Source organism: Aeromonas sp. QDB39 (assembly GCF_027707585.1).
Taxonomy (GTDB): Bacteria; Pseudomonadota; Gammaproteobacteria; order Enterobacterales; family Aeromonadaceae; genus Aeromonas; species Aeromonas hydrophila.
The window spans coordinates 115,344-173,014 of sequence record NZ_JAPCIV010000003.1; the positions used below are offsets into that span (position 1 = coordinate 115,344).

The following is a 57,671-nucleotide window of genomic DNA, read 5'->3' on the forward strand; positions in this document are numbered from 1 at the left end:
ATGCCCGTCGCAAGGCCGAGCAGCAAGATGTGGCGCTGGTGCGAATTGAGCAGCTCTACCCCTTCCCGGAAGAGGAAGTGCGCGCCATTCTGGCCGACTATGCCCACGTCACCGACTTCGTCTGGTGTCAGGAAGAGCCGCAGAACCAGGGCGCCTGGTACTGCACCCGTCATCACTATGACAGCGTGCTGCCAAGCCATGCCCGTCTGCGTTATGCCGGTCGCCCGGCGTCGGCTTCACCGGCCGTCGGTTACATGTCAGTCCACGCCAAGCAGCAAAAAGCCCTGGTGGAAGACGCGCTGACCCTGGAATAAACCCGTTGCGAAGGAGAGGGCGCGCCGCTGCGCCGACCCTCTCCGACTCTGGAACAAGCCTGCTGGCCAAGAAGTAACAAGGAACTGATTAGATGACTATCGAGATCAAAGTACCGGACCTGCCGGAATCAGTGGCGGATGCCACCATCGCCACCTGGCACAAGAAACCGGGTGATCTGGTTGCCCGTGATGAAGTGCTGGTCGACATCGAGACCGACAAGGTCGTGCTGGAAGTGCCGGCGCCGGAAGCCGGCGTGCTGGGCGACATCCTGCAAAGCGAAGGGGCCACCGTGCTCTCCCGCCAGCTGATCGCCATGCTCAAGCCTGCCCCGGTGGCCGGCGAAGAGACCAAGGAGAAGCCGGTGGAAGCGGTGGCCGATGACGCTGCCGATGGTCTGAGCCCCTCCGTGCGCCGCCTGGTGGCCGAGCATGACATCGACGTCGCCAAGCTGACCGGTACCGGCAAGGGTGGTCGCGTCACCAAGGAAGACGTGGAAGCCTTCATCAAGGGTGGCAACAAGCCTGCCGCCGCCCCGGTTGTCGCTGCAGCCCCGGCTGCACCGGTCGCTCCGCTGGCCGGTCGCACTGAAAAGCGCGTGCCCATGACCCGTCTGCGCAAGCGCATCGCCGAGCGTCTGCTGGAGGCCAAGAACACCACCGCCATGCTGACCACCTTCAATGAGATCAACATGGCGCCCATCATGAAGCTGCGCAAGCAGTACGGCGAGATCTTCGAGAAGAAGCACGGCATCAAGCTCGGCTTCATGTCCTTCTACGTGAAGGCGGTGGTGGAATCCCTCAAGCGCTACCCCGAAGTGAACGCGGCGCTGGATGGTGACGACATCGTCTACCACAACTACTTCGACGTCAGCATCGCCGTCTCCACCCCCCGTGGTCTGGTGACCCCGGTGCTGCGTGACTGCGACAACATGAGCCTGGCCGACATCGAGAAGGCCATCAAAGACCTGGCCGGCAAGGGCCGTGACGGCAAGCTGACCGTGGATGAACTGACCGGCGGCAACTTCACCATCACCAACGGTGGCGTGTTCGGCTCCCTGATGTCCACCCCGATCATCAACCCGCCCCAGAGCGCCATTCTGGGCATGCACAAGATCCAGGACCGCCCCATGGCCGTCGACGGCAAGGTCGAGATCCTGCCGATGATGTACCTGGCGCTCTCCTACGATCACCGCATCATCGACGGCCGCGAGTCGGTGGGCTTCCTGGTCTCCATCAAGGAGCTCTTGGAAGATCCGACCCGTCTGCTGCTGGACGTCTAAAGAAATCGGCCGGACCGGCAAGCCCTCTGGCTTGATGGCTCGCGCCACAAGCTTGCCGCCGGACTTCCCGTTCGGCGGCAAGCGGGGGCCAAGCCGGCCCCGACGGAACGTCTGAGTGAAAGTGAAATTAGAAAGATAACGAGGGGCCGCCTTGGCCCCTTTCACAGGGGATTGAGAAACACGAGCCCCGGACGGAAATACCTACAACACGGATAGAGCATCTATGAATCTGCATGAATATCAGGCAAAACAGCTGTTTGCCGAGTATGGCCTGCCGGTCTCCGAAGGTTATGCCTGTGCCACCCCGCAGGAAGCGGCCGAAGCGGCCGACAAGATTGGCGGCAACACCTGGGTCGTCAAGTGCCAGGTCCACGCCGGTGGCCGCGGTAAAGCGGGCGGCGTCAAGCTGGCCAAGAGCAAGGACGAGATCCGTGCCTTCGCCCAGAACTGGCTCGGCAAGAACCTGGTGACCTATCAGACTGACGCCAACGGTCAGCCGGTCACCAAGATCCTGGTGGAATCTTGCACCGACATCGCCAAGGAGCTCTATCTGGGCGCCGTGGTTGACCGTGGCTCTCGCCGCGTGGTCTTCATGGCCTCTACCGAAGGTGGCGTGGAGATTGAAAAAGTCGCCCACGAAACCCCGGAACTCATTCACAAAGCCGCCATCGATCCGCTGGTCGGCCCGCAGCCTTATCAGGCCCGCGAGCTGGCCTTCAAACTGGGTCTGGTCGGCGAGCAGATCAAGCAGTTCACCAAGATCTTCATGGGTCTGGGCCAGATGTTCCTGGACTGCGACTTCGCCCTGCTGGAAATCAACCCGCTGGTGATCACCGCCCAGGGCAACCTGCACTGCCTGGACGGCAAGATCAACATCGATGCCAACGCCCTGTACCGTCAGCCCAAGCTGCGCCAGATGCACGATCCGTCCCAGGATGACCCCCGCGAAGCGCACGCCGCCCAGTGGGAGCTGAACTATGTGGCGCTCGATGGCAACATCGGCTGCATGGTCAACGGTGCGGGTCTGGCCATGGGCACCATGGATATCGTCAACCTGCACGGCGGCTCACCGGCCAACTTCCTGGACGTCGGCGGCGGCGCCACCAAGGAGCGGGTGACCGAGGCGTTCAAGATCATCCTCTCCGACAGCAAGGTACAAGCCGTGCTGGTCAACATCTTCGGTGGCATCGTGCGCTGCGACATGATCGCGGAAGGCATCATCGGCGCCGTCAAGGAAGTGGGGGTGAAAGTGCCCGTGGTGGTGCGTCTGGAAGGCAACAACGCCGAACTGGGTGCCCGTAAACTGGCCGACAGCGGCCTCAATATCATCGCCGCAACGAGTCTGACTGACGCAGCTCAGCAAGTGGTAAAAGCAGCGGAGGCCAAATAATGAGCGTTCTGATCAACAAAGACACCAAGGTGATCTGCCAGGGCTTTACCGGCGGTCAGGGCACTTTCCACTCCGAACAGGCGATTGCCTACGGTACCCAGATGGTCGGCGGCGTCTCCCCGGGCAAGGGTGGCACCACCCACCTGGGCCTGCCGGTGTTCAACACCGTCCGTGACGCCGTGGAAGCCACCGGCGCCACTGCCTCCGTCATCTATGTCCCGGCCCCGTTCTGCAAGGACGCCATCCTGGAAGCCATCGATGCCGGCATCAAGCTCATCGTCACCATCACCGAAGGCATCCCGACTCTGGACATGCTGGACGTCAAGGTGAAGCTGCAGGAAACCGGCGTGCGCATGATAGGGCCCAACTGCCCGGGCGTCATCACCCCGGGTGAGTGCAAGATCGGCATCATGCCAGGCCACATCCACAAGCCGGGCAAGGTGGGCATTGTCTCCCGCTCCGGCACCCTGACCTATGAAGCGGTCAAGCAGACCACGGACGAGGGCTTCGGCCAGTCCACCTGCGTCGGTATCGGTGGCGACCCCATCCCGGGTTCCAACTTCATCGACATCCTGGAGATGTTCCAGAATGATCCGCAGACCGAAGCCATCGTGATGATCGGCGAGATCGGCGGCAACGCCGAGGAAGATGCGGCGGCCTACATCAAGGCCCATGTCACCAAGCCGGTGGTCTCCTACATCGCGGGGGTCACCGCCCCGGCTGGCAAGCGCATGGGTCATGCGGGCGCCATCATCGCCGGTGGCAAAGGCACCGCGGCCGAGAAATTTGCCGCCCTAGAAGATGCCGGCGTGAAAACCGTGCGGTCGCTCGCCGATATCGGCAAGGCCCTGCGTGAAGTAACCGGCTGGTAAGTTCTTTTGCCTGTTATCTCTGATAAAAATGCCGCCCTTGGGGCGGCATTTTTTATAGGGATAGTTTTTTCGCCTGCGTAACTTAATTCAGTACACATCTCAGCTCAAAGGGGCGCTGGTCTCTGCGTGCGATGAATTGAAGACCATCATGTAAACGATACAATCATAATAATAAAATTTGCACATGCTGAATGGCGAACTATATTCTTATGGTTTGCAAGTGATATTGGTATCAATGCTGCTGGGGGAGATAATATGATGACTTCGAAATGTATGTTTTTATTTTGTATTTCTTCTGCACTTATTTCTGGCTGTTCTAGTAATCTAAGTGCAGTAGATAAACTTACTAGCTCGACTCAAAATGATGGCGGTATCTCATCTTACTTTAATGACATTCCATTTCAAAGTCGCTTTCTTGCAATAAATGGCCAACTTCCTATAGATACTGTAGGAATGCCTTGCGTTGCGAGTAGTTATCGAGTGCCATATTCAATGATATGTCTGAGTACAGATAAGTCGAAAGTTATCGAATATGACTACCCCGTGACAGGAAATCCTGGTAAAAAAATAAAAGACATTAAAAACAGCTTCACTAATTTAGAGAAAAAATCACAAGACTTAGTTACCAAATTACTTGTTAAGGCTACTTGCCAAAATGCAGGAAAAGAAGAATGCACGGCGGAGGTTGAGAGTGCATCTACTGCTCAGTCAGAATTTCAATCTTTACAGGCGGAAGTATTATCAAAGTTGTCAGATGGTAATACGTTTATATTTCAGTGGAGCAGCACAGCCGGTGGTGGATTCGATGTAGAAGCTGACCCCTATGGGAAAATTGATGGGCAGGGTGGCTATCAGAATAGTGGAATTACAATCGTGTCTGGTTTACGCATATCCCAATTTTTAGTGGGAAATGATATCAGCAGTATTTATCGGAATTTGCCAAAGGATACTAAATTAGCAACATTTGTCATGCAGGCACAAGGAATTGCATATATAAGTACTAGAAGCATTAGTGCTACGGTGCAAGCTCGTTTAGGGCTAACGCCCACTCAATTTAGTGACATAATAAGCACTTTGTCTGGCGCTCAGAAAATACAACTGGCAGCAGCTTTCAATTATGTAAGCAGCCTGAGTAATGAGGGTCAATTTCACACTGTAAATAAGAACATTAAAGATGTGCCGACGTGGAGCGCAACAGGTAAGATAGAAGACCATGGATATCAAACTTTCTATGCAACCATGACAAAATTAGATGAGCTTAAAAAAATGATTGAGAGAAAACAGTAAATTAGTTACAGATCACATCTGCATATGCAGTGTGATTATATATGGTTGTTTTATAGTTTTGTTTGTGAACCAATGAGTCATTTTAACAACTTTTTCGATATATTATGACAGTTTTGTGGTTGTATTATCGCAGTGTAATTGGATGCTTGAAAAACATTATTAATGTTTTCCCATTTATTCGAGTGAAATGCCATTTTTGACATTGAAATTGTTTGATGTGGCTACTGATAGAGTAATGTCTTGACCAAGAAAGTCTGATACTCATACTTAATAGGGCAATTCAACCCATCATGGGAACATTAGAATTTCAAAATTTGTTGTCTTGTATCTATTTGTTTCCCATTGTTTTATCGATAGCTACTAGTGAGTAGGCGAGCAAGGCTCTTCCGCCAACCTTGAAAAATCGGGCCATAGGGCGTATAACCACGCGCTTGTCAGTGTATTGAGTGAGCCAACTTTTATGCAGCAGAGTGAACCCGTGCAGAACACCCCCTTTTGGCAGGTAAAAAGCCTGCAACAGATGACCATGACGGAGTGGGAATCCCTGTGCGACGGCTGCGGCAAGTGCTGCCTGAACAAGCTTATCGACGAGGACACCGAGGAGCTGGTGTTCACCAACGTGGCCTGCAACCTGCTCAATACCAAGACCTGCCAGTGCTCCGACTACGGCAACCGCTTTAAAAAAGAGCCGGACTGCCTGCAGATCACTCACGACAAGATTGCCGAATATGACTGGCTGCCCTCTACCTGTGCCTATCGCCTGCTGGCGGAGGGGCAGAGCTTGCCTGAGTGGCATCCGCTTATCACCGGCAGCCGCAGCGCCATGCACCAGGCTGGTCAGTCGGTGCGTGGCAAGGTGGTGCACGAGGTGGATGCCGGCGACTGGATCGATCACATCATTACCTGGGCCAGCTAACGCCAGGCCTGTCTATCAGGCCAGCTGCGAGCCGTACCAACTGCGAAGGGGCAGGGGAGTCATCACTCTCCTGCCCCTTCGGCTTTCTGGCTCCTTCCTAAGTGCTGGACGAAGGCGCCTATTTGTCCGCCTTGCCAGCGGCATCGGCAAGTTTGGCCAGCTGTTTGTCATACCAAGCCACCGGCCGGTTCTCATCCTCTGCCTGCTCCTTGCGCCGGATGGCGCTGCGCACCGCCATGGCGCCCAGCCAGCGAAATGGCTCGGGCGGGAAGTAGCCGCGCGGGCCGCTGACCAGCGCGCATTCGCGCCACGGCTTGTCTGCTTCTCGCACCTCATCTCTCAAAAGGGCCGCCAGGATCTGGCCGCCCATCCAGCTCTGGGCCACCCCGTTGCCGGAATAGCCGAGGCCATAGACGATATTGGGCTGCCCTCGCCAGTGGCCGAAGAAGGGGAGGCCATCTACCGAGCGGTCGGAGGCGCCGCACCAGCTGGCGGCGATGGGCACATCTTTGAGCGCGGGAAAGAAGCGGCGCAGGGTGCGGGTGAGGGGGGCAAGATAACGGCTGGGGGCATCGAACTCGGCCAGATGGCGGTTGGCAAAGGCGAAGGTGTTGCCCCCCTTGCCGAGCATCAGCCGCCCTTGCGGGGTGGTGCGGTAGTAATGGACAAAGGTGCGGCCATCCACCACGGAGCGGCCGTGCTCAAGCTGCTGGGCGGCCAGTGCATCCGGCGCGGGGTCGGTTATCACCATATCGGAGGAGACCAGCACTATGCTGCGGCGAAACTCGCGAAAGTGCGCAACCATGGCGCTGTTGAGGGCCAGCACCACCTTGCGGGCACGCACCTCACCTTGCGGTGTTTGCACCCGCGCAGGCTGGCCCGCCTCAAGGCGCTCCATGGGGGAGTGCTCATAGACCTCGACTCCCAGCTCCCGCGCCACCCGCAGCAGGCCGCGCACCAAGAGCGCCGGTTGCACCGAGCCCGCGTGGGGGCTGTAGAGCCCCTCCAGATGAACGTGGGAGCCGCTCTGACTCGCCAGTTCATCCTCTTCAATCGCCTGCCACTGGTTAAGGTCGGCTCGCTGTAGCTCCCGTAATACCGGCTCCATCAGGCCGCGCTGGGCCTCGCTGGTGGCGGTGTAGCAGGTGCCCTCGACCCTCAGCTCCGCCTCTATGTTGTGAGCTGCGCAGAAGCGGGCGATCTCGTGCACCGCCTGCTCGGATCTTTGCACCAGCCAGGCGGCCTGCTGCTCGCCAAAGAGGCGCTTTAACGTCAGGTATTTGGCCGACCAGGTGAGCAGGCAGCCGCCGTTGCGCCCGGAGGCGCCGCTGCCGCAGCGATCTTTTTCCAGCACCAGGATGCGCAAGCGTGGCTCGGCCTGTTTAAGGGCGATGGCGCTCCACAGCCCGGTAAAGCCGCCGCCGACGATGCAGACATCGGCCTCGTGGTTGCCGACAAGGGGGTTAGGCGGCGCGGGCTGTTCGGCGGCGAGCGCCTCGGCCAGCCAGAAGGGGAGAGTGGACATGATGACTCCTCGACAAGGTTATGGGTGGCGCCAGCGCTGGGTGCGATCTAGCAGGGCGCGGCTCAAAAAGAGCTGGAGCAGCTTGACGGTGGCGGCGGCCAGCAGGATCAGGGTGGCCATGGCGGCGGCCGCGGCGGTATCGCCGGAATCCTCCATATTGAGCACGGCGATGGAGGCGAGCACGCTGTCGCTCGAATAGAGGAAGATCACCGCCGAGGTGGTGGTCATGGCGTTGACGAACAGATAGATGAAGATCTCCAGCAGCGCGGGCAGGGAGGCGGGCAGGGTGACCCGCCAGAACGCCTTCCAGAGCGGAATGCGCAATGAGATGGCCACCAGCTCCAGCTCCTTGGGCAGTTGTTTCAGGCTGGTCAGCGCCGTCAGATGACCCACGGTGTAGTAGTGGATGACGCAGGAGAGCACCATCAGCGGCAGAGTGCCATAGAGAGTGCCGTAGAGGCCGCCAAAGAGCGGATTACCGTTGAAAAAGAAGATGTAACCCAGCCCCAGCACCATGCCGGGCACCGCCAGCGACAGCATGGCGAGCAGATGCAGCAACTGGCGAAGCCATGCAAAGTGGCGCCCCTTCTCCTGTGCCCAGGCTAGCACCATCACCAGCACGGTGCCGATAAGCGCGGTATAGAGGCCCAGCTGCAAGGTGTTGGTAAAGGGCTGCCAGCCGTAGACGCTGTTGCTGTCAAAGGCGTAGTGATCCAGCGTCAGAGCGAGGTTGTAGGGCCAGAACTGTACCAGAGAGCCGTAAACGGCCATCCCCACCAGCGCCAGAAACAGCAGGGCCCAGAGGGTACACCAGCCGAGCGCCAGCAGATCCCGCAGCCGATGGGGTTTGGGCTGATAGGGCACCGCCTTGGTGCTGCTCTGCTCCTGCATCTTGCTGCGTACCCTGTGCTCCAGCGCAAAGCTCAAGAGCGCCGGCAGCAGCAGGGTGACGCTGGCAACGGCGCCCAGCGAGAAGTTCTGCATCCCGATCACCTGTCGATAGATATCGGTGGCCAGCACGCTGTACTGGCCGCCAATCACCTTGGCCACCCCGAAGTCGCAGATGGTGAGGGTGAAGACGGCGATGGCGGCGCTGAGCAGGCCATAACGGGCGGTGGGCAGGGTGACGGTGACAAAGGTGCGCCAGCCGCTGCTGCCCAGCACCCGGGAGGCTTCATAGAGGCGGGCATCGCTCTGACCGAGCGCCGTGATCAGGATCATCAGGGCGTGGGGGAAGCACCAGAAGCCAAGACCGATGACGATACCGATGGGACCGTAGATGCTCTCGCCGCCGAGCAGCCCCTTGGCGATCCCCTGATTGCCAAACCAGTAGACCAGGCTGATGGCGGGCAGCAGGGAGGGCATCAGGAGCGGAATAAGGCCAATGAGGCGAAACAGACTCTTGCCCGGCATGCAGGTGCGGGTGAGGGCATAGGCGTAGCCGCAGGCGATGGTCACCACCAGCGCGGTGATCAGTACCCCGAGCCAGAGGGTGTTGCCGATGGTGCGCCCCAGATGAGGGGAGTCGAAGTAGGCGCTGAAGTTGGCAAGGCCCACCCAGAGCCCGTTCTCATCCTGCAGGCTCTTTTGCAGCATGGTGAGCAGCGGCAGCAAGAGCCCCCCCACCAGCAGGGCGATGCCGAGCGCAAGCAGGAACAGTTGCAGCAGCTGATCCCGGCTCCAGCCGCGACAGAGCCGCTGCCAGCGGGCGTCTTGCCGGGCTGTCGCTGGCGGCAACAGGGAGGAAGTCGCGAAGGGGGCTGTCATGGGCGCTCTCCTTCAAACAGCTGCATCGCCCCGGCGGGCCAGTGCAGCGAGCAGCGCATGCCGCTGCGCCAGCCACCCTGTTGGTGGCGGGGCAGCTCGTGGGTCGGGCGCTCCACCAGAATTTGCTGCGGGCCCAGATAGGTGTCGGCGGTACAGATCAGGCGTTGGGCGGCGCCGAGAAACTCCACCTGATCGATGGTTGCTTCAACGCCATGCTGCCCAAGATACGGCTCGCTCGGTGCACTCAGGGTGATCGCCTCGGGGCGGATCGCCACCTGCAATTTGCTGCCGGCCGCTGCCCGGTTGGCGAGTTGCAGCGGTTGTTCGTTGAGGCGCACCTGAGTGGGGCTGAGCACCAGGGTGTCGAGGAAGTTCATGGTGCCGACGAAGCTTGCCACGAAACGGCTGGCAGGCTGGTGGTAGATCGCCTGCGGGGTGCCTACCTGCACGATGCGGCCACCCTCCATCACCACGATGCGATCGGCCATGGTCAGCGCCTCTTCCTGATCGTGGGTCACCATGATGGTGGTGATGCCAAGGCGCTGTTGCAGGGCACGGATCTCGCTGCGAAGGTGGGTGCGTACCAGTGCATCCAGCGCGCTGAGCGGTTCGTCCAATAGCAACAAACCGGGGGAGAGGGCGAGCGCCCGGGCCAGCGCCACCCGCTGCTGCTGGCCGCCGGAGATCTGGCTCGGGTATTTGTGGGACTGGGCCGTGAGATCCACCAGCCCCAGCCAGTGATCGACCCGCTCCTTGATGAGGTCCCGCGCCAGCCCCTGATTCTCAAGGCCGAAGGCGATGTTCTGGGCCACCGTCAGGTTGGGGAAGAGGGCGTAGGACTGAAACACGATGCCAAAATCGCGCTGCTGGGGCGGCAGCCGGGAGATATTGCGCCCCCCTTGCCAGATCTCGCCGCTGTCCGGCAGATCCAGCCCGGCGATGGCCCTGAGCAAGGTGGTCTTGCCGCAGCCGGAGGGGCCGAGAAAGCAGATAAACTCCCCCGGCTCAATGGTCAGAGAGATCCCCTTGAGGGCCTGAAAAGCACCGAACTGCTTGTTGAGATGTTGAATGTCCAGATAGGGCTGGGTCATGGTTCGACTCGCTACTGATTTGGTATATACCAGTTTGCGAGCAAAGTGTGACGGTCAGGTGATCGGGGGATGACAGCTTGATGACAGTCAAATGACATCGGGTCGCCAGCAAGTAGTTGGGCCCTGTGTGGATGGGCGAAGCGTCGCTAATTGAAGGCAATACAAACTCGGGAAGTTAAAACCAAAAAGCGAAGGCCAACAGCTGTTGGCCTTCGACTGGCAGTTTATTGGTGGCTGTGTGTGGGGCGTGAACAAACCGCCGCCCTTCACGCTTACTGCTTGGCTTCGGTCTTGCCGTCGAAGCTGGCGCTCCACTGGGCCAGGATGGTGTTGCGCTCGCGGGCAGCCCAGCCAAAGTCGTTGTCGATCATCTGGCCCTTGATGTTGGCGGGATAGCCGGCTCTGGGCTTGGCTACCTCCGGGATGGCGACCACGGCGAACGACTTGTTGTAGAGGGTGTTGGCCTGTTCGGTGGCGGCAAAGTCGAGCAGCTGTTTGGCGGCCTCCAGCTTGGGGGTGCCCTTGATGATGGCGGCGGCTTCCATATCCCAGCCCGAGCCCTCTTTCGGGAACACCACCTCGATGGGGGCTCCCTTGGCCTTGAGGCTGGTAGCCGGGAAGTCGAAGGAGATACCGATCACCGTCTCGCCGCTGGCGGCCAGCTTGCAGGGGGCGGAGCCCGAGTGGGTGTAACGGTCGATGTTCTGGTGCAGGCCGTTCATAAATTGCCAGCCCTGCTTCTCACCCATGGTCTGCAGCCAGCCAGCGACGCTCAGGTAACCGGTGCCGGAGGAGCTGGGGTTGGGCATGATCACCTTGCCCTTGTAGATGGGCTTGGTGAGGTCGGCCCAGCTGGTGGGTGCCGGGATCCCCTGTTTCTCCGCCTCTACCTTGTTGAAGCAGATGGCGCTGAAGAAAGCGTCCAGACCGATCCAGTGCGGCTCAGCCTTGCTGTCGCGAAAGCGGCTGTCGAGCTTATCCAGCCCTTTCGGTGCATAGGCATTGAGCATCTGCTGCTGATCGAGCTGCATCAGGCTGGTAGCCGCCAGTCCCCATACCACATCCGCTTTGGGCTGGGCTTTTTCCGCCAGCAAGCGGGCGGTGACCACGCCGGTGGAGTCACGCACCCACTTGATGTTGATATCCGGATGCTGGCGCTCGAACGCGGTTTTCAGCTCGCCGAGCTGCTCCGGTTCGAAGGCGGTGTAGACGGTGAGATCGGTGGCGGCCAGTGCCGGGGCTGTCGTGGTGGCCAGCACGGCGGCGGCCAGCAGATGGGTTCCCTGTTTCATCCTCTTCTCCATATAAGTTGGCTTGGTATAAACCAGATTGGTCGAGAGAGAGGCTAGGGGACTTTTATGACGTGACCGTGACAGCCCCGTGACGTTTTGCTGTTCCTGATTTGTCCGCGACTAATCCTGGGTATCCACCTCGATCTCCAGACTGTCGTGGCGCCAGTACTCCAGATCGAAGTCGAGCACCCGACCGTGCTGATCGAAGTTGAGTCGCTCGAGGCGCAGGGCGGGCAGGCCGGCGGTGGCCCCCAGCGCCTTGGCCACCTCGTCCGGCAGGGCGGTAGGGAAGAAACGCACCTGCATGCGGGCGTAGTGAAGATCGTAATGGGCCTGGTAGATCTCGGTCAGACTGCCGTTGAGATCCAGCTCCAGCAGGCCGGGCACCCGCTCTGGCAGGCAGTGGTTCTCGCAGTAGCAGATGGCGCGCCCGTTGGCGTAGCGCAACCGTTTTAGCAGAAACAGGCTGTCGAACGGCTTGAGCTGCAACTGCGCCATCAACGCGGGCGGCACTGCCTGGCGGCTTTTCTCCAGCAGCTCGGTGCGCGGCTCACCCCCTTGCTCCCGCACTATCTGGTGAAAGTTGGAGGTGCGTCTGGGGTTGAGGCTGAAACGCGGCGGGGTGACGAACCAGCCGCGACGATCCTCCCGATAGATAAGGCCGTTGGCCTCCAGCTGCACCAGTGCCTCGCGGATGGTAACCCGAGTGGTGCCATAGAGTTCCCCCAGCAGCCGCTCGGAGGGAAGCTTGTCGTTGGGGGCCAGACCCCCCGCCAGGATCTGGTTGGCGAGGGCATCCTTGATCTGCAGATATTGCGGTTTGCTCATGAAAATCCCTGATTGTGCAATGAGTTGGGCACCGGGCTGGTCGTCGGCCTAGTCGCTAAATACAGGTGCTTAACTACATTGGTAGAGACCAGAATTGGTCCTGCTGTTGAGGCCTCCTAGATTATCGCGATCCCGGCGCTGAAAATGAATTTTTTGTTGCACGTAGCGCCACCCCTTTGACCTTGGCGGGGCAGTTACCCACAATGCGCTCATTCTGGTATATACCAAAAGGAGCGAAGTCATGACCCATATTCCTGCGGCCCCCGCCGCCGTCGATTACCTGCTGCTGACCCCGGGCCCCCTCTCGACCACCACCACGGTGCGCGCCGCCATGCTGCAAGACAGCTGCACCTGGGATGCGGACTACAACCTGGGTGTGGTCGAGCCCATCCGCCGCGAGCTGGTGCGCCTCGCCACCGGCCCGGAATATGAGAGCGACTACAGCGCCGTGCTGCTGCAGGGGAGCGGCAGCTATGTGGTGGAGAGCGTGCTGGGCTCGGCGATAGGTGTCGATGAGCGTCTGCTGATCATCAACAACGGCGCCTACGGCGCCCGCATGGGGGAGATGGCTCGCTGCCTTGGCTTGCGCCACCATGAGCTCGACTGCGGCGAGACGACCCGCCCCGAGCCTGCCGCCATCGAGGCGATGCTGGCGCGCCACCCCGAGATCACCCATCTGGCCATGGTCCACTGCGAGACCACCACCGGCATGCTCAACCCCCTTGAGGAGGTGGCTGCGCTCTGCCAGCGCCGCGGCATTCGCCTGATCGTCGATGCCATGAGCAGCTTTGGCGGCATCCCCATCGATATGGGGCGCCTTGGCATCGAGTTTCTCATCAGCTCTGCCAACAAGTGCATTCAGGGGGTGCCGGGCTTTGGTTTCGTCATCGCTCGCCGCGCCGCGCTGGCGGCCTGCGCCGGACGCGCCCGCTCGGTCTCCCTCGATCTGCATGCCCAGTGGCAGACCATGGAGCAGCAGGGGGGCAAGTGGCGCTTTACCTCGCCCACCCATACCGTACTCGCCTTTGCACAGGCCCTGCGCGAGCTGGACGAAGAGGGGGGCATTGCCGCCCGCCATCGGCGCTACAGCGACAATCAGCGCACCCTGGTGGATGGCATGGCTGCCCTCGGCTTTGCGCCGCTGCTGCCCGAGCAGTGGCAGTCTCCCATCATCACCGCCTTCTACTCTCCGGCCCACACTGACTACCGCTTCGCCGACTTCTACCAGCGGCTCAAGGCGCAGGGCTTTGTCATCTATCCGGGCAAGGTCTCGCAAGCCGATTGTTTCCGTATCGGCAATATCGGCGATGTGACCCCAGAGCGGGTGCGCTCCTTGCTCGCCGCCATGGCCAGCGCCTGCTACTGGCAAGGGGGCGCGCGATGACGAGCCAAGCGCCTCACGGTTGCGTTCAGCACGACCATAAGCTGCACGGCAGTGGCCGCGCCGACAGCGAAGGGGATATCAACCTTGGCGAGGGTCGGGCGCGCTGGTGGGAGGGTCAGCGCGAGGCGGTGCAGGCTGGATTGGCGGAGGATAGCCGCTACTTTCTCCATCAGGCGCTCTCCACCCCCTGTCTCGATCTGCTTGAGGGGGCGCAGGGGAGCTGGCTGACCAGCGTATCGGGCGCGCGTTACCTCGATTTTCACGGCAACAGCGTCCATCAGCTGGGTCACGGTCACCCCAGGGTGGTGGCCGCAGTGCAGCAGCAACTCGCCGATCTGCCGTTCGCGCCCCGCCGCTACACCCATCAGGTGGCCATCGACTGCGCCCGCACTCTGGCCGAACTGGCCCCCGGCGATCTCAACCGGGTGCTGTTCGCCCCCGGCGGCAGCGAGGTGGTGGGGATTGCCCTGAAGCTCGCCCGTTTCATCACCGGCAATAGCAAGGTGGTGTCCCTCTGGGATGCTTTTCACGGCGCCTCTCTCGATGCCATCTCGGTCGGCGGAGAGGCCTGCTTTCGCGCCGGCATGGGCCCGCTGATGGCCGGGGTGGAGCGCATCCCGCCGCCCACCCGTTATCGCGGCGTCTGGTATCGCGGAGAGGGGGGTGACCTGCACTACGCCGATTATCTGGAGTACGTCATCGAGAAGGAGGGAGGTGTCGGCGCCTTTATCGCCGAGCCGATCCGCAACACCGACGTGCAGGTGCCCTCGAAGGCCTACTGGCAGCGGGTGCGGGAGATCTGCGATCGCCACAAGGTGCTGCTGATCGTCGACGAGATCCCCAATGCCATGGGGCGCACCGGCCACTGGTTCAGCTTCGAGGAGTTCGGCATCGAGCCCGACATCATCTGTCTGGGCAAGGGGTTGGGGGGCGGGGTGGTGCCGTTTGCCGCGCTCATCACCCGCGACCGTTTCAATCAGGCCGCAGCCATCTCGCTCGGTCACTACACCCACGAGAAGAGCCCCATCGGCTGCGCGGCGGCACTCGCCACCATCGCCACCCTTCGTGAAGAGGGGCTGCTGGAAAAGGCGCGGGAGGATGGCCGTTTTATGGCGGCCGAGCTCGGCAAATTGGCCGAGCGCCACCCGCTGATCGGGCAGGTACGCGGCATCGGTTTGCTCTGGGCGCTCGATCTGGTGGTCGATCACCGGAGTCGTACCCGCAATAGCCAGGCCGCCGAGCGGCTGCTCTACCGTTGTCTGGAGCTGGGGCTCAGCTTCAAGGTCTCTCAGGGCAACGTTATCCAGCTCTCGCCGCCGCTCAATATCGCTCGCGCCGATCTGGTGCGCGCCATTTCCATTCTCGATCGCGCCCTTGGCGAGCTCGCACTTTCACCGAAACAGGAACACCACCATGACTGACTTGCAGACTGCCATCGACCCGGCCACCGACGTAGAGGCGCTGATCCTCGACTGGGCCGGCACCGTCGTCGATTTCGGCTCCTTTGCTCCCACCTCCATCTTCGTCGAGGCCTTCGCTCGCGCCTATGACTTCCCTGTGACCCTGGATGAGGCGCGCCAGCCCATGGGGCTGGGCAAGTGGGATCATATCGCCGCGCTGGGCCGTCTGCCCTCGGTGGATGCGCGCTGGCAGGCTCGCTTTGGGCACCCCATGAGCCACGCCGAGGTGGACCACCTCTATCACACCTTTATGCCGCTGCAGATTGCCGCGGTGACCCGCTTCGCCGACCCCATCCCCGGAGTGCTGTCGGTGCTGGAGGCTCTGCGGGGGCTGGGGATGAAAATCGGCTCCTGCTCCGGTTACCCCCGTCCGGTGATGGCGGCGCTGGTGCCTGCGGCGGCCGCTCAAGGCTATCGGCCGGATCACTGGGTTGCCACTGACGATCTCAAAGCGGGTGGTCGCCCCGGCCCCTGGATGGCGCTGGCCAACGTGATTGAGCTGGGAATAAGCGCCGTGCATCGCTGCATCAAGGTGGATGACGCCGTGCCGGGTATCAGCGAAGGGTTGAACGCGGGCATGTGGACGGTGGGATTGTCGGTCTCCGGCAACGAGTTCGGTGCCACCTGGGAAGCGTTTACCGCCATGAGCGAGGCGGAGATCGCCGCCCGGCGCGCCCCGGCCGGGGCCAAACTGCGGGCGGCGGGGGCACACTATGTGATCGACACCCTGGCGGATATCGCCCCGGTCATCGCCGACATCAATCGCCGTCTGGCGGCAGGAGAGCGGCCCTGAACAAGGTGGGATGAGAGGAGGGCAGTGCCGGCCTTGCCGGCAGGTTTTCAGGTCGATGCTCCCTGACTATCAGGCATAAAAAAACCGGCGCCTTGGCGCCGGTTTTTGTTCACCGAGACTCTATTACAGAGAAGCGGTGAAGGTACGGGTGATGACGTCTTGCTGTTGCTCTTTGGTCAAAGAGTTGAAGCGAACGGCATAACCGGATACGCGGATGGTCAACTGCGGATATTTCTCCGGGTTTTCCATGGCGTCCAGCAGCATTTCACGGTTCATCACGTTGACGTTCAGGTGCTGACCGCCTTCCAGGTTGGACTCATGGTGGAAGTAACCATCCATCAGACCGGCCAGGTTGGCTTTCTGGGCTTCCATGTCTTTACCCAGCGCGTTCGGCACGATGGAGAAGGTATAGGAGATACCATCTTTGGCGTAAGCGAACGGCAGCTTGGCAACGGAAGTCAGGGAAGCAACGGCACCCTTCTGGTCACGACCGTGCATCGGGTTGGCACCCGGGCCGAACGGCGCACCAGCGCGACGGCCATCCGGGGTGTTACCGGTCTTCTTGCCGTACACCACGTTGGAGGTGATGGTCAGCACGGACTGGGTAGCCACGGCACCACGGTAGGTGTTCAGCTTCTGAATTTTCTTCATGAAGCGCTCAACCAGGTCACAGGCGATGTCATCGACGCGAGCGTCGTTGTTACCGAACTGCGGGTACTCGCCTTCGATTTCGAAGTCGATGGCAACGCCATCTTCGTCACGAACCGGCTTGACCTTGGCGAACTTGATGGCAGACAGGGAGTCAGCGGCTACGGACAGACCGGCGATACCACACGCCATGGTGCGATATACGTCACGGTCGTGCAGCGCCATCAGAGAGGCTTCGTAGCTGTACTTGTCGTGCATGTAGTGGATGATGTTCAGCGCGGCAACGTATTGCTTGGCCAGCCAGTCCATGAAGTGATCCAGACGATCCATCACGTCGTTGTAGTCGAGGTACTCGGACTTGACCATTTCGGTTTTCGGACCGACCTGGATCTTGAGCTTCTCGTCCATACCGCCGTTGATTGCATACAGCATGGTCTTGGCCAGGTTGGCACGGGCACCGAAGAACTGCATCTGTTTGCCGACGATCATCGGGGACACACAGCAAGCGATGGCGTAGTCATCGTTGTTGAAGTCCGGACGCATCAGGTCGTCGTTCTCGTACTGAACGGAAGAGGTCTCGATGGATACCTTGGCGCAGTACTTCTTGAAACCGACCGGCAGCTTCTCGGACCACAGGATGGTCAGGTTCGGCTCAGGGGACGGGCCCATGGTGTACAGGGTGTTCAGCATACGGAAGCTGTTCTTGGTGACCAGGGTACGGCCATCAACGCCCATACCAGCCAGGGTCTCGGTAGCCCACATCGGGTCGCCGGAGAACAGTGAATCGTATTCCGGGGTACGCAGGAAGCGAACCATACGCAGCTTCATGACCATGTGGTCCATCAGCTCCTGGGCTTCTTGCTCGGTGATCAGGCCTTTCTTCAGGTCACGCTCGATGTACACGTCCAGGAAGCTGGAGGTACGACCGAAGGACATGGCGGCACCGTTCTGGGACTTGACTGCCGCCAGGTAGGCGAAGTAGGTCCACTGGACGGCTTCTTTGGCGTTCTTGGCCGGTACGGAGATATCGCAACCGTACTTGGCAGCCATTACCTTCATCTGTGCCAGGGCACGGTGCTGCTCGGAGATCTCTTCGCGCAGACGGATGGTGGCTTCCAGGTTGACGCCGTTTTCCAGGTCAGCTTGCAGGGACTTGAACTGGGCCAGTTTGTCGGCCATCAGGAAGTCGATACCGTACAGGGCAACACGACGGTAGTCACCGATGATACGGCCACGGCCGTAGGCATCCGGCAGACCGGTGATGACGCCGGACTTGCGGCAGTTCAGGATGTCTTTGGTGTAAACGTCAAACACGCCCTGGTTGTGAGTCTTGCGGTACTCGGTGAAGATCTTCTCGACCATCGGGTCCAGCTGACGACCGTACACTTCGCAAGAGGTCTTGACCATCTTGATACCGCCGTTGGCGATGATGGCGCGCTTGAGCGGCTTGTCGGTCTGCAGACCAACGATTTGCTCCAGGCTCTGATCGATATAGCCGGCATCGTGAGCGGTAATGGTGGAGGGCAGGTCGGTATCAAAATCGACCGGCGCGTGGGTGCGGTTCTCGATCTTGATGCCTTCCATGACCTTGTCCCACAGCTTGGTGGTAGCTTCGGTCGCGCCAGCCAGGAAGGACTCGTCACCTTCATACGGGGTGTAGTTCTTCTGGATGAAGTCACGGGTGTTGACAGAGGTCTGCCATTCACCGGCCGCGAAGCCTTCCCATGCTTTTTGGAACTGTTCGTTAAGTTCTGCCATTTTCATTACCTCACACGGTATTGATGTAGTATCCCGCAATCATCCTTAATGATGACGACGGAAGATAAACCAGTAAGTCAGACCAACCATGACGCCACCACCAATGATATTACCTATGGTGACGGGAATGAGGTTGTGTAGGACGAAGTTGGATACGGTCAGGTCGGCAAAGGTCGCCGGGTCCTGGCCGATGGCCTGCCAAAATTCCGGGCCTGCTACCGCATGGATAGCGATACCGACCGGGATCATAAACATGTTTGCGATGCTGTGCTCAAAACCGGAGGCCACGAACATGGCGACGGGGAGCAGCATGACCATCACCTTGTCGGTCGCACTGCGGGCGCCGAACGCCATCCACACGGCGAGACACACCATGAGGTTGCAGAGGATACCGAGGGCAAGGGCCTCGAAGAAGGTATGGTGGATCTTGTGCTGGGCCACCTTGAGGGCGTTCAGACCCCACTGACCATCTGCCGCCATGTACTCGGCCGACATGATGATGAGGCCGACGATGATGAGACCGCCGATGAGGTTGCCGAAGTAGACCAGTCCCCAGTTCTTGAACAGCTGGGCCCAGGTGATGCGGTTGGCCGCCTTGGCCACCAGAGTCAGGGTGGTGGAGGTGAACAGCTCGGCACCGAGCAGCACGCAGAGGATCAGACCCAGTGCGAAACAGAGACCGCCGACCAGCTTGCTGAGGCCCCAGGCCACATTGCCGGCACCGGTAGTCACCGTGATGAAGAAGACGAAAGCAATGGCGATGAAAGCGCCTGCGGTGATGGCCAGGGGGATGACCTTGTATGCAGGCTTGGTGGCCTTGGCATAGGTGATATCTTCTGCCAGTGCAGCGATGGCTTCTGGCTTGAGACAATCAAAGGGAGATTCTGCTTTCAATTCTCATGTACCTGATGTTTTGCCTGTGGAAATCATAACAAAGGGCCAGATCGTCAAAATTGACTCCGATCAAGAATTGCAGATTGTGAATGTAATTTTACTACAAAAATTTGAGTCCTCCGGCAGCGTTGCTTTACACCAGGTTTCAGCTGAAACATAAATGCTGATTTTTTAATGCAATGATTTTAAACAATTTATTTTTCATCGCCTAAAAATGGTACTGGCAAGGCATCTTTGCATCTCCCCAGCATTCTCTGCCCCGGCTTGGCAACCCCCTAAGAGGTATTTTTTGTTTTTTATTTCATCTTTGAATAACAAATCGCCTCTCTGGCGACCATAAAGCAAAAGGGGCCATCAGGGCCCCTTCACATACTACCACATCAGCCCCATGAGTGGGCTCGTTTGGCCTTCTGCAGCTTCTCATAGGCTGCCAGCAGCTTCTGATGCAGCGGGAACTGGCTGAGGGACAGGTCGGCAGCTGCCAACCCGTGGAAGCGCGCTTCGCCACTGGCGTGGGCCCAGGCCTGTGCCAGCGTCTCTGCACCATACATGCGGGTGAACACGGCGCGGTACTGCTCGGGGTCGCGATCCTCATCCAGGAACAGCTCGACGCAGGTGCGCAGGGCACGGTAGTAGTTGGCGCGATCGGCCGGGAAGACCGACTGGTTAAACTCCATGGTCCAGTCGATGAGATCGAGCGCCGTGTCGAGTTCGCCGGCGGCCAGTGCCAGCATGGCTTTGAGCTCGCCCACCCGCAGGGTGTGCAGGGCGGTGCCCTTGGCGGCGGCGATGCCGAGCAGCTCGCGCACCCGGGTGCGCTCGTCGTGACCCTCTTCATCCAGCTGGTCGAACAGCGCCATGTACTGCTCCGCGTCCCACTCCAGCGCCGGCAGCGCCAGGATGGTCTCCCGCAGGTGGGCACCCATGGTGTTGTTGGCCAGCAGCAAATCTTCGGCCGGATAAATGTCGGACATGCCGGGCACCAGGATGCGGCAGGCGTAGACGCCCAGGTGCTCGTAGTCGGCGATGTAGACCGGCTGCTCCAGCTCGTGGAAGATGCCGATCAGGTGATCGAACTCCTCCTGCGAGGTGCCGCGGAAGTCCCAGTCGGCAAACTCGAAGTCCGCATCCTGCTTGAACAGATCCCAGCTGATGAGGCCGGAGGAGTCGATGAAGTGAGTCTCCAGGTTGTGGTGATCCGCCACCTGCTCGTTGTCGAACGAGGGCGGCACGAACACGTCCAGATCCTTGAGGCTACGGCCCTGCAGCAGCTCGGTGACGGTGCGCTCGAACGCTACTTCGAAGCGCGGGTGGGCACCGAAGGAGGCAAAGCAGGTGCCGTTGCTCGGGTTGAGCAGCACCACGCAGATGACCGGGTAGCGACCGCCAAGGGAGGCGTCGAAGCTGTAGATGGGGAAGCCTTCGGCTTCCAGCGCATCGATGGAGGCCTTGATGCCGGGGTAACGGGCGATCACCTCGTTCGGGATCAGCGGCAGGCTGAGGGCCTCAGCGATGATCTTGTTCTTCACGTGGCGCTCGAACACCTCCGACAGCCCCTGGGTGCGGGCCTCGGTGCGGGTGTTGCCGGCGCTCATGCCGTTGGAGACATACAGGTTGCCGATGATGTTCATCGGGATGTAGACGGTCTGGTGATCAGACTGGCGCTCGAAGGGCAGGGCGACGATGCCGCGCTCCTCGTTGCCGGATTGCAGATCCACCAGCATGTCGGCGGTCACTTCCCCGTCCGGGTTGTAGAACTTGCGAGTGAAGGGGTCGAGCAGACCGGTGGGCAGCTGATCCCCCTCGATGTGGAACCACTTCTCGTTCGGGTAGTGAACGAAGTCGCCATTGGCGACCTGCTCGCCCAGATAGAAGTCGGCGAAGAAGTAGTTGGTGGAGAGACGCTCGAAATATTCACCCAGAGCGGAGGCGAGCGCCGCCTTCTTGCTGGCACCCTTGCCGTTGGTGAAACAGAGGGAGCACTCCTTGTCCCGGATGTGCACGGACCAGACATTGGGCACGGGGTTGAGCCAGGAGGCCTCTTCGATATCAAAGCCCAGAGCTTGCAGCTTGGTCTGGAAGCGTTCGATGGAGTCTTCCAGCGCCGCGTCCTTGCCGGGAATAAAAGTGTGGTCGGTCATCACGATATCCTGATTTTTATTGGCTCATGTTTGGCCGCAGATAATAGCAGGGGTCGGCGCGTTTGGCAGGCAAAAAACGGGGCCCATGCCCCGTTTTGCTCTCCATTCAACCGAGGTCGGTCACGGCTCAGCCGATGAATTTCAGACCCAGGATCCCGCCGATGATCAGCAGCAGGCAGAGCACCCGGGCGAGGGTGGCCGGTTCGTTGAACAGCCAGATCCCCATCAGCACGGTGCCGACCGCGCCGATGCCGGTCCATACCGCGTAGGCGGTGCCAAGGGGCAACTGTTTGACCGCCATGGCGAGCAGCAGCACGCTCACCCCCATGGCGATCAGGGTCAGCAGGGTGGGCAGGGGACGGCTGAAACCGTCGGTGTATTTGAGGCCGATGGCCCAGGCGACCTCGAACAGGCCGGCCAACAGCAGGAGCAACCAGGACATAAGGCAGATTCCGCAGGCAGCAGGGTCGTCCCTGCGTATCAGGAGGCCTCGGGGTCGTCCCCAAGGGGCAGCGGGGCTGCCGGTCGGTCTCAATGATGCCCCAAGTGGGGGCGGGATGCCAACCGGCTGCCCGCAGGTCGGCCAGGCTGACGGATATTGCAGCGAACGGCACAGAATATTGCGCAATTCGACTTGCGCCCGCCGTCACAATCCGTAATGTGGACAGACGCATTTTTCGCAACCCATATTTTGTGAACCGCTTGTAAACGGCCCGCGCCGGACAAGGGATCACGGGTATCACACTCGGTTTCTATAAGCAGCTATCCAGGGTAGGACATTATGAAAAAAGTAGGTTTGGTCGGTTGGCGTGGCATGGTGGGTTCGGTGTTGATGAGCCGGATGCAGGAAGAGAAGGATTTTTCCCGCATTCAGCCCACCTTCTTCACCACCTCCCAGGCCGGTGAGGCCGCCCCCAATTTCGGCGTCGATGCCGGCACCCTGCAGGATGCCTTCGACATCGAGGCGCTGGCCGCACAGGACGTCATCATCACCGCCCAGGGCGGCGACTACACCAAGGATGTCTATCCACGCCTGAAAGCCGCCGGCTGGCAGGGCTACTGGATTGATGCCGCCTCCTCCCTGCGTATGGAGAAGGATGCGGTCATCATCCTGGATCCGGTCAACGGCGACGTCATCGAACATGCCCTGAACAACGGCATCAAGACCTTCGTCGGCGGCAACTGCACCGTCAGCCTGATGCTGCTGGCCCTGGGTGGCCTGTTCAAGGCCGATCTGGTGGAGTGGGTGAGCGTGGCCACCTATCAGGCCGCCTCCGGTGGCGGTGCGCGCCACATGCGCGAGCTGGTCACCCAGATGGGCCTGCTGCGCGATGAAGTGGCGGTGGAGCTGGCGGATCCCGCCTCTGCCATCCTCGACATCGAGCGCAAGATCACCGAGAAGACCCGCTCCGGCACCCTGCCGGTGGACAACTTCGGCGTGCCGCTGGCCGGTGGCCTCATCCCCTGGATCGACACCAAGCTCGACAACGGCCAGAGCCGCGAAGAGTGGAAGGGCCAGGCCGAGACCAACAAGATCCTCGGCATCGAACACGCCGCCATTCCGGTGGATGGTCTGTGCGTGCGCATCGGCGCCCTGCGCTGCCACAGCCAGGCCTTCACCATCAAGCTGAAAAAAGACGTGCCGCTGGCGGAAATCGAAGCCCTGCTGGCTGCCCACAACGACTGGGTCAAGGTGATCCCCAACGATCGCGACATCACCGCCCGCGAGCTGACCCCGGCTGCCGTTACCGGCACCCTCAGCATCCCGGTCGGTCGTCTGCGCAAGCTCAACATGGGTCCGGAGTATCTGGCCGCCTTTACCGTGGGTGACCAGCTGCTGTGGGGCGCCGCCGAGCCGCTGCGCCGCATGCTCAACATCCTGCTGGATCGCGGTTGATCCGGTTGCACCCAGCATGAACAGGGGGCCGCGGCCCCCTGTTTTTTTGCGCCTTTGCCACTCTTGCAGGCCGGCAGCGAGTGCAAAAAAGATGGGCTGGCGAGTGGCGCCGGCAAGGCGCCTGCCATCAGCTTGTTATTAATGGCATCAATATTGACTACCCGCCGGGCTTATTTGTTCGTGACTCAATAACGGCAGACTTATTTCCCAGCAGTGGGCGCAGCGTCAGGCCGACGATATTTTCCGGCACTGTTAACCGGCACAGTTAACACGGTTAAATAGCGCCGTTCAGGCTATTCAAGGGCGTTGACTGATGGACCAGATATATACCTTGTTACAAAAGCACGTCTGTTGCTGATATCCCTTCGGGGCTTGATTGATTACACTGACGGCCACGGCCGGGTTGCAGGCTGCCAGCCTTTGGCGGCTGCATTGACTGGCTCGGGGCAGACTTTGCTGCCGGAAAAATATTATTCATGTCATCAATAATGCGAGGCACCTGCAGAGGGCTGTCGCCATTTTTTCGTTGTTGCGCGCTGGATATGAACGACGCGCCGCGACCGCCAATAATAATGTTCAGGTTTGAAAATTGGGAAATAACATGAGAGTCGTGTGGAGTTTGCTATATTTCTTCAGTGTCTTGGCCTTGGCCGGCCCGGTGCTGGTCAAGGAGCAGAAAAAAGTGGCCGATCCGTTGATCGTGCCCTATCAGCAATATCGGCTCGACAATGGCCTGACGGTGATCCTGACCCAGGATCACTCCGATCCCCTGGTGCACGTGGCGGTCCACTACCGGGTTGGGCTGCCGGAAGAGGCCCCCGGCCAGTCCGGGCTGGCCCATCTGTTCGAACACATGATGTTTCAGGGCTCAGCCCACGTGGGGGAGGAGGGCTACATCCGGCTGCTGCAACAGGTGGGCGGGCGCAACATCAACGGCTTGACCTCCCAGGATCAGACCCGCTATTACCAGACGCTGCCAGCCAATCAGCTGGAGAAGGTGCTCTGGCTGGAGGCGGATCGCATGGGGTTTCTGCTCGATACCCTCTACCAGCAGAAATTGGAAGCCAAGCGCGACATCGCCAAGAACGAGCGAGCCACCCTGGTAGATGCTGCTCCGTACGGCCGGGTGCCGGAAGTGCTCAACCGCACTCTCTACCCCCCCAATCACCCCTATTTCAACACGCCGTTTGGTCGGGTGGCGGATCTGGATCGCCTCACTCTGGAGGACGTGCGCCAGTTCTTCCTGCGCTGGTACGGGCCCAACAACGCCACCTTGGTGATCGGTGGCGACATTCAGCCGGCTCAGACCCTGGCCTGGGTCGAGCGCTATTTTGCCGCGCTGCCTCCGTCACCAACCCAGACAAGCCCGGTGGTGCGCCCGGTGACGCTGAAGAAGAGCCGCTATCGCACCCTGGTCGATCGGGTCAGCGAGCCCATGCTGGTGCTGGCCTATCCGACCGTCTCCGCCCGCGAGCCCGATTTCGAGGCCCTCGATCTGCTGGCGGATCAGCTGGGGGGCTCGGCCAGCAGCCTGTTGCAGCGACAACTGCAGCAAAGTGGCCGGCTGGTCTCGGTGACGGCCAGACAGGAGTGCGGCGTGCTGGCCTGCATGCTGGTGATTGAGGCGGTGCCCAATCTGGCCAAAGGGGGCGAGCTTGGCCCCATCAAGGCGGAGATCGACCGGATCGTCGGCCAGCTCGCCAGCGAGGGCGTCTCCCGCGAGCAGCTGGCCCACTCGGTCAATGCCCAGCGGGCCCTGCGGATCTGGCCGCTGGACAGCGTGGCCGGCAAGGTGGAGCAGCTGGCCACCGGCCACACCCTGTTTGCTGACCCCAACTTCCAGTACCGCAACCTCCAGCGCATCGCCCGGGTGACGCCGGCCGATCTGCAACGGGTGTTGACGCGCTATGTGCTGAACAAGCCCAGGGTGGTGCTGAGCGTGGTACCGGCCGAGCACCCTGAATGGCAGGCGGGCAGCCCCAATTTTGTCGAGCCGCCCCCCTTGCCGCTGGCCCGGCCGACCCCCTCTTTGCTGCCGCATGTCATCAAGGAGACCCTGGATCGGCGTCAGGAGCCGGCCAGCGGCGGCGCCTTGCCGGTGCCCATGCCGACCCTGTGGCAGGCCAAGCTGGGTGAGCGGATCTCCCTGCTCGGTCACTACAGTGACGAGGTGCCGGCCTTTGCCATGAGTATCAGCTGGCCGGGCGGTGAGCGGGCCGAACCCGAGGGCAAGGACGGGGTTGCCACCCTGGCCGACGCCATGCTCTTCCTTGGCAGCGAGCAGCTGCAGGCGGCCAGCATCGAGGAGCGGGCCCGCCAGCTGGGGGCCAGCATTCGCTTCAATCATGGGGAGGGGCGCAGCTACGTCGAGATCGAGGGGCTCACCTCCCATTTTGACGAGACGCTGGCCCTGGTGCGGGAGCTGGTGCAGCAGCCCGCCATGCGAGTAGCCGATTTTGAGCGCAGCCGCTTTGATCATGTCCAGTGGCTGCAACAGCTGATGCAGGATCCCCAGTGGCAGGCGGACTGGCAGTTCGGCGCCCTGCTCGAGGGGCGCAAGCGGCCGGATCTGCTGGCCAGTGTACGTGCGCTGACGCTGGATGATGTGCGCAACTTTTATCAGTCGGTCTATCGCAGCGGGGAAGCCCAGGTGGTGGTGAGCGGGGATCTGGCCCAGGAGCGGGTGATGAAGGCCCTCGGCTTTCTGGTCGAGCCAGCAGGTCAGCCCGCGGCCCTGCACTCCCTCGGCTGGCGCGGCCAGCAGGCGAAACGGGCCATCTATCTGCTGGACAATCCCGGGGCGGCGCTCAGCCAGATCCGGGTGGGACGGCGCGCCATGGCGGAGGATGCCTTCGGCGAGCACTACCTGACCCGGCTGATGAATGTGTCCCTCGCCGAGCGGCTGCACATCCGGCTGCGCGAGGAGCTGGGTTACACCTACTTTATCGACGCCGCCTTCGACGGCAATGCCGATGCGGGCCACTTCCTGCTGCAAAGCAGCGTGCGCAGCGGGGTGACCGGGGCAGCCCTGCGGCAGATCCTGCAGGAGCTCGACAAGTATCAGCGGCTGGGGCCGACCCGGCTGGAGGTACGCACCCTGCGGGATCGGGTGCTCAATGGTCAGGCGCTCGATTACGAGACGTTGCCGCAGGAAATGGAGTACATGCTGCCCATTCTGCTTAAGGGGTGGCCAGAGGATTATGTGGAGCAGCGGGTGCAGCAGGTGAGCCGGCTCTCTCCGTTTACCCTGCGTGAGCTGGCCCGCCGCTGGCTCGATCCCGACGACATGGTGATCCTGGTGGTGGGGGATGCCAAGACGCTGGCTCCCGAGCTGGCCGCGTTGGGCTGGCCGCTGCAGCGCCTCTCTGCCACCCCCTAGCGGGCGATTGCCGCAAGCAAAACAGCCCGCCCCCTGGCAGGGGGCGGGCTGTTTTTTTGCGCTCAAAAGAGGCAAACGGTCAGATAAGGGCCAGGGCGGCGGCCAGATCGGCAATCAGATCGTCGGCATCTTCCACCCCGATGCTGAAGCGGATGAGATCGTCATTGACCCCGGCAGCGAGGCGGCTTGCCTCGTCCATGGCGGCGTGGGTGGTGCTGGCCGGATGGCAGGCGAGACTCTCGAGATCGCCGAGGCTCACCGCCTGCACGAACAGCTGCAGGTTGTCGAGCAGGGTGGCGCAGCGCTCAAACCCGCCTTCAAGTTCAATACTCACCATGCCGCCAAAGCCGCTGGCGAAGGCGCCGAGGGCATCGTGGCCCGGATGGTTGGCCAGTCCTGGGTAGATCACCTTCTTCACTGCCGGGTGGGCGGCCAGGAAGTCGGCCACCTTCTGGGCGTTGTGCAGGTGGGCATCCATGCGCAGGGGCAGGGTCTTGACCCCGCGCTGCAGCAGGTAGGCCTCCTGCGGGCCGATGGGGGAGCCGATGTGCTTGAGTGCCACGGTGCGAATCGACTTCATCAGCTCATGACGACCCGCCACCACCCCGGCGATGATGTCGCCGTGGCCGCCGAGATACTTGGTGCCGCTGTGCATGACGATGTCGATGCCAAGCTCGAGCGGACGCAGCAGATAGGGGGTGAGGAAGGTGTTGTCGCACACCGTAATGGCGCCCACCTTGCGGGCCGCTTCCACCACTACCCGCGGATCCACCACCTTGAGAGTAGGGTTGGTCAGGGTTTCGAACAGTACCACCTTGGTGGCGGGGCGGATGTTGGCCAGCAGATCCTGATCGCTCTCGTAGGCGGTGACCTTGATGCCGGCGCGGCTGAAGGTCTGCTTGAGGAAGGCATCGGTGCCACCGTAGAGCGGGCCGATATAGGCCACTTCATCACCGCTGTCGGCCAGGGCATACATGATGGCGCTCACCGCCGCCATGCCGCTCGCCACCACCAGCGCTTCGTCGGCCCCTTCCAGTGCCGCCAGCTTCTGCTCCAGCTCGGCAGTGGTGGGGTTGCCAAAGCGGCTGTAGATGAAACCGGGGGCCTGACCGGCGAAGCGCTCCTTGCCCGCCTGGGCGTTGAAGTAGCTGAAGGTGCTGCTCTGGTAGAGCGGGGTGGTGAGGGCACCGGTCTGGGGATCGATCCGCTGGCCGCTGTGCACGCTCATGGTTTTGAATTTCATTGTATTGCTCCGTCATTGCCAGGCTGTGGCCCAACTGTTTGTGTCATCTGCTTGTGTCATCTGAAGGGGGGCGCCGTGGCACCCCCGTCTATTAGGTATGGCAGCGTCAGGCGAGTTGTGGCTCGCGCCGATCGCGCTTTGCCATCTGTTCGCTGCTTGTCTGCGCATTGGCGGACGGCGGGGCGACACCATAGTGGCGGGTCGCCACATCCGGGTGGGAGCGCAGCCTCCCTTTGAGCACGTTTTCCCCCACTTGATAAAAGAGCGGGTTGGTCGGGTCGCTCTCGGGCCCCTGTGCCTGCGCCGCCAGCGCGGGGGAGAGGCTGAGCAGCGGCACGGTCGCATCCAGCCGCGCCGCCATGAAGAAGGCGCAGGAGAGGCGCGATACCCCGGGCGGCGGGCTCTGCACCCGGTGCAGGGTGGCCTTGAGGTAGCCGTTGGAGGCGAGCTCCAGCAGCTCGCCGATGTTGACCACCAGGGCGCCCGGCAGGGGCGGCGCCGAGATCCAGCCGTCGGCCGTCTCCACCTCGAGCCCGGAGTGGTGGTCCTGCATCACCAGGGTCAGGTAGCCGGGATCCTTGTGGGCGCCTACTCCCTGACCGCTGCCCCCTGCGGCTTGCCCCGGGTAGTGGATCAGCTTCATGTGCTGATGGGGCGCCCCGCGAATGCTGTCGTCAAACACCCCGGCTGGCTGCGCCAGCACCTCGGCGAAGGCGGCCAGCAGGGTGAGGGTGATGGCGCTCAACCTATCCTGCCACGCCAGCAGCTGTGCCTGCATGCCGGGCAGGGCGGTCGGCCACTGGTTGGGGCCGACGAGCCGCTGCCAGGGATGCTGCAGGCTGGCGGCATCGAGGGCGACCTCTTCGTTCATGATGTCGAACTGCTCGCGCAGATCCGGCCGCGCCCGGGTGAGCTCGGCCCCCACCTGGTTGTAGCCGCGAAAGTGGGGGGAGTGCACCATCTGCACCGCCAGCTTCTCCTGCTGCGGCAGGGCGAAGAAACGGGCCGCCAGCGCCAGGGTTTCCTGCTGTTCTTGCTCGCTCAGGCCATGGCCGATCAGATAGAAAAAGCCCACCTCACGGGCCGCCCGGCCAAGGGTGGCCAGCATCTGGCGACGGGTCTCGGGGGCGCCGTCGAGCGCGGCGAGATCGATGATCGGCAGTGGTGAATGTTCCATGTGCACCTCCTCACTGGCCAGGGGCGGGATGCTACCCGCACACCTGATATGAAAACGACGACGCCCTGACCGATGAACCGGCCGCAACCCTGTTGCCAGGGATGGCGCCATTTGGATTGAGGGAGATGCTACTGTTCGGAGTTATAAGACGGAAACAACAAATTATTCTTAGTTATATACAAAAATCGAAATAGAATTCGCCACCCATCCGGGTGGCTGCCGATTGAGCGGCGATAATGGCAATATACCGGCGCACTTGGCACCCATGTTGGCCTGACCCGGCATGTATCGGCTTGAGCACAATGTGAGCGCGAGTTGGGCAAGTTGGGCAAATAGAGAGGCGAGCATCGCTGGCAGCACAGAGATGCGCAAAATGCAGAGATGCCCAAATACAGAGATGCAAAAAGGGAGGCTGATGCCTCCCTTTGTGTGACGGACGTTGCTGCCCTGTGTGGTGCCTGGCTCAGGCTCAGTAACCCAGGGTAAAGCGCTGGCGCAGGTGGGCCGGTTTTTCCGCTTCGTTGAGCACGCCGTCGGCCAGATCGCCGACCGTGATCCCGGCCGGTTGTTCACCGCTGAACAGCACCTGATCGGCACCGAGCCGGTAGCCGCCGCGCTTCTCGCCGGGTTCCAGGAACACGGGCGGGGAGACGAAACGCCAGTCGAGGGTGGTTTCACGACGCAGGGCGGTGAGGCCGTCGCGGGCGGCCAGGGCCCCCTGTTTCCACTCGGCCGGGAACTCCGGGGTATCCACCAGTTGCACGCCCGGGGCAATTTCCAGACTGCCGGCACCGCCGACCACCAGCAGCCAGCTGTTGGCCGCGACGGCGGCGGCCACGATGGCGCTGGCCCCCTTGAGGTACTGGTCGTAGATGTCCGGGGCGGTCCAGCCCGGGTTGTAGGCGCTGATCACCCGATCGTGCCCCTTGAGCACCTTGGCCAGCGCCTGGCTGTCCTGGGCATCCACCGCCACGGCGGTGACCTGCGGGTGAGCGGCGACCTTGCTCACGTCACGCACGATGGCGGTGACGTGATGGCCGCGGCTGACGGCTTCATTGAGGATGGCTGTACCGACAAAACCGCTGGCACCGATCAGGGCAATTTTCATGGGAGATTCTCCTTCACTGTTGGAATGGGGCTATCCTACGCCCCCGAATGTGATTTAATAATCCATTGTAAATTGCATTCACTTATAAGCTGGATTTAATAATGGAACAGCTCAAGCGTTACGCCATCTTCGCCGCCGTGGTCGAGGCGGGCAGCATGACCGGCGCCGCCAAGGCCCTCGGCATGACACCCTCCGCCGTCAGTCAGCATATCAGCCAGCTGGAGAGCCTGCTCGGCCTCACCCTGCTGCACCGCTCTACCCGCCGTCTCAACCTGACCGAGGCGGGAGAGGTGGTGTGGCAGGGGTGCCAGTCCCTGCAGCAGACCCTCAACCAGACCGAGCTGCGCCTCTCGGAGGTGCGTGACAGCCTGCTGGGGGAGGTGCGGATCACCGCCCCGGTGGGGATGGCCGGCCAGCCGCTGGCGCGGGCGCTCTCGCCGCTGCTGCTGGCCCACCCCGGCCTGTGCATCCAGATCATCGCCGACGACGAGAAGCGGGATCTCATTGCCGAGCGCATCGACGTGGCGCTGCGGGTCGGCACGCTCTCGGACTCCACTTTGGTGGCGCGCAAGCTGGGCCAGACCCGGATGTTGCTGTGCGCCTCGCCCGCTTATCTGGCGCGCAAGGGTACCCCGCGCAGCCCGGAGGCGCTGCTGGATCACGACTGGCTGGCCGCCGATATGCTGAGCGGCGGGCTGACCTTCTTCGACGAGAAGGGGCAGGGGCACAGGGTCAAGCCCAAGCCGCGGGTGGTCTGCAACAACGTGCTGCCGCTGCGCCAGTTCACCCTGGCAGGGCAGGGGGTGTCGCTGCAGCCGGAGGGGGAGATCGCCGACGATCTCGCCTCGGGCCGCCTGCTGGAACTGCTGCCGGGCTTTCGGGTGCCACCCATGGAGATCCACGCCATCACTCCGCAGCGGGAGATCCCGGAGAAGGTGCGCCGGGTGATCGCCGCCCTGCGCAGCCACTTCGCCGAGCCGGTGGGGGCAGCGGCGACACGTCCGTAGTCCGGGCAAGGAAGAAGGCCGTTCCGGTTGGCCGGCGCAAACAAGGATCAAACAAAGAGGGCAGCCCGCAGGCTGCCCTCTGTCGATGCGCAAGTCGGTGAGAACAGGCCCGGCCTCACTTCATGTAGAGGCCGCCGTTGATGGCCAGGGTCTCGCCGGTGATATAGGCACCCGCCTCGCTGGCAAGAAACACCACGGCGGCGGCGATCTCTTCCGGCTTGGCCAGCCGGCGCATGGGGATGTCGGCCTTGATGCTGTCGAGGATGTCGGTGCGGATCGCCTCCACCATGGGGGTGGCGGTGTAGCCGGGGGCGATGGCGTTGACCGTCACCCCGAAGCGGGCTCCTTCCGCCGCCAGTGCCTTGGTGAAGCCCAGCATGCCCGCCTTGGCGGCCGAGTAGTTGACCTGACCGAACTGTCCCTTCTGGCCATTGACCGAGGAGATGTTGATGATGCGGGCATCGCGCTGCTCGCACATGGCGTCGAACAGCGGCTGGGTCACGTTGTAGAGGCTGCACAGGTTGGTGTGGATCACCTCGAACCACTGCTCCGGGGTCATCCGCTTGAAGGCCCCGTCCCGGGTGATGCCGGCATTGTTGACCAGCACGTCCACCCGCCCTTCATCCTGCAGCAATCGGCCCAGGGTGTCGCGGCACATGGCGGTGTCGGCGACGTCCAGCGCCAGCAGCCGCACCTGATCCGGCCGAAAACCCTGCTCCCCGTACCAGTCGTGCGCCGCCGCCCCGTTGGGGCTGGAGTGGGTGGCGATGATGCGATACCCCTGGGCCAGCAAGGCGGTGGTGATGGCGGATCCGATGCCGCCACGGGCTCCGGTGATCAAGGCAACTTTCTTCATCTTGGCTCTCCCTGCATAAAAGATTCGAACGAGGACTTTATGGGCTTTTTGAGGTAATTGATATATTTGTTTTCAAACAATCTGACAGGCAAACGCGTCACTTTTGTGACAGTCTGCCAAGCTGGCTTGACGCGCTGGTTCTAAGGGGTAGGCAAGGGGGCCAGGGTGAGCGCAGCGGCCAGCGCTTGCCGCCAAGGTCGCGGCCATGTTTAATGGGGCCCTTGCGCGCAGCGCCTTGCCGACAGCCCAGATCCGATCTCGTCATGACCATCTTGTCCCCCATTCCGGGCGGCGTGCCCCAGCCGCACAGCCAGCTGACCCGCATCGAGCGGGTGCTCGACTATATCCACGCCAACCTGGATCAGCCGCTGGCGCTGGCCGAGCTGGCGGAGCAGAGCTGCTGGTCGCGCTGGCAGCTGCAGCGGGTGTTCCTCCATGAGACGGGGCTGACGGTGGCCCATTATGTGCGCGAGCTCAAGCTGAGCCAGGCGGCAGAGGCGCTGTTGTCTGGTCGCCAGCGGGTGCTGGATCTGGCGCTCTGTTACGGTTTTGGCTCCGAGGTGAGCTTCAGCCGCGCCTTCAAGCAGCAGTTCGGCTGCTCGCCGCTGGCCTATCGCAAGCGCGGTCTGCGGCTGGGGCTGCGTACCCCCCTGGTGCGGGCTACCCTACCGCAGCCCATGCCTGCCAGGCTGGTACAGGTGCGGATCGAGAGCCAGCCGGGCTTTATCCTGCAAGGGGTGAAGGGGCAGATCCGCGGGCTGTTTGCCGCCGCCCCCGACTTTCAGCAGACGGTGCCCGCCATCTGGCGCGCCCTGCGCACGGCGGGCGGTTTGCCACCCGGGCAGGAGCGGGTGGGGGTGGTGGATGTTTCTGGCGCCGGCGAGTCGCTCCCCTATTGGGCGGGCAGCGTGATGGAGGAGGGGGCCAGCTTGCCCGCCGGTCTGGCGCGCCTCCCGGTGCCGGCCCAGACCTACGCGGTGTTAAGCCACGTTGGTCCCGTTAGCCAGCTGGGGCAGACCCTCAACTGGTTCATCCTGCACTGGCTGCCGAGCTCCGGCTATCGCGGGGTGGATGGCTTCGAGCTGGAGCGTTACGCCCCCGATTTTGACGGCAACCAGCCGGATGCCCGCATGGAGTATTGGCTGCCCGTCGCCCCTCTCTGAGCTGACCACCTCTTGCCCGGCGGATGCCGGGTGCGGCTATTCCCTCTTTCCCTTTTGACTGCGCCAGGCTTTGCTATCCATTCGACATCGCCTGCGTGTCTGCTGTCAGTTGAGGTTGCCGGATGGGGCCAAACTGGCCGCATTTTCTCCCTCTTCAGCACCAACATGCCCCAAATTGTTAATTCAAGGGCAAAATGACCCAATAAAATACAAATGAGATTTGTTACTATTCAATCATTGCGTTCGAGGATCAGATGTACGCCACTCACCCCCCTTTGACCCTGGTCGCCGCGACCATCTCCGCCCTGTTGGCTGGCCCCGTGCAGGCCGCCGCTGCCGAGCGCCCGACACAGACCCGGGCCGACGAGACCCTGACCGTGCTCGGCGAGACCTATCGCAACACCGCGACCAAGACCCGGCTCGACCCCCTGGAGACGCCCCAGGCCATCTCGGTGGTGGAGGGTGACACCCTGGAACAGCGCGGCGTCAGCTCGGTGAGCGAGGCGCTGCGCTACGTGCCAGGCGTCAACACCGAATTGCGGGGCGGGGCGGTCAACCGGCTGGATCTGTTCAACATCCGCGGCTTTGACAACTACCAGAACTTCTACGACGGTCTGCTGCTGCAGTACAACGACTGGAACCTGCAGCCCCAGATCGATCCGGTGGCCATCGAGCAGCTGGAGGTGTTCAAGGGGCCCACCTCCGTGCTCTATGGCAGCATGCCCCCCGGTGGCATGGTCAACCTCATCGCCAAGCGCCCCCAGCGGGAGAGCAGGCACAGCGTCAGCGTGGCGAGCGGGACGGGCACCCTCAAGGAGCTGACCCTCGACAGCACCGGTGCTCTCAACGATCAGTTTGCTTATCGGCTGGTGGGGCTGGCCCGTCAGAAAGAGGGCCAGGCGGTGACCTCAGAGGAGGAGCGCTACGTGCTGGCGCCCTCTCTCGACTGGCAGTTGAGTGACCGCACCCTGCTAAACCTCAACCTCTATTACCAGAAAGACCCGCAAGCCGGCATCTACACCACGGTGCCGGCCAGCGGCTCGGTCAAATCCAACCCGCTGGGCCAGCTGGGCAGCGATACCTTCCTTGGCGATGAAAACTGGAACCACTACAGCCGGGAGGTGACCCTGCTTGGCTACAAGCTGAGCCACGACTTCAACGCCAACTGGCAGCTGCTGCAAAACGCCCGCTACATGGATGCCTCGGCCAATCAGCAGAACACCTATAACGCGGCGCTGGCGGCCGACCACCGCACCCTGGCCCGCAACGCCTACCTGACCGATGAAGAGTCTCGCGGCTTTGTCATCGACAACCAGCTGGCGGGCAAGGTGCAGACCGGCAAGGCCCAGCACAACCTGCTGCTGGGGGTCGATTACCAGTATCTGGATGCACGCATTTTCTACCGGGATACTCTCGACTACTCTGCCCCCGCCATCGACATCTTCAACCCGAATCACCAGCAGATAGTGCCGGCAGATCTGGTCTTCAACTATCAGGACAACCGAACCATCCGCCAGTACCAGAGCGGCCTCTACCTGCAGGATCAGGTGCGCCTCGATCGGCTGGTGGCCATCGGCGGCGCCCGCTACGACCGCTACCGGATGGACACCGACAGCCGGACCCTCTATCAGGGGGCGGCGAGCAACACCTTGGCCCAGATTGATCAGGACAACCTCTCGCTGCGCCTTGGTGCCCTCTACGAGCTGGATCACGGCCTCTCGCCCTATGTGAGTTATGCCGAGAGTTTCGAGCCGGTGGCGGGGGCAGACAAGCAGGGCCAGGCGTTCAAACCGGCTACCGGCCGGCAGTGGGAGGGGGGGCTCAAGTTCCTCTCCGAGGACATGAGCAAGACCGCCACTCTCTCGGCGTTCCACATCACCAAGCAAAATGCCCTGGTGACGGATCCGGACAATGTCTACGGGCCCAAGCTGCAGACCGGCGAGATGGTCTCCAAGGGGGTCGAGCTGGAGGGGCGACTCGATCTCACCAGCCGCTGGGATCTGGCGCTGAGCTATACCCGTCAGGAGATGGAGATCACCCGTGACACCACCAGCCTGCAGGGCAAGACCCCGGTCTGGGTGCCCAAGCAAATGGCTTCGCTGTGGAGCAACTACCTGCCGGCCGGTCCGCTGGAAGGGGCGCGCCTGGGGGCTGGCCTGCGCTACGTGGGGGAGGCCCAGCTTGATGCCGCCAACACCGACACCGTGCCGGATTACCTGCTGATGGACATGGCTGCCTCCTACGATCTGGCCCAGCTCAGCCAGCGTCTGCAAGGGGTCGAGGTGTCACTCAGCGCCAGCAACCTGTTCAACAAGACCTACTATTCCTGCTACGACCAGAACAACTGCTGGTTCGGGGCAGAGCGCAGCGTGGAGGCGCGACTCAAATACGTATTCTGACCCTGCGTCCCGGGCCGCGCCCGGGACTCTCTCACCCCATGACTGGCGCCGGCCGCCGTGCCCGCACTCCGGGGGCGCGGCGCGAGCCGGATCTGCAGGCGCTGGCGGATCACGGCGCCCTGTTTGCGGCCGCCGCCGGGCTTATCCCGTCCCTCAAGGGGCGGCTGGTGGCTGCCGGTGATGCCGCGGCGCTGTTGACGGCGACCAAGCAGGCCACGCCGGCCGAGGTGGCGGCCGCACTGCACGAGTATTGGCGGCTGGCCCATCCGGAGGCGGGCCCCGCCTATTGGCTCACTCGCAGCTGGGGCATGCTCTGCTGGCAATCCATCTATCTTGCCATGGTGGCCGTCTATCGGCTGCGGGCCGTGCCTGCGCTGGAGAGGCTGGGCCAGGGCTATCAGGATGGGCTGGTATCGGGTTTTACTTTGCCGGCCGAACCCATGATCAAGGGGGAGCTGGAGGTGTTGATCAAGGCGGCGGGCGAGCGGCTGCAGGCCCATTGGCAGGCACTGTTCGCAGCGCTGGGGCAGGTGCAGCGGCTGCGGCCGGGCTTCGTGCGCCCGCTCTTGGCGGACGATCTGCTGGCGGCGCTGGTGCGGGTGCCCGCGTTCTTTGACGAGATAAGCCCTGCCGAGGTGGCGGCCCATGCGCCGCACTGGCTTGCCGCCTGCGACCTGCCGGCCGAGCATCTGGCGGGCTGGCAGCCGGCGCCTTGGCCGCCAGCGGCCAGCTTGGTCGGTTATGTGCGCCAGCGCTGCTGCCTGCACTACAAGCGCCGCGATGGTGAGCTGTGCGCCAACTGTCCGCGGCGGCAGGGGGCGGCGAGCTGTGAAGAGGGTACTTGAACAGAGAAGCCCTGCGTGATGACAAGCCGCCCTCAGGCGGCTTTTTACTGCGCTTTTACGTCGCCTATCTTGATACGAATGCGCTCAAGCAGGCTCTGCCGTCCACAGCTACAACTGATCCTGGTCGGCGCAGCGTCCTTGCTCCTGCAAGTTACTGCGCTCTTACGTCGCCCATCTTGGTGCGAATACGCTCGAACAGGCTCTGTAGACAGGCTTGATCCCGGTCGGCGGCGCGTACGGCGCCATACATGTGGCGCCGCCCCCCCTCGGCGAGCGGGCGCGCCTCGAGCAGCCCCTGACGGACAAACTCCTCGCAAGCCCAGCGCGGCAGGGCGGCGACACCAAGGCCAGCGGCGGCCATCTGCAGCATCACAGAGGTGTTGTCCACCGGCTTGCAGCGGGCGGGCTCAATGCCGGCCGGCTGCAAGAAGCGGCTGAACACGTCCATCCGCGCCCGCTCCACCGGGTAGACCAGCAGCACCTCGGGGCGCAGATCCTCAGGCTTGATGGTCTGCTGGCCACAGAGGGGGTGATCCGGCGCCATCACCAGCACCAGCTCGAAGGCGAACAGCGGCTCGAAGTGGAGATCGCCGCGGGCCTGCACGTCCGAGGTGAGCAGCAAGTCGAGCTGGCCGCCGAGCAGGGCGCTGATGGCATCAAAGCCCGGCACCGACTCCACCTCCAGATCCACTCCCGGCCACTGGCGGCGAAAATCGGGCAACAGCGGCAGCAGCCACTGGATGCAGCTGTGGCAATCGAGCGCCAGGTGGAGGCGACCGGCCTCGCCGCTGTGCAGGGCCTGCAGCTGTTTCTCGGTCTGCGCCAGCGCGGGCAGCACCTGGCGGGCCAGCCCCAGCAGCTGGTTGCCGGCCGCAGTCAGCACCAGCGGCCGGCTCTTGCGCAGATAGAGCTCCAGATTGAGGCGGGTCTCCAGCTCTTTTAGCTGGTGGGAGAGGGCGGACTGGGTGAGGTTGAGGGTCAGCGCCGCCCCGGCCAGCGAGCCCTGCTCGGCCAGCGCGCTCACCGTCTTCAGGTGCTTGATGTCGATCCCCGGGTTGCTTGACACCGCCATGGTATCCCTCCTTGTTGTGCCTGGGCGGCGGCTTGTTGCCCGCCTTGAGAATTTCTTGAGAGCCAGTTGAAAAGGATTCAATAGCCAACGCCACCTTATCTTGTCATTTTGGATGTGTAAACATCTGGATGGCTAAATCATCCAGTTCACCATCAGATGAATGAGCATAAGGAATGGAACCTATGACCTGCGCACACACCCTGGGCTTTCCCCGTATCGGCGCCAAGCGTGAGCTGAAATTTGCCCTCGAATCCTACTGGCGTGGCGAGACCAGCCAGGCCGAACTCATCGCCACCGGCAAGAGCCTGCGTGAGCGTCACTGGCAGGCCCAGCAACAGGCCGGTGTGACCCTGCTGCCGGTGGGCGACTTCGCCTGGTACGATCAAGTGCTCGGCACCAGCCTGCTGGTGGATGCCATCCCCGCCCGCCACCGTCATGGCGACACCGATCTCGATACCCTGTTTCGGGTCGCCCGTGGCCGTGCGCCGACCGGCCCGGCCGCCGCCGCCGCCGAGATGACCAAGTGGTTCAACACCAACTACCACTACCTGGTGCCCGAGTTCAGCCGCGACCAGCGTTTCAAACTGGGCTGGAGCCAGCTGTTTGACGAAGTGGAAGAGGCCAAGGCGCTGGGGCTGCCGGTCAAGGCGGTGCTGCTGGGCCCGGTCTCCTACCTCTGGCTTGGCAAGGAGAAAGAGAGCGGCTTCTCCCGCCTCGAACTGCTCGATCGCCTGCTCATCGTCTATCAGGAGATCCTGGCGAAACTGGCCGCCCAGGGGGTGGAGTGGGTGCAGATCGACGAGCCGGCGCTGGCGCTGGACTTGCCGGACGAGTGGCGTCTCGCCTACCTCAACGCTTACGAGCGTCTGGCCGGTCCTTGCAAGCTGCTGCTCACTACCTACTTCGGTTCGGTGGCCCATCAGCGCGACATCATCACCAGCCTGAAGGTGGACGGCCTGCACCTGGATCTGGTGGCGGCGCCCGAGCAGCTGGAGACCCTGGTCCCGCACCTGCCGGCCCAGTGGGTCATCTCGGCCGGGGTCATCAACGGTCGCAACGTCTGGCGTGCCAACCTGGCCAAGCTGGTACCAACCCTGAAAGCACTGAAAGCCAAGCTCGGCGAGCGGCTCTGGGTGGCCTCCTCCTGCTCCTTGCTGCACAGCCCGGTGGACTTGACCCTCGAGTTGGAGCTGGATGCCCAGACCCGCAGCTGGTTCGCCTTCGCCCTGCAAAAATGCTACGAGCTGGGGCTGCTGGCTGACCATCTCAATGGCGGGGAGCTGGACAAGATCACAGCCTACAGCCAGCCCATCGTGGATCGAGAGTCCGACAGCCGGGTGCACAAGAAGGCGGTGCAGTCACGGCTCGCCAGCCTCACCAACAGCGATTTCGATCGCCACAGCGCCTACCCGGTGCGGGCCGAGGCGCAGCGCTCGGATCTCAAGCTGCCGCTGTTGCCGACCACCACCATCGGCTCCTTCCCGCAGACCTCGGAAATTCGGGTGCTGCGCCAGGATTGGCGGGCTGGCCGCATCGACGACAGTGCCTATGAGGCGGGCATTCAGGCCCAGATCAAGGATGCCATCCTGCGCCAGGAGGCTATCGGGCTGGACGTGCTGGTGCACGGCGAAGCCGAGCGCAACGACATGGTGGAGTATTTCGGTGAGCTGCTGGACGGCTTTGCCATCACCCGCTTCGGCTGGGTACAGAGCTATGGCTCCCGCTGCGTCAAGCCGCCGGTGATCACCCGCGACATCGACCGGCCGACCCCCATGACCCTTGAGTGGACGAAGTTTGCCCAGAGCCTGACCGACAAGCCGGTCAAGGGCATGCTGACCGGCCCGGTGACCATCCTCTGCTGGTCCTTCCCGCGCGAAGACGTGAGCCGCGAGCAGTCCGCCCTGCAGATTGGCCTGGCCATTCGCGACGAGGTGGCTGACTTGGAAGCCGCCGGCATCAAGATCATCCAGATCGACGAGCCGGCGATCCGTGAAGGGCTGCCGCTGCGCAAGCAGGATCACCAGGCTTATCTCGACTGGGCGGTGCGCGCCTTCCGTCTGAGCGCAAGCCCGGTGGCGGACAGCACCCAGATCCACACCCACATGTGTTACAGCGACTTCAACCTCATCATCGAGGCAGTGGCTGCGCTGGATGCGGACGTGATCACCATCGAGACCAGCCGCAGCCAGATGCAGCTGCTCGAAGCGTTCGAGCGCTTCAACTACCCCAACGAAATCGGCCCGGGCGTCTACGACATCCACTCGCCGAACGTGCCGAGCCAGAGCTGGATTGAAGGCCTGCTGCGCAAGGCGGCCAAGCAGATCCCGGCCGAGCGGCTGTGGGTCAACCCGGATTGCGGCCTCAAGACCCGCGGCTGGGAAGAGACCGAGGCCGCCCTCAAGGTGATGGTCGATGCCACCAAGGCGCTGCGCGCCGAGCTGGCCTGAAGAGCATCAGCAAACAACAAGAGAGTACGGGCATAACGAACGAGGGAAGGCGCAAGCCTTCCCTCTTTTTTTGTGCGCTTGTAGCCCCCTCAAAGGGTGATGACAAAGGCGCCGCTGGCAAGCCCTGGACTCGGGACGGGCGAGGGGGCGCTCGGCAGCTGCTGCGGCTGGGGTTCTCTTGCCAGTGCCTCGGCCAGCCAGTGGTGATCGAGGGGGATGGCATTGCGATCACCGATCACCAGATTGAGGTGCTGGGCGCCGAGGCAGCCGTAGCGGGCGGGATCGGTCTGGGTAAAGAGGCCGAGGCAGGGCACGCCGCTGGCGGCGGCCAGGTGCAGCGGCCCGGTATCGCCGCTGACGAAGAGGGAGAGGCCGCCGGCAAAGCGGGCCAGCTCGCTCAGGCTGGCGAGGGAGACCTGCACGTCGCCGAGCCGGGGCTGGGGATCGGTGGGATCCTCGAGCTGGATCAACAGGGCGCTGGGGTAGTGGCGGCGCAGATCCCCGAGCAGTCGTTGCCACTGGGGCAGAGAGAGTCCCTTGCCCTTGCGGGCACCGGTGAAAAAGCCGATGAGCGGCCGCGCCGGGTAGTCATGCCTGAGTGCCACCAGCCGTGGGCTGGCGCTGTGCAGCAAGCTGCCGAGCTCAATCTGATCGGCGAGATGGCCGTGCATGCCGAGCAGTTGCAGCGGCTGGTGGGCGTAATGGCAGTGCTGGTTGGGAGTGAGGGGCTGGGGGAACAGGGCATCGCCCTTGGCATCGTCAAAGCCCAGCTTCTCGCGCGCCTTCACCCAGCCGGCGATCAGGTGATCGGTGCTGGAGGCAAAAGGCACGTAGACCCGATCGTAGTGCTGACGGCGCAACTGCCACAGCACCGACAGGGAGGCCAGCAGCCGCTTGCCCTGCAGCTTGACCGGATGAATGCGCTGCAGTTGCAGATCGGCCAGGAAGGGGAGCAGCTGGCCGCCGCTGCACACCAGCTCTATCTCGGCCTGGGGATGGGCGCTGCGCACCTTTTGCAAAAAGGGCAGCAAAAACAGGTTGTTGCCGATACGGCAGGTACTGCGAATGACCAGGATCCGCCGGGGAGGCTGGCTGCTTGCCGGCAGTCGGCCTTGACGCGCGAGCCAGGCGAGGGCGGCCCGCTCCAGCCCGGCGGTCCAGCAGCGGCGCTGGCCGTCGAAGCGGCGAAGGGCATCTCTGATGGTGCTCATAAGTAGTGGCTCCGTGCATGAAGATGAGCTCAAGATGACACTGCGATTCTTAAGGACGTGTTAAGAGAAGAGGGAAAGGGGGCCGCCAGCAGCTTTTTTGTAAGAATTTGTTGCTGCATCACAGTTTGGTGACGAGCGCGGGGAGCAGAGGGATGGCGGTGTGACTCCCATGAGGCCGCACGGCACCAAATAAGAGGGGCCTGGCTGCATCTGGCTGTGGTATTGGGCGAGGGGATGCCGTTAAAATTGCGCATTTGAAATAAATGTTATCCGCGCAGGAGCCCCATGCAGTTCAGGGATTTTTTTCCGGTATCCACCAATACCAGTATCAAAGAGAGTTGTTACGGCGCCCTGGGCGCCTTCGTCGGGCTGCTGGGTACCGCCCTCTTGTGTCGGTGGGGGCTGGGGCTTGAGGTCCATTGGTTGATCGCCCCCATGGGGGCCTCCGCCGTGCTGCTGTTTGCCGCGCCTGCCAGCCCGCTGGCCCAGCCCTGGTCTATCGTGGTGGGCAATGGGGTCTCGGCGCTGATGGGGGTGCTGAGTGCCAGCCTGGTGGCGGATCCGGCGCAGGCTGCCGCCCTTGCCGTGATGCTGGCCATCGCCGCCATGTTTCTCACCCGCAGCCTGCATCCGCCCGGCGGCGCCGTGGCCTTGACCGCGGTCATCGGCGGTGAGGGGATCCGCCAGCTCGGGGTCGGCTATGTGCTGCTGCCGGTGCTGCTCAATTCGCTGCTGTTGCTGCTACTGGCGCTCTGCTACAACCGGCTGCTGGGGCGCCGTTATCCCAACAGCGGTCAGGCCCAGCCCAACCGCCACCAGACCACCGATCCCCAGCCGAGCGGGCGGGTGGCGACCCAGGCGGAGGACATCGACTTTGCGCTGGAAAAGCACGGCGAGCTGCTCGACATCAGCCGCCAGGATCTGCAGGCGCTGCTGCAGGAGGCCCAGCTGCACGCCCTGCGGGCCAGGGTGGGCACGGTGCGGGTGCAGGACGTGATGTCGCGGGATCTGATCCTGATAGAGGCGCCGCAGCCGGCCATGGCGGCCTGGCAACTGCTCTCCCACCATCAGGTCAAGGCGCTGCCGGTGGTGGACGAGGCCGGCAGGCTGACCGGCATCATCACCCTGCACGACCTGATGATCGACCGGGCGCAGCAACAGCCGCGGGGCGCCGCGGATCTGGCCGAGTTGCGGGTCGCGGACCTGATGACCCGCAACGTGTCGACCGCCCGCCGCTATCAACCGCTCTACGATCTGGTGGGCGCCTTCTCCGATGGCGGCCTGCACCACATGCCGGTGGTGGATGGTGAGCAACTGGTGGGGATCCTGACCCAGTCGGACATGGTGGCAGCGCTGTTCAACCTGGCGCTGCATCCGGCGCAGGGCGAAACCGGCGCGCCGGCCAGTCCATAAGAAAGGCCCCTCGCGGGGCCTTTTTGTTGTCAGCGGTTTGGCTCAGGGGGCCGGGTAGATGGTGTTGCCCTGAAACACGGTCTGCTCGACCCGGGTGTCGGCAATCTGCTCCGGCGTGCCGGCTTCGACCAGGGCGAACAGATCCCGGTCGAGCACGATGAAATCGGCGGATTTACCCGCCTCGATGGAGCCGGTGATCTTCCCCTGACGCACCGCCCTGGCACCGTTGATGGTGTAGGCGGCCAGCATCTCGGCCAGCGAGATGCGCTGGCTGGCGCGAAATGCATCGTCGCTGCCGGCCGCCCGCACGATGCCGGCGGCCATGTTTTCAAACGGGCGGGGATCCCGGCTGTCGACCGGCGCGTCGCTGCCCGCCACCAGGATGGCGCCCGCCTTGCGGCTGCTCTCGACCGGATAGAGGGCTTGGTGCAGATAACCCAGCGGATCGTAGAGCGCCTCGCTCAGGGACTGGCCGGCCCTGGTTGGTTGGATGAAGGGGGTGACCAGCATGTCGTAGGCAAGCTGGGGCGTGGTCCAGGCGTAGGTGAAGGTGAGGTAGAGCCCGAGCTCGCCGAGGCGGCGCTGATCGTCCGGGTGCACCACCTGCAGGTGGGCCAGGGTGTGGGGGATGCCTCGGTCGCCGTTGCTGGCGCGGGCGGCGGCCAGCGCATCGAGCCCGACCCGGGTGCTGCGATCACCGATGCTGTGCATGTGGATGCCAAAACCCGCCCCGTCCAGCGCGGTGACGTAGCGTTTCAGGTCTGCCTCCCGGTAGTTGACGATGCCGTTGCTGCCGGCGTCTTCGCTGTCGGCGGTGATGGTGACCCGGCCGCTGTCCGGATCCAGCGCCAGATGGGGGTTCTGGTAGTTCTCCAGCATGCCGGCGTTGGGCAGGAAAGGCGGTGCGGTGAAGGGATCCCCCTCCAGCACCCCGTCGAGGAAGATCTTGACCGCATCGGCCTTGATCAGCGGGTTGCCGGCAAAGGCGCTTCTGACCTGAGTGGCCTTGGCCAGGTGCCCCTCAATGTCCAGCTTGCCGCTGTAGTCATCTTCGTGAAAGCAGGTGGCGGCGGTGATGCGCATCTGCAGCAGCCCCCGTGCCTGCATGCTGAGCAGGCGCTGGCGGATGAAGTCGGTGGCGCAGGCGTCCTGCACGCCGGTGATGCCGCGCGAGGCCATCAGGGTAGCGATGGCCGGCAGGATCTGCTCGTACTGGGTGGCGGCCCGCTCGTCGCTGGCGCTCAGCACCCCGCTGTCCGGCACCGGGATGGCGCTGCGGGCCCCCTCCCGGATGACGCCGCTGGTCAAGTCCACATAGGGGATGAACCGCTCGAACACCCCGCCCGGCGCCAATGTGCCGAGGTTGAAGCCCACCTGATTGCCATCCTGATCTTCGGCGCTGGCCAGTGCCTGCGAGTTGTAGGCACTGGCGTGACCGTCCGCCCCGAGCAGCACCACCGGATTGTCCGGCGCCACGGCATCCAGGGCGGCCAGCAGGGTGGCATGGCTGGCGGTCGGGGTATTGCCGTCATAGGGGGACCACTGATTGACCACTAGCCACTCGCCCGGTTGTGCGGCGTAGCGGGGCAGACACGCCTTGACCTTGGCAGCCAGCTGATCGAGATCGACGGCCTGACCATCCAGATCGCACATGGGCAGGGCCACGGTGCCGAGCAGGTGGATGTGGTTGTCGTGCAGCCCCGGCAGCACCATGCGCCCCTGCAGATCCACCTGGCGGGTGGCGTTGGTCATGAAGGATTCGGCCCCCTGGCGCGAGCCGACGTAGCGGAACTTGCCATCCTCGACCACCATGGCCTCGGCCAGGCTGCGCTGGTCGTCCTGGGTGTGAATCTTGCCGTTGAAGTAGAGGGTGCTGGTCGGTTCCTGCGAGCGGTTGTCCTGCTGGCAGCCGCCGAGCAGGACTGTTATCAGCAGGGCGACAAGCCCCCGGCGGTGGTTGTGTTGTTTGCCATCCATTGCGTGCTCTCCTTGTATGATTGCAGTGATTACTGCAAATATGAGCACAGTTGTTTATTGCAGCTGTGCCGGGAAATGCCAGTGATTACTGCACTTTTTTTGACTTGTGTTGAGTCTGTCTCATCATGTAGTGATGAGACTCGGTGACCATGGAGGGAAAGACGCAATGGCGGAACACGCATTGCCAGAGGGGCTCTGCATGCGGCGTCAGCCGCGGCAGCAGCGCAGTCAGGAGGTAGCGACCCGCATCGAGCAGGCCACCCTGGCGCTGCTGCGGGAGCAGGGGTTCGCGGCGCTCAACACCAATGCCATCGCCGCCCGCGCCGGGGTGGGCATCAAGTCGCTCTATCACCTCTATCCCAACAAGGAGGCGATCATCTGCCGGCTGGCGATGGACTGGCTGGCGGCGGTGTGCGAGGCGCAGGCGGCGATCCGCCAGCAGGCCGACGACTGGCCGCAGACCCTGGCGATGCTGGATCAGGCGCTGGACGCACTGGATGAGCGCTTCGTCGGCTACGGGGCCCTGTGGCAGGCGATGGATCTCATCCCGGCCCTGCACGGGCTCGAGCAGGAGCACGAGCGCGGTCAGCTGGCATTCTGGCACGAACGGCTGCGCCATTTTGGCTGCCGCTGGCCCGAACCCGAGCTCACCAGCCTGATCCGCTACTTCTACCGGACGGCGGATGTGGTCAAGCAGTGCGCCAAGGAGCAGGGGCGCCTGGGGGATCCCATCTGGCTGCTCCATCGCCACTGGCTGCAGCAACTGGTGGCGAGCGCCATCGCCGAGCCGGATCCCGCCAGAGTGTGGCAAGCGCTGCCCACCCTGATGCCGGGCGGTGCGGCGGCAGAGGCTGAATAAACCGCGCTGGGGTCAAAACAAACTGCGGTCAAAACAAACTGGGGTCAAAACAAGAGGGAGTGCCAGGCACTCCCTCTTTGGGATGAAACGCGAAGAGACGGAGGAGAAGTCTCAGCCGTAGCGGGCCAGGGTGAGCCCTTCGTCGCTGATGGCTGTGTCGCTGCCGCTGATGAGATCGCACAGCAGCTGGCCCGAGCCCGCCGCCATGGTCCAGCCCAGGGTGCCATGGCCGGTGTTGAGCCAGAGGCCGGGGATGGGGCTTGGGCCCACCAGCGGGGTGCCGTCCGGCGTCATGGGGCGCAGCCCGGTCCAGAAGTCGGCGCGGCTGATGTCGCCCCCCTCGGGGAAGAGATCGCCGACCACCATGGCCAGGGTGTCGTGCCGTTTCGGGTTGAGGGCCAGGTTGTAACCTGACAGCTCCGCCATGCCGCCGACCCGGATCCGCTCGTCGAAACGGGTGATGGCCACCTTGTAGGTTTCGTCCAGCACGGTACTGCGCGGCGAGGCCTCGGCGTTGATCATCGGCAGGGTGAGGGAGTAGCCCTTGACCGGGTAGACGGGCAGATCGAGCCCGAGCGGGCGCAGGAACCCGGTGGCATAGCTGCCGAGGGCACAGACGATGGCGTCGGCCTTGAAGCGCTGCTCGCCGGCCCGCACCGCCACGGCGCGTCCCTGCGCCAGCTCGATCTCGTCGATGGCGCAGTTGAACACGAACTTGACCCCCAGTCGCTGCGCTTCTGCAGCCATGGCCTTGGTGAAGCGGAAGCAGTCGCCGGTCTCATCGCCCGGCAGGCGCAGGCCGCCCACTATCTTGCCGCGTACCCGGGCCAGCGCCGGCTCTGCCCCTTCACAGCCAGCGGCATCGAGGGACTGGTAGGGCACGCCATACTCTTCCAGCACCTCGATGTCGCGCTTGCTGGCATCGAGCTGGGCCTGACTGCGAAACAGCTGCAGGGTGCCGAGCTGGCGCCCTTCATAATCGATGCTCAGCTCGTCGCGCAGCAGCTTCATGCAGTCGCGGCTGTATTCGGCTAGACGCACCATGCGCCCCTTGTTGACCGCATAGGCCGCCGGGGTGCAGTTGGCAAACATCTTCAGCATCCAGCGCAGCTGGAAGGGATCCGAGGTCGGTCGCACCGTGAAGGGGGCATGCTTTTGCAGCAGCCACTTGGCGGCCTTGAGGGGAATGCCGGGGGCCGCCCAGGGGGCCGCGTAACCGGGGGAGATCTGGCCGGCATTGGCGTGGCTGGTTTCAAGGGCCACTCCGTCACGCCGTTCCAGCAGGGTCACCTTGTGACCCGCCTTGGCCAGATACCAGGCGCTGGTCACGCCGACCACGCCACCACCGAGTACCACTATGTCCATCTTGTCTCTCCTTGACTGGGGCCCTCACCTTAATCAGCCGCCACAGGATATTCAACTGGTGTAGATATAATTGGGATATATATCTATTTACATTTATTTAACTGGTTTTCAATGTTGAAAAGTGTGGACTTGTTGGTATTAGCTGTGGCAGTCAGAGCTGCTCCAGCCGGATCAGGTACTGCTCCGCCGTCCCTAGGATGGCGTGCTGCTGTTCGGCGGCCTGGCCATCCCAGTTGGCATAGGGCAGGGCGAGACGAGGGTTGCTGCCAAGTTTGTCCCGGTTGCGCCATAAAAAGTGCCAGTAGAGGCTGTTGAACGGGCAACTCCCGTCGCCGCTGCGGGCTTTCACCTGATAGTGGCACCCCTTGCAGTAGTGGCCCATTCGCTCTAGATAGGCGCCGCTGCTGGCGTAGGGCTTGCTGCCCATCAGGCCACCATCGGCAAACTGGCTCATGCCACGGGTGTTGGGCAGCTCCACCCACTCGATGGCATCCACATAGATGCCGAGATACCAGGCATCCACCTCGTCAGGATCGATCCCCGCCAGCAGGGCAAAGTTGCCGGTCACCATCAGCCGCTGGATATGGTGGGCGTAGGCGTGCTTCAGAGACTGGCCAATGGCGTGACGCACGCAGGCCATCCTGGTTTCACCGCTCCAGAAAAAACCGGGCAGCGGCCGCTCGGCCCCGAGAAAATTGGTCTGCTGATAGGCGGGCATCTTTTCCCAGTAGAGGGCGCGTACGAATTCGCGCCAGCCGAGGATCTGGCGAATAAAGCCCTCCACTTGCGCCAGGGTGATAGTGTCCTGATTGGCCTGCCAGTGGGCTTCGGCGGCGCGGATCACCTCAAGCGGGTGGAGCATCTTGCTGTTGAGGGAAAACGACAGGCGGCTGTGAAACAGGCTCCAGCCTCGCTCGCTCAGGGCATCCTGATTGCGGCCAAAGTGGGGCAGGCAGTGGGCCAGAAAATGGGCCAGTAGCTCGCGGCTCTGGCGCCGGCTGATGGGCCAGGGCAGTCTGCTGACATCTGCCTCGCCGATGGTGCTGACCCCGTGACGGGTCAGCATGGCATCGATGTCGCTCACCTCGTTGGCAAAGGTGAGGGGGGCCGGGATGGGCTGGCTCGCCGGCAATTTGGCGCGGTTCTCATCATCAAAGTTCCAGCGCCCGCCAAGGGGTTGGCCGCGCTCATCGAGCAGCACCCGGTATTGCTTTCGCAGGGCGCGGTAGAAGAACTCCATCCGGCTGTGGGGGTAGCGCTGCCAGCCATCGCGGGGGGTGAGAAAATGTTCGCTTTCCACCTCGGTGGCAGGGATGGCAAGGCCTGCCGCCCATGCTTGCAACTGGCTGGCGAGGCGCCACTCGTCCGGGCTCTGCCAGGCAACGCTGTCGGCCTGATGTGTTTCGAGCTGATCCTCCAGCAAGCCGGGCAAGTCGGGCCAGCGGGCGCTCTCATCGAGGGTCAGGTAACAGACGCGGTGGCCCGCTTGGGTGAGTGCCGCCGCGAAGGCGCGCATGGCGGCAAAGAAGGCCAGCACCTTCTGGCGGTGGTGGCGGCAGTAGTCGGTCTCCTGGCGCAGCTCCGCCATCAGATAGCAGACCGCCGGATCCGGGGTGCGAAACCAGCTGTGACCGGCGTTCAGCTGATCGCCGAGCACGAGGCGCAGCTCCATTAGACATGCTCCCCGTTATGTTGATGACTGCAATGACGAGCGTGGCGACAGCGCTCGCTGCAGTAGCGAACCTCCTCCCAGCAATTTGCCCACTTGCGCCGCCAGCTGAAGGGGCGTTGGCAGACGGGGCAGATCTTCTCGGGCAGATGGGCTTTGCGATGCATGGGACTTCCGATGGTTGGCAAGGGAGCGGCGTGAACAGGGTCAAGTCAACGGGATAACAGCTTAACGAAGCGGGGCGCGGGTGGGATCACCGTTGCCGGTATCGAGTCGGAAGAATGGACGCTTTGTGAGCAGGCGCACAGCCCGACTGTGCGCCTCTTGTCTGCCAATTAACCTGCCGTTAACGTGGCGAGGCTGCCCGCTGGCAGCACCCATCAATGGATCTTATTGGACCGACTGTTTACAACCGACATGGAGGGGAGTGATGCCAATCGTGACAGCTACGCCCCGGGCAGCCTGCCTGCTCGCCCACTGGTACACCCGGGATCCCATTCTGACCCTCGACTTTCCTCACCGCTGATTGGCGGCACCCGCCGTTTGAATTTGTCAGCCGGACGACTCTGATCGCCCCGGCCTCTTTGCCTATCCCAATTTCAAACACACTGGCCTTGTGTCGGTGAGGAGTCTTTTATGCGTCGTATACCCGAGCCGTTTCGTATCAAGATGGTCGAGCCCATCAAACAGACCACTGGCGCCGAGCGCCGCGCCGCCCTCGAGGCCGCTGGCTGGAACCCTTTCCTGCTGCTGGCCGAGGATGTCTATATCGATCTGCTGACCGATAGCGGCACCGGTACCATGTCTGATCGTCAGTGGGCCGGCATCATGATGGGGGACGAAGCCTATGCGGGCAGCCGCAACTTTGTCGAGCTGGAGCGCGCGGTGCGCGAGATCTTTGGCTATCAGCATGTGATACCTACCCACCAGGGGCGCGGGGCCGAGCAGATCCTCTTCCCCGAGCTGGTCAAGCGCTGCCAGGGCAAGGCGCCGGTCTTCATCTCCAACTACCACTTCGATACCACCAAGGCCCACGTGGAGTTGGCCGGGGCGCGGGCCATCAACCTGCTCACTCCGAAAGCCCTCGACACCACGGCCCCCTACGCCTGGAAGGGGGATTTTGATCTCCCTCGCCTGAACGACACCATCGAAACCCTGGGGGCGGGCAACGTGGCCGGCATCATCATCACGGTCACTTGCAACAGCGCCGGCGGCCAGCCGGTCTCCATGGCCAATATGGAAGCGGTCTCGACGCTGGCCCGTCGCCACCATATTCCGGTGGTGATCGATGCCGCCCGCTTTGCCGAGAACGCCTGGTTTATCAAGGAGCGGGATCCGGCCTATGCCAAGCGCAGCATCAAGGAGATAGTGCGCCAGATGTTTGCGCTGGGGGACATCTTCACCATGTCGGCCAAGAAGGACGGGCTGGTCAATATCGGCGGGCTCTGCTGCTTCAAGGAAGATCTCGAGCTGTTCCGCGCGGTACAGGTGCGCTGCGTGGCGATGGAGGGATTCGTCACCTATGGCGGCCTCGCCGGACGGGACATGGCGGCGCTCGCCATCGGCCTGTGCGAGGGGATGGATGAGGAGTATCTCACCTATCGCATCAGTCAGGTGGCCTATCTCGGCGAGCGGCTGGCCGAGGCGGGCATCCCCATCCAGACCCCCACCGGTGGCCATGCGGTGTTTGTGGATGCCAAAAAGCTGCTGCCCCATATTCCGGCCGAGCAGTTCCCGGCCCACGCGCTCGCCTGCGCGCTCTATCTGGAAGGGGGCGTGCGCGGGGTGGAGATTGGCTCCCTGCTGCTCGGGCGCGATCCCGCCACCGGCAAGCAGGAGGCGGCGGACTTCGAGCTGCTGCGGCTCACCATTCCGCGCCGGGTCTACACCCGGGATCACATGGACTATGTGGCCGACTGCCTGATCGCGGTGAAAGCGCGGGCCAGCGACATTCGCGGGCTCACCTTTGACTACGAGCCGCCGCTGCTGCGCCACTTCACCGCGCGGCTCAAGCCGGTCTGATTGCCATCACCTTGAGGATTGGTCACGACATAAAAAGAAGCCCGCATATGCGGGCTTCTTTGTGGGCGGCAATCACGATGGCTTATTGGGTGATGGGGGCCGCGTCGGGTTTGGCCAGCAGCTGCTCGACGTCGTCGATCACCTTGAGGGCCGCCTGGGGGCCGCCGGTGGAGGTCCACAGGGATCCGTCCACGGCGCCGAAGCGCTTGCTCTTGATGGCGCCGAGCTGCTGGAAGGCCGGGGTCTGCTCGGCCTGCCTCATGGCATCCACCGCATCGCCGCTGGCGCTGAGGGTGCCGATCACCAGCCAGTCGCCGTCCAGCAGGTTGAGGGATTCGAGGCTCAGAGCCGGGGAGTGGGGGGTCTTGTCACCGATCTGGTGGGTCGGCCGGGTCAGCCCCATCTCTTCCACCACGCTGCTGGCGAAGGTGCCGCTGTGCATGTAGCTCGGGCCCTTGGGGTTCCAGCGCACTATGCTCAGGCGCTCGCCCTGATGCTTGGCAAGCTTGCTGCGGGCTTCCTGCAGGCGGGCGTCATACTGGGCGAGGAAGGTTTTGGCTTCGGCGTCCCGGTTCAGCACGTGGGCGCTGCGATTGAAGATCTCTTTCCAGGAGTCACCCCAGTTGCCGGTGACCACGGTGGGGGCGATCTCCTTGAGCAGGGCCAGCAGCTCGGGCTTGGTCTGGCCGGTGAGGATGAGGTCGGGTTCCAGATCGATCAGCTTCTCCAGGTTGGGATTGTCCAGATCGCCGACCACGGCGATCTCCTTGCCCGCCTGTTGCAGCAGGTAGCGGGGCAGGGTGGACTGGCCACGGCCATTGACGGTGCCGACCGGTTGCAGCCCCAGGGTCAGGGCGCTGTCCAGATCGATTTCGCTCAGTACCACCACCCGCTTGGGCTGGGCCGGTACGACCTGGGTCTTGCCGTCGGCATCGGTCACCTGACGGGTCTCGCTGCCGGCCTGTGCCTGGAAGCCGACCAGGCTGGCCAGCATCAGCACGGCAGCCAGGGGAGAGGAGATCTTCATCGTTACATCCTTCTTGGTGAAATCATTGGGACACTGGGCCCCAAACGGGCGAACTCATGCTACCACAAATTCAAATGATAAGAATTGTCATTTGTGTTTGTGGCGTGAGGAGGGCGCGGTTTGCTACCATGCGGGCTCACCAACCAAGGGCTCTTCGTGATGTTGATTGCCACTGCGCCAGCCTGTTCACTGGATCGCTTTATCGTGCAGGCTGACAGCCTGCCGCTACCCGGCGCGGCGCACATGGCGCTGCAACGGATCTGCTTTGACCCCGCCGCCTTCACCCCGGCCTGTTACGACGCGGCCGGCATGGTGCTGCCCGCCAGCTTGCAGCGCGCGGTCCCCAAGCGGCTGGGGGAGTTTCTGGCCGGCCGGCTGGCGGCGCGCCGGGCCTTGCACCCCTTTGGTCTGGGCCAGCAGCAGGTGAGCATCGGGGCCGCCCGCGAACCCTGCTGGCCTGCGGGGTTTGAGGGCAGCATCAGCCACAGCCTGTTGCAGGGGCGCGGCATGGCGCTGTGCGCGGTGCGCCCGGGTCGGGCGGGAATGGGGCTGGATCTGGAAGGCTGGCTGGCAGAGGGGCAGGCGAGCGAGCTCTGGCCCGGCATTGCCAGCGGGGAGGAGTGGGTCCGGCTGGCGGCCGCTGCCCCTGCCATCGGCCTGAGCAGGGCTGAGGCGCTCACCTTGATCTTCTCGGCCAAGGAGAGCCTGTTCAAGGCGCTCTACCCCAGTGTGGGGCGCTATTTTGACTTTCTCGATGCCCGCTGGCTGACCATGACGGAGCAGACCCTCACCGTCGAACTGGTGGGTGGGCTGACCCCGACACTGCCCGCCGGTTGGCGCTGCACTGTGTACTGGCAGCCAATGTACTGGCAGGCACTGCATTGGCAAACAGGGCACTGGCAAACACGGCCGGGCGGGGTGCTCACCAGCCTGCTGCTGTGAGTGGCGGTGCGCCGAGACACAAGCATAAAAAACCGCCTCTCGGCGGTTTTTTGATGGGGCTCAGGCCGGTTGGCGCATGGCAAAGGCGTGCGGCCTGCGGCGCGGCACTATGATGGGGGCGCCGTCGCCGGGGGCGTGCAGTATGTCCACGTCGGTCTGGTAGAGGCGGTCGATGAGGGACTTGGTCACCACCTCGCGGGCCGGCCCCATGGCCTGGATGCCGCCATCCCCCAGCGCGATCAGCTCGTCGCAGTAGCGGGCGGCGGTGGCGAGATCGTGGATGACGATGAGCACCGTCTTGCCCTCGGCGGTGATCTGGTGGATGGCCTCCATCACCTCGGTCTGGTGGCCGATGTCGAGGGCGCTGGTGGGCTCATCCAGCAGGATGATGTCTGCATCCTGGGCCAGCACCATGGCGAGCCACACCCGCTGGGCCTGGCCGCCGGAGAGGGAGCTGGCGCTCTGCTGCAGAATGTCGCCCAGTTGCATCCGCTCGCAGGCCCAGCGCACCATGCGCGCATCCTCCTCGCTCCACTGATTGAACCAGCCCTGATGGGGATGGCGGCCGTACTGCACCAGCTGCTCGACCTGGATGCCGGCGGGCACCAGCGGGCGCTGGGGCAGGTAGGCGAGCTCGCGGGCCAGCGCCTTCTTGCCGTAGCTGGCCAGCGGCTTGCCCTTGAGCAGGATCTCGCCGGCTTGTTGCTGCTCCTGGCCTGCCAGGAGTTTGAGCAGGGTGGACTTGCCGCCGCCGTTGGGGCCGACGATCCCCACCAGCTTGCCCTGGGGAATGGTGAAGGAGATGTCGTTGAAGACGGGCTTGTGCTGATAGCCAAATTGCAGGTGATTGATGGTGAGCGTCATCAGGCGGCCCTCGGTCTGTCTTGAAAATGGATGAATGGCATCGTCAGTCGGCCTTCTGGCGGTCTTTGAGCAGGATGAACAGCAGCAACAGGCCGCCGAGAATACGGGTCATGATGCCGGTGGCCACCTCGTGGGGGCTGGCCAGCACCCGCACCAGGGTATCGCTGGCCAGCAGCAGCAGGGCGCCGCACAGGGCGGCAATCCACAGCGGCACGATGCGATCCCGGCTGAGCCAGGAGGCGAGCACCGGGGCCGCCATGGCGATGAACACCACGGGGCCGCCGATGGCGGTGCCGAGCGCCGCCACGACGATGGCCTGGGCCAGCACGCCGAGCTGCACCCGATTGACGTTCACCCCCAGACTCTGGGCGGTGACGGGGCCCAGACGCAGTACGCCCAGGGCCCGGGAGAGATAAATGATCCAAGGGCAGACCAGCAGGATCAGGATCCCCACCGGCAGCACAGTGCTGTAGCCCTGGCCGACGAAGTTGCCCATGTTCCACAGGTAGAGGCTGGTGAGGTGCACCAGCGACTGGGTGGACATCACGAACTGGCCGATGGCGTTCATCAGCTCGGAGACGCCGATGCCGATCACCACGAACAGGTAGCCCTGCTCCCCCGGCTTGTTGCACAGGGCATAGAGCACGGCGGCGGCAAACAGGGCGCCCAGCGGCGCGGCCCACCAGGGCCAGCTGCCGAGGGTCAGGTAGAGGGAGAAGGCGATGATGGCCAGGGAGGCCCCCTCGTTGACCCCGATCATGTCCGGGGTGGCGAGGCGGTTGCGAATGAGGGTCTGCACCAGGCAGCCGGAGAGACCCATGGCCGCTCCCGCCACCAGCACGGCGACGATGCGCGGCAGCCGGATCTTGAAGACGGTCACCTCGCTCAGCCGGTTGCCCTCGCCAAGCAGGGTCTGGATCACCCCCAGCATGGTGAGTTTGCCGGAGCCCAGGGTCAGCGCCAGCAAGGAGAGCAGCACCAGGGCGACCAAGAGCCCCAGCGTGATCAGCCAGGCACGACGGTGCAGCAACAGGGTACGGCTGCCAACGCGCAGGCAGACGGTGCCGGTGGGAAGCGCCGTGGTGAGGGAGGGATGGATGGAATTGTTCATGAGGCAGGCAACCTTATTTGACGGCCAGCAGGGAGCGGAAGCCGCCGCTGCGCACCACCAGGATGAGCACGGGGGCACCGATCAGCGCCAGGATCACCCCGTTGGGCAGCTCGAACGGCTGGATCAGCCAGCGCGCTAGGATGTCGGCACCGAGCAGAAACAGCACGCCGAACAGGGCGGAGAAGCGCACCTGAATGGCGAGGCGCACCGGCTCCACCAAGCGGGCGCAGTAGGCGGCGAGAAAACCGACGAAGCCGATGGGACCGGCGATGGCGATGGCGCAGGCGGTAAACAGGGTGGCGGCCAGGAGCACGCCGATGCGCACCCGGGTCGGCCGGATGCCGAGCGCCAGCGCCTGATTGTCCCCCATCTGCATCAGGGTGAGCTGACGGCAGAGCGCCAGGGTCAGCAGCAGGCCGAGCAGGGCAAAGGGCATCACGGTGAGCACCGCATCGAGATCCGAGGCGGCCAGCGACCCCAGATTCCAGAAACGGAACTGCTCCAGCACCACCTGGTTGGAGAGCAGCAGGAAGTTGGAGAGGCCGCCGAAGGTGGCGGAGAGGGCGACCCCCACCAGGATGAGCTTGAGGGGGTTGGAGCGCCCCACCATCAGGCCGAGGCCGAGCACGATGAGGTTGCCGAGCAGGGCCCCCATGCCGGACCAGAGCAGGTAACCGTAGGCGGATTCGACGCCAAAATAGGTGAGGCCGATCACCAGGGCGAACACGGCGCCGGCGTTGACCCCGAGCAGGCCGGGTTCGGCCAGCGGATTGCGGGTGGCGCTTTGCAGCATGGAGGCCGCCAGCGCAAGACAGACGCCCACCACCAGGGCACACAGGGTGCGGGGCAGACGCAGGGTATGAACGATCATGGCGAGCTTTTCATCGGCCATGAGGGCGGGATCGCCCAGCAGAAATCCGGCGACCTCGCGGCCACCATAGACACCGGCGCCGGTGGCCAGTGAGAGACAGATGAGCAGGAACAGGAGAACCACTCCCAGCCAGAACAGGTGTGTTTGGTGTCTGTGCACCCGGCTACTCCTTCACGTCGAGGCAATAACAGCAGAAAAGGGAGCCCTGACGGGCTCCCTGCGGGGTTTACAGCTTGTAATCCACGCCGGCGTAGACGGTACGACCTTCCAGAATGAAGTCGGCGTCGGTGGCGACCTGGTCACGCTTGGTGTTGGTGAGGTTGGTGATGCCCAGCTTGAAGTCGAGCGCCGGGGTGACCTTCCACTTGGTGTTGACGTCCAGGGTCTGGTAGCTGTCGGACTTGAGCGCCTGGGAGTTGTGCATCGGCACCTTGATGAACTGGCTGCCCACGTACTGCCAGGCCAGGTTGGTGCTGACGATCTCGGTGGCCTGCCAATCCAGGCTCAGGTTGCCGGTGTGATCCGGGGTCTTGGCCAGATCGTCGCCGGTGCTCTTGTCTTCGGAGTCCAGCATGGTCCAGTTGCCGGTCAGCTTGAGGTCGTCCATCACATCGACCCAGCCGGTCAGCTCCAGCCCCTTGACCCGGGCCTTCTTGACGTTGAGGTAGGTCATCACGGTCGGACGGTAGCCCGGGCCCCACTGATCGCTCTGGATCAGATCCTCGATGTCGTTGTGGAAGCCGGTGAGGCCGGCGCCGAAGCGATCGGCTTCATAGGCGGTGCCCAGCTCGTAGCTGACGGCAGTTTCCGGTTTCAGGTCCGGGTTGCCGATCACCTTGCAGGCGCCGCGGCAGGCGGTGGTGGCGAAGCCTTCGCTGGACTGGGCCAGGGTCGGGGCCTTGAACGCCTTGCCGGCGCCGCCCTTGATCACCCACTCGTCGCTCAGTTTGTAGAGCGCATAGGCGCGCGGACTGAACTCGTTGCCATAGGTCTCGTGGTGATCCAGACGACCGGAGAGGGTCAGCGCCAGATCCCCCAGGCTGAACTCGTCCTGCAGGTAGAGGGCGCTCTGGCTCGCATCCACGCTGCCGCTGGTGATGCTGCGGCTGTGCTCCAGCTCGGTCTTGCGGAATTCCGCGCCTGAGGTCAGCAGGTGATCCCCGAGGTAGCCGCTCAGCTGGCCGTCGACCGTGTGGTTGGTCTGGGTGACATCGGCGGCGCCGCCGTTGAGCTGAGAGTCATCCATCAGATCGGTCTGCTCGAAGTAGTAGCGGGCCCGGCTGTCGAAGTGCTCCCAACGACCGTTGTGGGTCAGCCCCAAGCTCAGGCGATCGAGTTTTTGCACGTTGTGCGGGGTAGCCGGGGCGGTGGGGGCACGCGGCACGTTGTTGAAATAGCTGTCCATGTCGTTCTGGTTGTAGCCCAGATCGAACTCCACATCCTGGTTGTCGGCCACCAGCCACTTCAGGCTGGAGAGCATGTTGACCACTTCCCGTTTCTCCAGCGCATCGGCGTCCGGGTTGTTGGACTGATCGCTGTGCCAGCGGTCGCGCTGATAGCCTTCCACCACCAGGCTGCCGAGCAGCTTGTTGTCGATCAGGGCGCCGGAGACGAAGGCGTTGCCACGGTTGGCATCACCACCATCACCCTTGGTGGGCATGCTGTGGGTGTAGCCGAAGGCTGCCTCGGTCTGCTCCTTGGCCTGGCGCAGGATCACGTTGACCACGCCGCCGAGGGCGTCGGCGCCATAGAGGGAGGAGACGGGACCGCGGATCACCTCGATGCGCTCGATGGCGGCCATGGGGATGGAGCTCAAGTCGAAGTCATTGCCAAACGAGCTGCCCAGGGTTTCGCGGGCGTTGACCCGCTTGCCGTTGATCAGCAGCAGGGTGTAGTCGCCGCCCATGCCGCGGATCTTGATCTCGCTGCGGCCGGTGGGGTTGGTGCCGATGATGTTGACGCCGGGCACGTGCTTGAGCGCTTCGCCGACGTTGTTGGCGTTCATCTTGTCCAGATCGGCGCGGGTTACCACAGAGACGCTGGCCGGGGCGGAGAGTTCGGTGTGCTGGGTCTGGGTGGCGGTAACCACCATGGTCTCGTTGGCCTT

General features: G+C 63.0%; 44 protein-coding genes (2 of these 44 cut by a window edge). 20 read left to right on the plus strand and 24 right to left on the minus strand.

Annotated features, from left to right (window positions below):
- The 6 genes from sucA to PG899_RS02795 form a co-directional block, all read left to right on the plus strand.
- A protein-coding gene (gene sucA / locus PG899_RS02770) for a 2-oxoglutarate dehydrogenase E1 component (protein WP_024945410.1) crosses the window boundary here: on the plus strand, positions 1-314 show its end. It extends 2,497 nt beyond the left edge of the window; the window shows 314 of its 2,811 coding nt (coding positions 2,498-2,811); its start codon lies beyond the left edge, outside the window; its stop codon occupies positions 312-314.
- Between the two features lie 92 nt (positions 315-406).
- A complete protein-coding gene (gene odhB / locus PG899_RS02775; protein WP_017409622.1) occupies positions 407-1,594 on the plus strand; it encodes a 2-oxoglutarate dehydrogenase complex dihydrolipoyllysine-residue succinyltransferase in 1,188 nt (395 codons plus the stop codon).
- A gap of 223 nt (positions 1,595-1,817) precedes the next feature.
- Positions 1,818-2,984: an ADP-forming succinate--CoA ligase subunit beta gene (gene sucC / locus PG899_RS02780; protein WP_016350506.1), complete on the plus strand. Its 1,167-nt coding sequence runs from the start codon at positions 1,818-1,820 to the stop codon at positions 2,982-2,984.
- Entirely contained in the window at positions 2,984-3,856 is an 873-nt protein-coding gene (gene sucD, locus PG899_RS02785; protein WP_005300222.1) for a succinate--CoA ligase subunit alpha, read from the plus strand. Before sucC ends, sucD begins: the two co-directional genes overlap by 1 nt.
- 255 nt (positions 3,857-4,111) lie before the next feature.
- Entirely contained in the window at positions 4,112-5,143 is a 1,032-nt protein-coding gene (locus tag PG899_RS02790) for a hypothetical protein (protein ID WP_190283619.1), read from the plus strand.
- A gap of 460 nt (positions 5,144-5,603) precedes the next feature.
- The gene (locus PG899_RS02795) at positions 5,604-6,059 is read left to right on the plus strand and encodes a YcgN family cysteine cluster protein (RefSeq protein WP_077096517.1); all 456 of its coding nucleotides are present in this window, start codon (positions 5,604-5,606) and stop codon (positions 6,057-6,059) included.
- Between the two features lie 118 nt (positions 6,060-6,177).
- Here PG899_RS02795 and PG899_RS02800 read toward each other — a convergent pair whose 3' ends face one another.
- The 5 genes from PG899_RS02800 to phnR form a co-directional block, all read right to left on the minus strand.
- The gene (locus tag PG899_RS02800) at positions 6,178-7,584 is read right to left on the minus strand and encodes an FAD-dependent oxidoreductase (RefSeq protein ID WP_190283618.1); all 1,407 of its coding nucleotides are present in this window, start codon (positions 7,582-7,584) and stop codon (positions 6,178-6,180) included.
- An 18-nt stretch (positions 7,585-7,602) separates the two neighbouring features.
- Positions 7,603-9,351 (minus strand): putative 2-aminoethylphosphonate ABC transporter permease subunit, encoded by a 1,749-nt coding sequence (locus tag PG899_RS02805; protein ID WP_077096516.1) that lies wholly within the window; start codon positions 9,349-9,351, stop codon positions 7,603-7,605.
- Positions 9,348-10,442 carry a putative 2-aminoethylphosphonate ABC transporter ATP-binding protein gene (locus PG899_RS02810; protein ID WP_077096515.1) on the minus strand — a complete coding sequence of 365 codons (1,095 nt, stop codon included), beginning with the start codon at positions 10,440-10,442 and terminating at the stop codon, positions 9,348-9,350. The genes PG899_RS02805 and PG899_RS02810 overlap by 4 nt, the downstream gene beginning before the upstream one ends.
- A gap of 272 nt (positions 10,443-10,714) precedes the next feature.
- The gene (locus tag PG899_RS02815; RefSeq protein ID WP_077096514.1) at positions 10,715-11,734 is read right to left on the minus strand and encodes a putative 2-aminoethylphosphonate ABC transporter substrate-binding protein; all 1,020 of its coding nucleotides are present in this window, start codon (positions 11,732-11,734) and stop codon (positions 10,715-10,717) included.
- Between the two features lie 120 nt (positions 11,735-11,854).
- Complete coding sequence (phnR, locus tag PG899_RS02820) at positions 11,855-12,562, minus strand: phosphonate utilization transcriptional regulator PhnR (protein ID WP_029303195.1); 708 nt, start codon at positions 12,560-12,562, stop codon at positions 11,855-11,857.
- A 241-nt stretch (positions 12,563-12,803) separates the two neighbouring features.
- On the opposite strand from phnR, the gene phnW reads away from it, so the two are divergent.
- Genes phnW through phnX form a run of 3 tightly spaced genes read left to right on the plus strand, consistent with a single transcriptional unit; the run spans position 12,804 to position 16,199 of the window.
- Positions 12,804-13,946: a 2-aminoethylphosphonate--pyruvate transaminase gene (gene phnW / locus PG899_RS02825; protein WP_077096513.1), complete on the plus strand. Its 1,143-nt coding sequence runs from the start codon at positions 12,804-12,806 to the stop codon at positions 13,944-13,946.
- Positions 13,943-15,367, plus strand: coding sequence for an aspartate aminotransferase family protein (locus PG899_RS02830; protein ID WP_077096512.1), 1,425 nt, complete (start codon positions 13,943-13,945; stop codon positions 15,365-15,367). The genes phnW and PG899_RS02830 overlap by 4 nt, the downstream gene beginning before the upstream one ends.
- Positions 15,360-16,199, plus strand: a complete 840-nt coding sequence (phnX, locus tag PG899_RS02835) for a phosphonoacetaldehyde hydrolase (RefSeq protein ID WP_077096511.1) — start codon at positions 15,360-15,362, stop codon at positions 16,197-16,199. The genes PG899_RS02830 and phnX overlap by 8 nt, the downstream gene beginning before the upstream one ends.
- A gap of 123 nt (positions 16,200-16,322) precedes the next feature.
- Here phnX and pflB read toward each other — a convergent pair whose 3' ends face one another.
- The 4 genes from pflB to sugE form a co-directional block, all read right to left on the minus strand.
- Positions 16,323-18,605, minus strand: a complete 2,283-nt coding sequence (pflB, locus tag PG899_RS02840) for a formate C-acetyltransferase (protein ID WP_016350517.1) — start codon at positions 18,603-18,605, stop codon at positions 16,323-16,325.
- A 45-nt stretch (positions 18,606-18,650) separates the two neighbouring features.
- Positions 18,651-19,499: a formate transporter FocA gene (focA, locus tag PG899_RS02845; protein ID WP_011705812.1), complete on the minus strand. Its 849-nt coding sequence runs from the start codon at positions 19,497-19,499 to the stop codon at positions 18,651-18,653.
- Between the two features lie 380 nt (positions 19,500-19,879).
- Positions 19,880-21,640 carry a 30S ribosomal protein S12 methylthiotransferase accessory factor YcaO gene (gene ycaO, locus PG899_RS02850; protein ID WP_077096510.1) on the minus strand — a complete coding sequence of 587 codons (1,761 nt, stop codon included), beginning with the start codon at positions 21,638-21,640 and terminating at the stop codon, positions 19,880-19,882.
- Between the two features lie 127 nt (positions 21,641-21,767).
- Positions 21,768-22,082 (minus strand): quaternary ammonium compound efflux SMR transporter SugE, encoded by a 315-nt coding sequence (gene sugE, locus PG899_RS02855; RefSeq protein ID WP_011705814.1) that lies wholly within the window; start codon positions 22,080-22,082, stop codon positions 21,768-21,770.
- Positions 22,083-22,421: 339 nt separating this feature from the next.
- Here sugE and asd point away from each other — a divergent pair, with 339 nt between their 5' ends.
- Positions 22,422-23,537, plus strand: coding sequence for an aspartate-semialdehyde dehydrogenase (asd, locus tag PG899_RS02860; RefSeq protein WP_077096509.1), 1,116 nt, complete (start codon positions 22,422-22,424; stop codon positions 23,535-23,537).
- 601 nt (positions 23,538-24,138) lie between these two features.
- Entirely contained in the window at positions 24,139-26,916 is a 2,778-nt protein-coding gene (locus PG899_RS02865) for a M16 family metallopeptidase (protein ID WP_077096508.1), read from the plus strand.
- A gap of 79 nt (positions 26,917-26,995) precedes the next feature.
- Here the strand turns inward: PG899_RS02865 and PG899_RS02870 are convergent, their stop codons facing one another.
- From PG899_RS02870 to PG899_RS02880, 3 genes are all read right to left on the minus strand, one after another.
- Positions 26,996-28,159: a trans-sulfuration enzyme family protein gene (locus PG899_RS02870; protein ID WP_077096507.1), complete on the minus strand. Its 1,164-nt coding sequence runs from the start codon at positions 28,157-28,159 to the stop codon at positions 26,996-26,998.
- Positions 28,160-28,265: 106 nt separating this feature from the next.
- Positions 28,266-29,336, minus strand: coding sequence for an isopenicillin N synthase family dioxygenase (locus PG899_RS02875; protein ID WP_190283617.1), 1,071 nt, complete (start codon positions 29,334-29,336; stop codon positions 28,266-28,268).
- A gap of 469 nt (positions 29,337-29,805) precedes the next feature.
- On the minus strand, positions 29,806-30,444 hold the full coding sequence (locus tag PG899_RS02880; RefSeq protein ID WP_019838689.1) for an NAD(P)-dependent oxidoreductase: 639 nt from the start codon (positions 30,442-30,444) through the stop codon (positions 29,806-29,808).
- A 101-nt stretch (positions 30,445-30,545) separates the two neighbouring features.
- Here PG899_RS02880 and PG899_RS02885 point away from each other — a divergent pair, with 101 nt between their 5' ends.
- A complete protein-coding gene (locus tag PG899_RS02885) occupies positions 30,546-31,451 on the plus strand; it encodes a LysR family transcriptional regulator (RefSeq protein ID WP_077096505.1) in 906 nt (301 codons plus the stop codon).
- Between the two features lie 115 nt (positions 31,452-31,566).
- Here the strand turns inward: PG899_RS02885 and PG899_RS02890 are convergent, their stop codons facing one another.
- Complete coding sequence (locus PG899_RS02890; protein WP_011705821.1) at positions 31,567-32,307, minus strand: SDR family oxidoreductase; 741 nt, start codon at positions 32,305-32,307, stop codon at positions 31,567-31,569.
- A gap of 185 nt (positions 32,308-32,492) precedes the next feature.
- On the opposite strand from PG899_RS02890, the gene PG899_RS02895 reads away from it, so the two are divergent.
- The 3 genes from PG899_RS02895 (at position 32,493) to PG899_RS02905 (ending at position 36,714) form a co-directional block, all read left to right on the plus strand.
- Positions 32,493-33,470: an AraC family transcriptional regulator gene (locus tag PG899_RS02895; protein ID WP_077096504.1), complete on the plus strand. Its 978-nt coding sequence runs from the start codon at positions 32,493-32,495 to the stop codon at positions 33,468-33,470.
- 254 nt (positions 33,471-33,724) lie between these two features.
- Entirely contained in the window at positions 33,725-35,869 is a 2,145-nt protein-coding gene (locus PG899_RS02900; RefSeq protein ID WP_190283616.1) for a TonB-dependent siderophore receptor, read from the plus strand.
- Between the two features lie 38 nt (positions 35,870-35,907).
- Positions 35,908-36,714: a siderophore ferric iron reductase gene (locus PG899_RS02905; protein WP_077096502.1), complete on the plus strand. Its 807-nt coding sequence runs from the start codon at positions 35,908-35,910 to the stop codon at positions 36,712-36,714.
- A gap of 151 nt (positions 36,715-36,865) precedes the next feature.
- On the opposite strand, the gene PG899_RS02910 is transcribed toward PG899_RS02905, so the two are convergent.
- Complete coding sequence (locus PG899_RS02910; RefSeq protein WP_270696959.1) at positions 36,866-37,786, minus strand: LysR substrate-binding domain-containing protein; 921 nt, start codon at positions 37,784-37,786, stop codon at positions 36,866-36,868.
- A 182-nt stretch (positions 37,787-37,968) separates the two neighbouring features.
- On the opposite strand from PG899_RS02910, the gene metE reads away from it, so the two are divergent.
- On the plus strand, positions 37,969-40,233 hold the full coding sequence (gene metE / locus PG899_RS02915; protein WP_060389561.1) for a 5-methyltetrahydropteroyltriglutamate--homocysteine S-methyltransferase: 2,265 nt from the start codon (positions 37,969-37,971) through the stop codon (positions 40,231-40,233).
- A gap of 89 nt (positions 40,234-40,322) precedes the next feature.
- Here metE and PG899_RS02920 read toward each other — a convergent pair whose 3' ends face one another.
- Positions 40,323-41,444 (minus strand): glycosyltransferase family 9 protein, encoded by a 1,122-nt coding sequence (locus PG899_RS02920; RefSeq protein ID WP_190283615.1) that lies wholly within the window; start codon positions 41,442-41,444, stop codon positions 40,323-40,325.
- A gap of 285 nt (positions 41,445-41,729) precedes the next feature.
- On the opposite strand from PG899_RS02920, the gene PG899_RS02925 reads away from it, so the two are divergent.
- On the plus strand, positions 41,730-42,857 hold the full coding sequence (locus tag PG899_RS02925; protein ID WP_077096498.1) for an HPP family protein: 1,128 nt from the start codon (positions 41,730-41,732) through the stop codon (positions 42,855-42,857).
- Between the two features lie 42 nt (positions 42,858-42,899).
- Here PG899_RS02925 and PG899_RS02930 read toward each other — a convergent pair whose 3' ends face one another.
- The gene (locus PG899_RS02930) at positions 42,900-44,834 is read right to left on the minus strand and encodes an amidohydrolase (protein ID WP_077096497.1); all 1,935 of its coding nucleotides are present in this window, start codon (positions 44,832-44,834) and stop codon (positions 42,900-42,902) included.
- A gap of 166 nt (positions 44,835-45,000) precedes the next feature.
- Here PG899_RS02930 and PG899_RS02935 point away from each other — a divergent pair, with 166 nt between their 5' ends.
- Positions 45,001-45,693 (plus strand): TetR/AcrR family transcriptional regulator, encoded by a 693-nt coding sequence (locus PG899_RS02935; protein WP_179101441.1) that lies wholly within the window; start codon positions 45,001-45,003, stop codon positions 45,691-45,693.
- A 111-nt stretch (positions 45,694-45,804) separates the two neighbouring features.
- On the opposite strand, the gene PG899_RS02940 is transcribed toward PG899_RS02935, so the two are convergent.
- The 3 genes from PG899_RS02940 to PG899_RS02950 all read right to left on the minus strand — a co-directional run bounded on the left by PG899_RS02940 (position 45,805) and on the right by PG899_RS02950 (position 48,894).
- The gene (locus PG899_RS02940) at positions 45,805-47,058 is read right to left on the minus strand and encodes a D-amino acid dehydrogenase (RefSeq protein WP_011705831.1); all 1,254 of its coding nucleotides are present in this window, start codon (positions 47,056-47,058) and stop codon (positions 45,805-45,807) included.
- A 151-nt stretch (positions 47,059-47,209) separates the two neighbouring features.
- Positions 47,210-48,730, minus strand: a complete 1,521-nt coding sequence (locus tag PG899_RS02945) for a cryptochrome/photolyase family protein (RefSeq protein WP_077096496.1) — start codon at positions 48,728-48,730, stop codon at positions 47,210-47,212.
- Positions 48,730-48,894 carry a DUF2256 domain-containing protein gene (locus tag PG899_RS02950; RefSeq protein WP_077096495.1) on the minus strand — a complete coding sequence of 55 codons (165 nt, stop codon included), beginning with the start codon at positions 48,892-48,894 and terminating at the stop codon, positions 48,730-48,732. Before PG899_RS02950 ends, PG899_RS02945 begins: the two co-directional genes overlap by 1 nt.
- Before the next feature lie 469 nt (positions 48,895-49,363).
- On the opposite strand from PG899_RS02950, the gene PG899_RS02955 reads away from it, so the two are divergent.
- A complete protein-coding gene (locus tag PG899_RS02955) occupies positions 49,364-50,749 on the plus strand; it encodes a tryptophanase (RefSeq protein ID WP_077096494.1) in 1,386 nt (461 codons plus the stop codon).
- A gap of 82 nt (positions 50,750-50,831) precedes the next feature.
- Here PG899_RS02955 and PG899_RS02960 read toward each other — a convergent pair whose 3' ends face one another.
- A complete protein-coding gene (locus tag PG899_RS02960) occupies positions 50,832-51,776 on the minus strand; it encodes an amonabactin ABC transporter substrate-binding protein (protein ID WP_077096493.1) in 945 nt (314 codons plus the stop codon).
- Positions 51,777-51,932: 156 nt separating this feature from the next.
- Here PG899_RS02960 and amoD point away from each other — a divergent pair, with 156 nt between their 5' ends.
- Positions 51,933-52,718: an amonabactin biosynthesis phosphopantetheinyl transferase AmoD gene (gene amoD, locus PG899_RS02965; protein ID WP_077096518.1), complete on the plus strand. Its 786-nt coding sequence runs from the start codon at positions 51,933-51,935 to the stop codon at positions 52,716-52,718.
- 60 nt (positions 52,719-52,778) lie between these two features.
- Here the strand turns inward: amoD and PG899_RS02970 are convergent, their stop codons facing one another.
- The 4 genes from PG899_RS02970 to PG899_RS02985 form a co-directional block, all read right to left on the minus strand.
- Complete coding sequence (locus PG899_RS02970) at positions 52,779-53,582, minus strand: amonabactin ABC transporter ATP-binding protein (protein WP_016350955.1); 804 nt, start codon at positions 53,580-53,582, stop codon at positions 52,779-52,781.
- A 43-nt stretch (positions 53,583-53,625) separates the two neighbouring features.
- Positions 53,626-54,693, minus strand: a complete 1,068-nt coding sequence (locus PG899_RS02975; RefSeq protein ID WP_039213545.1) for an amonabactin ABC transporter permease subunit 1 — start codon at positions 54,691-54,693, stop codon at positions 53,626-53,628.
- Positions 54,694-54,706: 13 nt separating this feature from the next.
- The gene (locus PG899_RS02980; RefSeq protein WP_011705838.1) at positions 54,707-55,723 is read right to left on the minus strand and encodes an amonabactin ABC transporter permease subunit 2; all 1,017 of its coding nucleotides are present in this window, start codon (positions 55,721-55,723) and stop codon (positions 54,707-54,709) included.
- 67 nt (positions 55,724-55,790) lie between these two features.
- A protein-coding gene (locus PG899_RS02985; protein WP_077096491.1) for a siderophore amonabactin TonB-dependent receptor crosses the window boundary here: on the minus strand, positions 55,791-57,671 show its 3' portion. 93 nt of this gene lie beyond the right edge of the window; 1,881 of the gene's 1,974 nt are visible here — the last part of the coding sequence; its start codon lies off the right edge, out of view; its stop codon occupies positions 55,791-55,793.

Coding starts and splice junctions, on each gene's coding strand:
- odhB (WP_017409622.1), top strand. CDS start 407: ATGACTATCGAGATCAAAGTACCGGACCTGCCGGAATCAGTGGCGGAT.
- sucC (WP_016350506.1), top strand. CDS start 1,818: ATGAATCTGCATGAATATCAGGCAAAACAGCTGTTTGCCGAGTATGGC.
- sucD (WP_005300222.1), top strand. CDS start 2,984: ATGAGCGTTCTGATCAACAAAGACACCAAGGTGATCTGCCAGGGCTTT.
- PG899_RS02790 (WP_190283619.1), top strand. CDS start 4,112: ATGATGACTTCGAAATGTATGTTTTTATTTTGTATTTCTTCTGCACTT.
- PG899_RS02795 (WP_077096517.1), top strand. CDS start 5,604: ATGCAGCAGAGTGAACCCGTGCAGAACACCCCCTTTTGGCAGGTAAAA.
- PG899_RS02800 (WP_190283618.1), bottom strand. CDS start 7,584: ATGTCCACTCTCCCCTTCTGGCTGGCCGAGGCGCTCGCCGCCGAACAG.
- PG899_RS02805 (WP_077096516.1), bottom strand. CDS start 9,351: ATGACAGCCCCCTTCGCGACTTCCTCCCTGTTGCCGCCAGCGACAGCC.
- PG899_RS02810 (WP_077096515.1), bottom strand. CDS start 10,442: ATGACCCAGCCCTATCTGGACATTCAACATCTCAACAAGCAGTTCGGT.
- PG899_RS02815 (WP_077096514.1), bottom strand. CDS start 11,734: ATGAAACAGGGAACCCATCTGCTGGCCGCCGCCGTGCTGGCCACCACG.
- phnR (WP_029303195.1), bottom strand. CDS start 12,562: ATGAGCAAACCGCAATATCTGCAGATCAAGGATGCCCTCGCCAACCAG.
- phnW (WP_077096513.1), top strand. CDS start 12,804: ATGACCCATATTCCTGCGGCCCCCGCCGCCGTCGATTACCTGCTGCTG.
- PG899_RS02830 (WP_077096512.1), top strand. CDS start 13,943: ATGACGAGCCAAGCGCCTCACGGTTGCGTTCAGCACGACCATAAGCTG.
- phnX (WP_077096511.1), top strand. CDS start 15,360: ATGACTGACTTGCAGACTGCCATCGACCCGGCCACCGACGTAGAGGCG.
- pflB (WP_016350517.1), bottom strand. CDS start 18,605: ATGGCAGAACTTAACGAACAGTTCCAAAAAGCATGGGAAGGCTTCGCG.
- ycaO (WP_077096510.1), bottom strand. CDS start 21,640: ATGACCGACCACACTTTTATTCCCGGCAAGGACGCGGCGCTGGAAGAC.
- sugE (WP_011705814.1), bottom strand. CDS start 22,082: ATGTCCTGGTTGCTCCTGCTGTTGGCCGGCCTGTTCGAGGTCGCCTGG.
- asd (WP_077096509.1), top strand. CDS start 22,422: ATGAAAAAAGTAGGTTTGGTCGGTTGGCGTGGCATGGTGGGTTCGGTG.
- PG899_RS02865 (WP_077096508.1), top strand. CDS start 24,139: ATGAGAGTCGTGTGGAGTTTGCTATATTTCTTCAGTGTCTTGGCCTTG.
- PG899_RS02870 (WP_077096507.1), bottom strand. CDS start 28,159: ATGAAATTCAAAACCATGAGCGTGCACAGCGGCCAGCGGATCGATCCC.
- PG899_RS02875 (WP_190283617.1), bottom strand. CDS start 29,336: ATGGAACATTCACCACTGCCGATCATCGATCTCGCCGCGCTCGACGGC.
- PG899_RS02880 (WP_019838689.1), bottom strand. CDS start 30,444: ATGAAAATTGCCCTGATCGGTGCCAGCGGTTTTGTCGGTACAGCCATC.
- PG899_RS02885 (WP_077096505.1), top strand. CDS start 30,546: ATGGAACAGCTCAAGCGTTACGCCATCTTCGCCGCCGTGGTCGAGGCG.
- PG899_RS02890 (WP_011705821.1), bottom strand. CDS start 32,307: ATGAAGAAAGTTGCCTTGATCACCGGAGCCCGTGGCGGCATCGGATCC.
- PG899_RS02900 (WP_190283616.1), top strand. CDS start 33,725: ATGTACGCCACTCACCCCCCTTTGACCCTGGTCGCCGCGACCATCTCC.
- PG899_RS02905 (WP_077096502.1), top strand. CDS start 35,908: ATGACTGGCGCCGGCCGCCGTGCCCGCACTCCGGGGGCGCGGCGCGAG.
- PG899_RS02910 (WP_270696959.1), bottom strand. CDS start 37,786: ATGGCGGTGTCAAGCAACCCGGGGATCGACATCAAGCACCTGAAGACG.
- metE (WP_060389561.1), top strand. CDS start 37,969: ATGACCTGCGCACACACCCTGGGCTTTCCCCGTATCGGCGCCAAGCGT.
- PG899_RS02920 (WP_190283615.1), bottom strand. CDS start 41,444: ATGAGCACCATCAGAGATGCCCTTCGCCGCTTCGACGGCCAGCGCCGC.
- PG899_RS02925 (WP_077096498.1), top strand. CDS start 41,730: ATGCAGTTCAGGGATTTTTTTCCGGTATCCACCAATACCAGTATCAAA.
- PG899_RS02930 (WP_077096497.1), bottom strand. CDS start 44,834: ATGGATGGCAAACAACACAACCACCGCCGGGGGCTTGTCGCCCTGCTG.
- PG899_RS02935 (WP_179101441.1), top strand. CDS start 45,001: ATGGCGGAACACGCATTGCCAGAGGGGCTCTGCATGCGGCGTCAGCCG.
- PG899_RS02940 (WP_011705831.1), bottom strand. CDS start 47,058: ATGGACATAGTGGTACTCGGTGGTGGCGTGGTCGGCGTGACCAGCGCC.
- PG899_RS02945 (WP_077096496.1), bottom strand. CDS start 48,730: ATGGAGCTGCGCCTCGTGCTCGGCGATCAGCTGAACGCCGGTCACAGC.
- PG899_RS02950 (WP_077096495.1), bottom strand. CDS start 48,894: ATGCATCGCAAAGCCCATCTGCCCGAGAAGATCTGCCCCGTCTGCCAA.
- PG899_RS02955 (WP_077096494.1), top strand. CDS start 49,364: ATGCGTCGTATACCCGAGCCGTTTCGTATCAAGATGGTCGAGCCCATC.
- PG899_RS02960 (WP_077096493.1), bottom strand. CDS start 51,776: ATGAAGATCTCCTCTCCCCTGGCTGCCGTGCTGATGCTGGCCAGCCTG.
- PG899_RS02970 (WP_016350955.1), bottom strand. CDS start 53,582: ATGACGCTCACCATCAATCACCTGCAATTTGGCTATCAGCACAAGCCC.
- PG899_RS02975 (WP_039213545.1), bottom strand. CDS start 54,693: ATGAACAATTCCATCCATCCCTCCCTCACCACGGCGCTTCCCACCGGC.